The sequence below is a fragment of the Pseudomonas sp. W2I6 genome, from assembly GCF_030815935.1.
Taxonomy (GTDB): Bacteria; Pseudomonadota; Gammaproteobacteria; order Pseudomonadales; family Pseudomonadaceae; genus Aquipseudomonas.
The window spans coordinates 2,516,714-2,574,384 of record NZ_JAUSXJ010000001.1 but is presented as its reverse complement, the minus strand read 5'-3'; the positions used below and the strand labels follow the sequence as shown (position 1 = coordinate 2,574,384).

The window sequence follows — 57,671 nt, the reverse complement described above, 5'->3', positions numbered from 1 at the left end:
GATCGGGTTGATGGTATTGGTCGCATTGGCTTCCAAAAACGCCATCTTGATCGTCGAGTTCGCCAGAGAACTAGAGCACGACGGGTACACGCCGCTGAAGGCTGCCATTGAAGCGAGCCGCTTGCGTCTCCGGCCGATTCTCATGACTTCGATCGCTTTCATCATGGGCGTTGTTCCACTGGTGTTTTCCACTGGTGCGGGCTCAGAAATGCGCCAAGCCATGGGGATCTCGGTGTTTTTCGGCATGTTGGGCGTGACCCTGTTCGGTCTCGCACTGACACCTGTCTTCTACGTGGTCCTGCGTACGCTGGCAGGTGGCAAAGTAAACGTGGCTCAAAAAGACGCGCCTCACCTGACAACGGAAGCATTGGACGCATGATCGGAGCCAAACGAATGATCCAATTACCCAAAAAGTGTATTTTTGGACTGCTAACTTCCTCAGCGCTGCTATCGCTTCTATCAGCATGCTCTGTGGAGCCGACATACAACCGCCCCGACGTCCCGACTCCGCAGGCGTTCAAGGAAGCTTCGGCTGAACAGAAGCAAGCATCATTGTCCAAAGATAGCGCCTGGAAAAACGCTGAGCCGGCCGATGCCGAGCATCGTGGGGAATGGTGGCTAGTCTTTGGCGATCCGGTGCTAAACGACCTGGAGCGGCAAGCCGCAGAGGCTAATCAGAATCTGAAGGCGGCTGCCGCACGAGTCCAGCAATCGAGAGCCTTGACCCGATCAGCCCGAGCGGGATGGTTCCCGTCCCTAGATGCGGGATTTGGTCCTACGCGTGAACGCCTGTCTCCTGCCTCACAATTGTTGTCTGACGATGCGAGTGGGTCCACGCAGACTCTTTGGCGGGCGCAGGCGACAGCCTCTTACGAGGTAGACCTGTTCGGGAAGGTGGATTCACAAGTGAACACCGCGCTCGCAAATCAAGCACAGAACGAGGCGCTGTATCGTTCTGTGCTATTAGCCCTCCAAGCTGACGTGGCTAAAAATTATTTCGAGCTGCGTGAGTACGACAACCAACTTCGACTATTTCGTCGCACGGTCACCCTGCGTGAAAACACCCTGAAATTAGTAGAGGGGCGATTCAAAGAGGGCGACATAAGCGAACTTGACCTCTCGCGAGCGCGCAACGAACTATCGACCGCGAGGGCGGACTCGGTAGGGATCGCACGGCTGCGTGCGACGTCAGAACATAGTCTTGCAGTGTTGTTGGGTAAGTCTCCTGCCGACTTCGACTTCCCTGACTCACCTATAGAGCCCATCGCGACCCAGGTGCCTATCGGGTTACCATCAGCCCTACTGGAGCGCCGTCCAGATATTGCTGCCGCCGAGAGAGCTATGGCCGCGGCTAACGCACAAATCGGATTGGCGAAATCAGCATTTTTCCCGCGGCTTAACATAAATGCCGCCGCCGGCTTCGAGTCGTCATCGCTGGGGAATCTGTTCGACTGGTCGACTCGGTCTTTTCTACTAGGCCCCCTTGCGGGAACGGCGCTGACGTTACCGATATTTGATGGTGGTCGGAGGAAAGCAGATCTCGCCTCTGCAAGGGCTAGATACGACGAGCAGGTTGCGAAGTATCGGGAGCAAGTATTGGTGGCCTTTAGAGAGGTAGAAGACAACCTTGCAGATCTGAGGTTGCTCGATGATCAGAAAGGTAATCAAAGCGAAGCTGTTGCAGCATCAAGACGGACAGAGCGACTTTCTAAAACTCAGTATGAAGAGGGACAGATCAGCTACCTGGACGTTATCGATGCTCAGCGCCAAGTCTTACAAACTGAACTGCAACTGAGCCGTCTGACGGGCACTCAGGCCATTGCAACGGTGAACCTGATTAGATCCCTAGGTGGTGGGTGGGACCGAGCCGACACTAGCATTGCCTCCAGTGGGCGTAAGCGGTGATCACGCAGCTTGGACGGCTTTGAATTGCGCTTAAAAAGCGGGTCAAGTTGACCCGCTTTTTAAGCTTCAAACCCAACGGAAACTTCCCGGCTGGAGTCAAACCGCAGTAAGCGTCGGCTCAACACACTCTACCTAATTAGACGAGTGCCTACCTGTCGCAAGATTGCACTCCAGTTGACTGCGCGTTTGCATTCGATTTGACCTTTCATTGTGAGCAACCGGCGACCTGACCTGGGTACTCGGCACCGATCGCCTGAATGCAGGATTCTCGCAATCTGTTTTCCCGGAACGCCTACGTAAAAACCCCAACCCTACAGTTCACGTACCATCACCAAGTCTCGGTGCACATCATCGCCGCATTGAAAACGGGTTTCTCCTACTGTCAAAAATCCATTACGTTGGTAGAAGCCTATTGCGCGGGCATTCTGATCATTCACCGTGAGCCGGATACGATCTGAAATACCAGTAAGCGTCGCAGTTAAGAGGAGTTGTGCGGCACCGGTTCCATGGTGTTTTGAATCGACATAGCATCGCGTCAACTCAGGGATGCCATCCGCCAGTGGGATGTTTAATCGATCTGGTTTGTAGTCGACCAAACTGAAACCCACAATATCTCCGGCTGTCTCCAACACTCGCACCTCTTGGCTTGACGTATCCAGCGCGATCTGAAAACAACGCGCGGTCAGGTTTTCGCTGATGTAGCGCTCCAATTCTTCTGCTGGAGTGTCCGCTGGGCACGCCAGTGAAAAGGTAGCCTTCGCGATTCTACTCATGCCCTCAGAGTCACCCATTACCGCTGGACGCACACGCATTCATCGCTCCTTGTATTGGTAGATATTAGCGCCTACCGATGACTGGGGAGGCAGCTACGCAACTCAAGTGTTACGAAGTGAGCCTATGGAATGCAAGCCTGTCGAGATCCCATGAGCGCGAATAATGACCAAACAAGGAGCCTCGGCCGGACTACAACAGAGCTGTGAGGTCAGTTCGTATGCGTCCGCCGAATTCACATTGCATGACTAAGCAGATATGCGCCGCCGATCCCCATCGCTCATATCCCGGGCGAGTAGCTCAACTTCGTACAAGCCGCCAATCGAGTGCAGCGCCTAACAAACCACAGCCAACCGGGACCGGTCTTGGCCCCTTCGCGAACTTACGATTCTGGGCTAGGGCCCAACTCCCCGAAGCCGCGATTCTTGACTGAAGAAACCTGCAGTTTGGTGCCGCCGTAAGTGGACCATCCTGTGACCGGTAATGAGGGAAAAATGTCGTTTCCGCCTCCTGTAGTCAGACGTAGAGTCGAACTGACTCATCCTCATCTAGGAGAAGGACGCTCATCACCGTTCAGGCGCTTCAATGCAAGGAAACGAGAAATGGCCAAAAAGTGCTTGGGATTCCAGCGGACCCCCCGATGTTTGCAGCGAACAAAAGCGGCTATGAGAGTCATGGCCTCTCATGACGCCCTGCCAAAAGGTAGCGCATTGAAGATCGCGATTTTTTTGACCTAGACCGCTTAAAAACAAAGCGAAACTTTCTAATAGGTAAATGCATGTATGAGCCAGAAGACATTGTTATTGACCGGTGCCAGTCGTGGCATAGGCCATGCCACCGTTAAACACTTTCAAGCCGCTGGGTGGAGGATTTTCACCGCCTCTCGCCAAGACTGGGTAGCTGAATGCCCATGGGCCGAGGGCTTACTCAACCACATTCATCTTGATCTCGAAGATATTGATAGCGTCAGTGACAGCCTGGCGGCCATCAGAGAAAAATTGGGCGGACGCTTGGATGCATTGGTAAACAATGCAGGAGTTTCGCCTAAGGGGCCTGAGGGGACACGCCTTGGTGTTCTGGAGTCCGACTATGCAACCTGGATCAAGGTCTTCAATGTCAATCTGTTTTCTACGGCCCTCCTTGCGCGGGGGCTGTTTGATGAGTTGAAAGCTGCAAAAGGCAGCATCATCAACGTTACCTCTATTGCAGGATCCAAAGTGCACCCGTTCGCAGGTGTCGCTTATTCCACATCCAAAGCTGCGCTCTCCGCTCTGACTCGGGAAATGGCCTTTGATTTTGGCCGACATGGCGTAAGGGTCAATGCTATCGCACCTGGAGAAATCGAAACCTCAATACTGTCCGCAGGCACTGCGGAAATCGTTGAACGGCTAGTGCCGATGAACCGGCTGGGCAAACCTGAAGAAGTTGCCTCGCTCGTCTACTTCCTTTGCACCGGTGGCGCTTCTTATGTAAACGGCGCAGAGATTCACGTTAACGGTGGCCAGCATGTCTAACGTTAATGGCCGGATCTGAATATGGCATGAGTTCAAGGGACAGCCGAAAGACCGAGTTCTCATCCGAGACCGGCCACCTTCCGTTCGAATCGGACATCCAGGGCACCTGGGGCGAGGTCAACGTGGGGATGGACTATCAAGCCAACCCCGCATTACATTCACCGTCTTGGCAGGATATCGCCAGGTTTTCGGCAGCGACAGTCATGGGTATGACGCAATGCTTAGGTTCATGCTCAATTTTTAGAGAAGATGCTGAACAGGATCGACGTTCGCTTTTGGCCGCTTAGCGACCGTCGCTCTGGCTCGACATTCTTGCCTTTCCAAACGTGGAAGACTTGTCAGGAACACTAGAGCTTGAGGTCGATGATGCCCTAGAGATGGCTGAACAGACTGAGGCTTGATCATGCATAGCGACGGTCGAAGTCAGGCCTTCGCTAACCGCGTAAAAGGGGTTAGCCAGATGAGTCTACGAAACTAGAGGCGATTCAATAGTATGCTTTTGAGTGTGCCCGAAAAAGTGAGCAGATGACGTGACAAGCGAATGCTTGACCAAGCTGACGCGGATCAGAAGGGTTATCGATGAGGCTGGAGAACATCGCGCCGCGTCTTGTTAAGGAGGATATGGACAGCCGACGTCAAAAGAAATCCTAACGGATCGGTGATCTTTCCGTATTTGAATTCACCTGTGATCATCTTCAGCTCGCGAAGGGCACGCAATCCAAGAAAATTGTCGCCTACGTTGCCCGTTAGCGAGGCTGGTGACCGGGTGTCAACGTCTGAGAGCTGAGATATCAGACTCTTGAGAAGGAATGATTTATCCTGAACGAGCATGGTTTGGGCCTGCTTAGGCTATACAACGTAGAGCCAGGTAGGTGGGCGTTCACCTTGCGTATCCACGTAAGCGCTGACGTAGGGAACTGACGTTTCATGCACAAAGCCGGTAGCGTGCGGGATTTAGGTGTGTCTCGATGATTCACCTACTGACGATTCTACGCAGTTGACGTCCAAATTTGCTCTTGAAATACCTCAAAAACAAGTCCAGCATTGAGTCTTTTCCGGCTTCGGCAAGAAAATAAACCCCTTAGATTTCAATGGGTCGGACGTCAGATGCGAGTCTCGTTCCCCCTCCAATCTCCTATGATCTTTTTCGCTGAATCGTCAATCTGCAATCGCTCGCGCTGCGTTTTGCCGCAATTGGTCTAAGTAGTTCGCCCACTGCTGAGCCGCCTCCCGGCGCTGTACCAGCAGTTGCGCGCGCGCATACACAGCCCCCAGTGCACCTGGCATACGGTGGGATAACGACAGTTCGAGCACGATGGGGTCAATACCCAAGTGCTCGTGGGCAATGGTCCTGTAGGTCGCGCGAAAGCCGTGGGCTGTGATGTCGTACTCTGGCCAGATGCGCTGAAAGGACTTGAGCATGGAGGTCGGATTTATGGGGCGCCCCGGATAGACCGGCGAGACGAACACCCAGCCTTTGCCTTCTTCATCCACCACGCGGGTTTTATGTAGCTCGCGTAACAGAACCAAGGCTTGCTCAGGCAACGGCACGATGTGTTTGCTCTTGTCCAGGTGCTTAGTCTTGCTCACCACATAACGCCAATCGGCACCCACCAAGTCGACATCTTCCCAGCGCATCTGCACCAGTTCGCCTGGGCGTACCGGCAGCATAATCAGGAGGCGCATCGCGGAGGCAACGCTGCCGTCGTTGCAGTCATCCAGACGCAGAAGAAACCTGCCTAGATCGGCTGGCCTTTCGATCGCCGGGTTGCTGGTGACGACATGGCGGATCTTCAATTCCTCAATGTTGCTGAGCGCTACGTTGCGTTCAACCCAGCCGCGTCCTTCAGCAAACCCCAAGACGGCACGGATGATGGTGCGCACGCGCCGGGCCATGGCCATTGTGCGCTGGCGGCGCAGCTCGGTAATGATCGTGGTGATGTGCTCCAGCTTGATCTCCGTGACCGGTTTTTTACCAATGGCAGGTAAGATGTGGTTGTTCAGCGCTCCGCTAAACCCTGAGATGGATTTAGTCACCAGTTCGGCAGACTTAAATGCCAACCATTGCTTGGCAACATACTCGAAGGTGCGCTCTTCGTTGAGCAACTGGGCCTCGATCTTGGCGGCCTTGGCCCTGAGAGGGGCGATGTGGTTAGCCACGTCGCGGCGTGCGCCGCGGGCGATGTCGCGCGCTTCCTTGAGACCAATATCGGGGTAAGCGCCGATGGAGAAGCGGTTTTCCTTGCCATGCAGCCGATACTTCAATCGCCAAACCTTGGAAGGGGATTTGCCGACCTTGCTCGACGCCCTGACCTCCAAGTAGAGGCCAGGGACTTCGCCATCGGCGTGTTTGCCGGGTTCGGTCAGTGAGCGGATCAGGGCATCGCTGAGTTTTCGTTTGAAAACGACGGCATTATTTGGGGGCATCGGTGGGGGCATCCATTTTAAGGAACCGAAATTTGCCCCCAATTATGCCCCCGAGAGTCGTGGAATCCATTGGATTCAGACAGACGGCAGTGGACTGAAATAACCAATAACTTCTTGTTATGAAACGGTTTTATGGAATTTAATGGAATTCCATTACAGGCTATCGGGGTCCCCGAAAAACATCTGAATCCGCGACCTTAACCACCGTTCCCCCGGATCATTGTCCTGTGACCCACGCCACGCCATGTGCAATTCAAAGGTGCGCACCGGCAGTGGCGGCTCCTCAGCCCGCAAGCCACCCGCTGAAGTCAACGCTTCAGCGGCATAGTCCGGCACGGTCGCGACAATATCGGTGCCCGCCAGCAACGTCCCCAGCCCATTGAACTGCGGCACAGCCAGCACGACATGGCGCTTGCGGCCCAGTTTTTCCAGTTCTTCATCCAGAAACCCGCTCAAATCCCCGGCGAATGACACCAGGGCATGGGGCCGCGCGCAGAAGTCATCCAGGCTCATGGAGCCCGGCATGCTGTCGGCCCGCAACAGCATCGGCTTGCTGCGGCGCAGGACTTTGCGTTTGGCGTTGGCCGGCAAATCGGTGGTGTAGCTCACGCCGATGGAGATTTCGCCGGAGGCCAGCAGGCCGGGCATCAGGATGTAGTTGACGCGGCGCACTACCAGCACGATGCCGGGGGCTTCGGCCCGCAGGCGCTTGAGCAGCAGCGGCAGCAGGGCGAATTCGACGTCGTCCGACAGGCCGATGCGGAATACCGCGGTGCTGGTGGCCGGGTCGAATTCGGAGGCGCGGCTGACGGCCGTGGAAATCGAGTCCAGGGCCGGGGAGAGCAGGGCGAAGATTTCTACCGCACGGGCCGAGGGCTCCATGCTGCGTCCGGTACGCACGAACAACGGGTCGTCGAACAGGCCGCGCAGGCGTGACAGGGCTGCGCTGATGGCCGGCTGGCCAAGGAACAGTTTCTCGGCAGCGCGGGTCACACTGCGCTCATGCATCAAGGTTTCGAATACGATCAACAGGTTGAGGTCGACACGACGCAGGTCGTTACGGTTCATCTTGTGTCCCAGGCGGCGTCAGTAAACTTGACGGGAGCGGTCATATAAGAACAATGACCGGCATGAATCTTACGGGGAAAGGCTGGTACTCTGCACCGGCTAATTCAGTTTTCCTACATGGTTTGGCACCTTTTCCGTATGTGCGGAATCAATGACAGGCATGTCGACTATTAACGGCGACCGGTGGTCTTGCCCCGAAAGCCCAGATAGAGTTCATGGCAATAGAGGTTACTTTGACGAGGTTTGCGATGTCCCGCACGATCCGTTTTCACAAGTTTGGTCCGGCCGAGGTGCTCAAATGCGAAGAGCATGCAGCCGCTAAGCCCGCACCGGGCGAAGTGCAGGTGCGCGTCGAGGCGATTGGCATCAGCTGGTACGACATTCTGTGGCGCCAGAACCTGGCGTCGTCCCATGCCCGCTTGCCTTCCGGCCTTGGCCATGAAATGGCCGGCGTGGTTGTGGCCGTTGGCGAGGGTGTCGACGACCTGGCGGTGGGTGACAAGGTCGCCAGCTTCCCGGCCGAGAGCCCGAATGACTACCCGGTGTACGGCGAACAGATCGTCCTGCCGCGCTCGGCGCTGACCCGCTACCCGGATGTCCTGAGCCCGATCGAAGCCAGCGTGCACTACACGCCGTTGCTGATTGCCTACTTTGCGTACATGGACCTGGCGCGGGTCAAACCCGGGCAATTCGCCCTGGTAACGGACGCCAGCCACTGTGCCGGCCCATCGTTTGTGCAGCTGGGCAAAGCCCTGGGGGTGCGGGTGATTGCCGCCACCAAGACCAGTGATGAGCGCGAATACCTGCTGTCCCTCGGGGCGGAAAAGGTGATCGTCACCGAAGAGCAGGACCTGCTGATGCAAGTCAACAAGTTCACCGACAACCGCGGCGTAGACGTGGTGTTCGATGGCTTGGGTGGCCCGCAGATGTCGTTGCTGGGTGATGTACTGGCGCCGCGTGGCAGCCTGGTGCTGTACGGCCTGCAAGGTGGCAACCAGACGCCATTTCCGGCCTGTGCGGCGTTCCAGAAGAACATTCAGTTCTTTGTGCACTGCATCGGCAACTTCACCGGCAAACCGGAACTGGGCATCATCCAGGACCAGGTGGCCTTGCAGCGAGCCTTGCGTGACATCAACCAACTGACCGCCGACAAGGTGCTGGTACCGCTGAAAACCACGGTATTTCCGTTCAGCCAGTTCGTTGAAGCGCACCGCTATATGGACGAATGTCCGTGCCGTGAACGGGTTGCCTTGCAGGTAGAAACTGTTTGATCTGTGGGAATATTCTCAAGCGAGTATTCCTGCCCCCGGGCGCATGGGGCAAATGCGCCATTTGACAGGACTTAACCTGCCCACCGCTTGAATCGGGATTTCAGCACTTCAGCCCGATAAACCAGATGTATGCCCCTGACGCCGCCCTGAATCCCAGCGCGGCGTTGTCGTGTCTGCACACTCGATACCCCATGCAAGCCCCCATCTGAACCGGTTTTAGCCGGCGTTCTGTATCTGTTAATCATTATTCAAGTGCCGATAATTGCCCCGTCACTTTTATCTCAAGGATTGAGCAATGATTGAATATATGAAATCACCCCGTACATCCGTCAAGCCCAATAATGTTTCCCATGGCTGTTTTGCCGGAACATCAATATTGAAGTGGGTTATGTCGGATGTTTCTCTAGTTTGTAAGTTAAAGCAGCGTAGGAAGTTGTCAGAGCGTTCCTAAGACTTTCGGTTTGGGCTGCGTGCCCCTTGGCTTGGCGCCTTTTCGGGACTGGAAGCCCCCAAAGGCAGGCTTGGCAGGTAGGGCCCGGTGCTAATCTCCATTGAATGTCACATGTTGTAACGCCCCTACAGAAACAACAGGTCAGGCAAATGCCGTCAACGATTGCCCGAAACTGATATTTCAACTCAGGTAGTAGAACTATGAGCGCTATTCACGAACAAGCCATGAACTATGTCTATCAACAAGTATTGCAACGCTTGATAGGGCATTTCTCTCGAACAGAACGTACCTCGCTCCAGTTATTGATTCAACGAATCGTGGTAGCGGCAGGCGGCATGGAGCGGATCGGTGAATACAAGGTGCTGGTCGCTCACGGCGCAGGCGCCGGCAGCAGCTATGTCCTGGCGTTGTTGCGGGCAGCCCAGCTGACGCTTGCAGGCCGGGCGCCGCGGACGTTTCAACTGCGGGTCGCGACCTTGCGCCATGCCGGCATGTCGCAAAATGCCCTGGACACGCTGCATCGCGGCTACAGCGCGCTGTTCCTGCATGACGATGCGCGTGTCGAATTGCTGATGGTCGAGAATCAGGAAGTCTTGCCGTTCAACCACCTGCGGCCGGCCTCCAGTGCGGCGCGCGACACCAGCCGGCGCAATATGCTGATGGTGGGGCACCTGACTTCGGGAGATCTTCGCCAAACCCTGTGCAACGACGCCTACCTGGCCCTCGGTGACTTTTACCAGCGCGTCACCACCTGCAATGGCGGCGTGCACGCGCTGGTCAGCGGTGACTCCGCGCGCAAGCAGCGGGAGTACCTGGCGTGGCTGAAGAAAGCTGCGCTGGCGAGCGGTGCAGAGATCCCGCCGCGCCAGCCCCTGGTGCTCAGCGGGCTGTTCGCGCGCATGGATGAGTGGAGCAACGCCTATTACTGCGACCTTTACGGCGAGCGTTACGCCGTCGCCGATAAGTCCGACACGGACAACCATCGCCACTTGGCCTATATCGGCGCTGCCGACCTTAAGGACGCGGCCGAATACTCCTCCGGGCCGCTGTTGCGTCAGTTCATGGGCTATGAACCGGACGAGTTTGGCTTTCATTTCAGCCACGCGAGCTATGCGAACCCGTTGCTGATGGCCCATCTGCGGGGCCTGCAGGCCGAGTGCCTGCGGGAACTGGATTACGAGGAGGGCGCACAGGGCTTCATGCAGCAGGCCGCGCTGTTCATGCGGCGCAAGCAGATTCCCGAACACCTGATTGCCCAGGCAGCGACCCAGGATGGCCGAGCGCTGGCGGCCGACTACGCCCAGGCGCTGTTCGGATTGGATGAAACCCAACTGAACTGCCTGATGTTTTCGCCGTTTATCCGTCACGGCGAGCGCCTCGAAAGCTTTTTGCGCCAATGCCACCCCGGCATGCTGGTGGCGCTCCCCGAGCTGCACAAGGCGCTGCAAGGCAAGCCGGTGGCCGAGATGCTGGTGCAATGGGCCATCGACACCAGCGGGTTGCCGATCGACCTGCTGCAACATCTCTATCGCAAGCGGCCAGCCACCGGCGTGCCGGGCATGGCCGAGACGCCACAGCAAGATGCTCCCGCCCTGGCAGCCTACCAACTGGCGGGGCGTTAAGCGGGTGGCGGCGGGTGACCAGCGATGAACCTCAGGGACGACCGGCAAACCGACTTCGCCTACCAGGCGGTGTATCGCTACATGATCAATCTCATCGGCGAGGTGGGCACGGATGCCCGGGTAAAACTGCCATCATTGCGGCAGCTGGCGGAGCGCCTGAATGTGTCGATCTCGACCATTCAATACGCTTATTCGTTGCTCGAGAAGGAGGGCCGGGTGTACTCGGTGCCCAAGTCGGGCTACTACGCCTGGCCGGTGTTGAATAAACCGCCAGGTAGCAGCGGTGGCGACCTGCTGGAGCGCCTCTATGCCAGTGCGCGACGTCCGGGAATGCGCGTGCTCAGCGCCGATGAGCCGGCACTTGCGGCGTCACTGGACGCAGCGCTGTTGCTGCTCGAGCGCGAACTGTTGCGGCATTACCCGCATCATCTGCAGCCATGGTCGCAGCCCTGTGGCGTGTGGGAACTGCGGGCGACGCTCGCGGCGCGCTATACCTCGTCGCCGACCCGTTGCTGGCAGGCGGACGAGGTATACATCGGCGCCGACTTGCGCGGGGTACTGGAAATCCTGATCGAGGTGCTGGGTCTCAAGGGCGCTGCGATCATCGTCGAATCCCCGTGTGACTGGCTGATCCTGCGGTTGTTGCAGGGGGCAGGCGTGAGGGTTCTCGAATTGCCATTCACGGCGGACGACGGCCTGGACCTGGCGTTGTTCGAGCAATTGCTCAGCACCGAGCCGGTGCAGCTGGCGTTGCTGTCATCCGGTGTCAGCCTGCCGTCCGGCGTAGTCCTGTCCACCCATGACCGCCTGCAGCTAGTGCGATTGCTGGACCAGCATGGCTGTTGGTTGTTAGAAAATGACAGCCATGGTGACCTCGGCTTCGGGCAGCCAATCACCGCGTTACGGGACCTGGCCAATCCCGAGCGGCTGATGGTGTTTTCCACGTTCGAGAAGATGCTCGGGCCGGAAGCGCCGTTTGGCTATTTGCTGTCGCGCCACCTCAGCGGCGAGCTGCAGCGCCAGTTCCTGTTGCGCGCATTCCGGTTGTCCTCTATCCGCCAGCGCGCGATTGCGCGGCTCTATCAAAGCGGGCGCATCGACCAGCATCTGCGGGAGTTGCGACCGCAACTCAAAGAGCAGGCCCGGCTCATGGGCCTGCGGCTGGACACGCATCTGGGCAACCAGGTGAGCTACCGAATGCCCGTCGCTGGCGCGACCTTCTGGTTGCGCTCAGAGGCCCCGGTGGATATGCGCCAGGTGTTCCAGCGCCTGCTCACCCGGCAGGTGGTGATTGCGCCGGGGGAGTTGTTCAGCCTCAGTGGCCTGCACTGCCAGCATCTGCGGCTGAGCCATGCCGTTGACGGCGCCCATAATCTGGAGAATGCCCTGGATGAGCTGGCTCTGGCGCTCAGGCAGGCACAGACCGGCACTGAATGAAATTTCGCTGATTGCTGTAGGATTTATAACGTCGCGGAGCAGTCCAAGTCCCAGTAAACTGCACTTTTTTCCGAATCCTTCTCTTTCCGAGGTTTATGCATGACTCTCAGTCCTTTTGCGGGCAAGCCGGCACCAGCTCAATTGCTGGTAGACATCCCGCGACTGGTAACGGCCTATTACACCGGCCAGCCTGATGCAGCGATCTCCACCCAGCGCGTCGCCTTTGGTACCTCCGGACACCGCGGCAGCTCGTTCGACCTGAGCTTCAATGAATGGCACGTGCTTGCCATCAGCCAGGCCATTTGCCTGTACCGTGAAGCCCAGGGCATCAACGGCCCGCTGTTTGTCGGCCTCGACACCCACGCGTTGTCCACCCCGGCCGGCGCCAGTGCGCTGGAAGTGCTGGCCGCCAATGGCGTGCACGTGATGCTCGCCGAAGGCGATGAGTACACCCCGACACCGGCGATTTCCCACGCCATCATTTGCTACAACCGCGGCCGCACCAGTGGTTTGGCCGACGGCATCGTGATCACGCCGTCCCACAACCCGCCACAAAGCGGCGGCTACAAGTACAACCCGCCCAACGGCGGCCCGGCCGACACCCACATCACCAAGTGGATCGAAGCCAAGGCTAACGAACTGCTGGCCAATAAGCTGGCCGGGGTCAAGCGCATCACCCATGCCCAGGCGCTGAAGGCCGACACCACTCATCGCCACGACTACCTCAACACCTACGTGGCCGATCTGGTCAACGTCATCGACTTCGATGCCATCCGCAACGCTGGCTTGCGCCTCGGCGTCGATCCGCTGGGCGGAGCAGGGGTGCGCTACTGGTCGGCCATCGCCGAGCATCACCGCCTGAACCTCGACGTGGTGAACACCGAAGTGGATTCGACCTTCCGCTTCATGAGCGTCGACTGGGACGGCCAGATCCGCATGGACCCGTCCTCCAGCTACGCCATGCAGGGGTTGATCGGCCTCAAGGACCGTTATGACGTGGCATTCGCCTGCGACCCGGACCACGACCGCCATGGCATCGTGACGCCGTCCGGTGGCTTGCTGGCGCCGAACAACTACTTGGCCGTGTCCATCGACTACCTGTTCCAGAACCGCCCCGAATGGCGCGCTGATGCTGCGGTGGGCAAGACCGTGGTCAGCAGCGGCTTGATTGATCGCGTGGCCAAGCGCATTGGCCGTCGCCTGTACGAAGTGCCGGTGGGCTTCAAGTGGTTTGCCGATGGCCTGTTTGACGGTTCGCTGGGTTTTGGTGGCGAAGAAAGTGCCGGCGCCTCGTTCCTGCGCAAGGACGGCAGCGTGTGGAGCACTGACAAGGACGGTTTGATCCCGGCGCTGCTGGCGGCGGAAATGACCTCGCGCAAAGGCCAGGACCCAAGCCAGATTTATCGCGGGCTGACCGATGCACTGGGTGAGCCGTTCGCCATTCGGGTGGATGCCAAGGCGACTCCGGCGCAGAAGGCCTTGTTGGGCAAGCTGTCGCCAGACCAGGTGACGTCCACGCAGTTGGCGGGGGAAAGCATCCAGCAGATCCTCAGCCACGCGCCGGGCAATGACCAGGCGATCGGCGGGCTGAAAGTCATGACTGAAAACGGCTGGTTCGCCGCACGGCCATCGGGCACCGAGGACATCTACAAGATCTACGCAGAGAGCTTTATCGGCGAAGATCACCTCAAGCAACTGGTGGAAGAGGCCCAGGTGTTGGTAGACGTGGCGATCTCGGCTAACTGATACCCAGCCTATGACTGATTAACCTGTGGCGAGGGAGCTTGCTCCCGCCGGACTGCGCAGCAGTCCCATTTTTGGGGGCGCTTCGCACCCCAGCGGGAGCAAGCTCCCTCACCACATTCAAGCTCGGTCAGGCGAGGTCGACCAAGACGATCTCGCTGTCCTCAACCGCTGTCACCCGCAGTACCTGCTCATCCTCAACCGCCACACCGTCTCGAGCTTGTGCACGCAAGCCATTGACTTCAATCACCCCGGTGGCCGGTACCAGGTACGCCCGGCGTCCGTTGTCCAGCCGATACTCGGCACTTTCACCGGCTTTCAGGTTTGCCGCTACCAAGCGTGCATCGGCCCGAATCCGCAGGCTTTCGCTGTCTCCGGCCTTGCCACTGGCCAGGGTCACAAACCCTTCGCGGTCACCCTTCGGAAACGGCTTAGCGCCCCACGACGGCGGCAAACCGGCCTCATTGGGAATGATCCAGATCTGGAAAATCTTGGTCGGCGTAGCTTCCAGGTTGTACTCGCTGTGGGCGATCCCGGTGCCGGCGCTCATTACCTGGACGTCGCCGGCCTCGGTGCGGCCCTGGTTGCCCAGGTTGTCGGCATGGCTGATGGCGCCTTCACGCACATAGGTGATGATTTCCATGTCCCGGTGCGGGTGCTGCGGGAAGCCGGTGCCCGGTGCGATGAGGTCATCGTTCCACACCCGCAGGTTGCCCCAGTGCATGCGCTTGGGGTCATGGTATTCGGCAAACGAGAAGTGGTGGTGAGCGTCCAGCCAACCGTGATTGGCGCCGCCCAGGGTGTTGAAAGGTCGAAGTTCAAGCATGATCGTCTCCTGTGGATGGGAGCCATCATCCAGCAGCGCCAGATCGATAAAAAGCGTAAAAAATGCTGGATTCCTATCGAATGCTTCGATGCCGATGCTCAGGACTTGTCTTCACTTCATCGCCTAACTGCATGAGCGCAAAGCAATTGGCTGGAACTGTGGGGCATTTGCGGCGACCATAGGGCTCTTGTCCGAGTTAAAGCATCGCAGGAGTCCGCGTGCCGCAACACACCCCCGATCTGCCTCCCGAACTGCGGCCACTGGCCGAAATGCCCCTGTTGAAACGGCTCGCCGCCCGATTATTCGGTCACGGCCTGACGCGCCTGCGGGCACAGCACCGTTTCTCATGGCTGCATGGCCAGGCCGACGGCTTTCGCAGTGGCCACACGGCCGGCGTGGAGTATGGCTATAAGGAAGGCAAGGCGGATGGTATCGAAGAAGGCCGCCAGGTCCTGCTGATTCGTGACTTCCGGCCGGATGAGCACACTGCGCCGGGTGTTGACGACAACCTGTTCGATGATTGGCGCCTGCCGCTGACCGCCGAGTTGAAAAAACGCATCAAGGCTGATGTGGCGCGCCTGCTGCCGGCCCATGCCCAGCCGAGTGCGGCGCAATGGAAGATGATCTTCAGCGATACGCCGTCCACCTCGGTGATCGCCGGCGCCGGCGCGGGTAAATCCACCTCGCTGGTGCTGCGTATCCTGCTGCTGACCCATTACCTGGGCTTCGAGCTGAGCTCGATGACGGTGGTGACCTTTACCCGTGAGTCGCGCAAGGACTTCATCAACAAGCTCATGGAAATTCTCGCCTTGTGGGGCCAACCCCTTGGTATGAAAGACGCGCAAGCGGTGGTGCGGACCTTTCACTCACGCATCCTGCCAATGGTGCGCAGCCTGCCGGGCCTTGAGCGGCTGCAGGCGTTCGAGAACCTCAATGCGCGGACCGAAGCGGACTTTGATGAGGCCGACAGCAACCCTTTCGAATTGCGGATCAACGACGCCCAGCGCCAGCAACTGAATGCCTGCTATCACCGGCTGCATGGCCGCCATGAACGCTTCCGCGAACTGATCGCCCCGCTGGCGCGCCATGCCCTGCAACTCAAGGAGCTGGAGCGCGATCACCCGGACGTGCAAAAACGCGTGGCGGTGACCGAACTGGCGGCCAAGCGCGATGAAGAACTCTGCGATGTGATCGAAGACCTGTGGTTTCGTGCCGGCGCCTGGCCGATCAAGGGCATCGAGCCCAATCGCCAGACGTTCGATATCAACGGCGCGAAGTTTCACTGCCATGGTTACATTGCCGAACTGGATGCCTGGGTCGTACTGGGCTTCGACCCGCGGGAAAATGCCCAGGTCAGTCGACCCGGGTCCAAGCTGTCAGTACGTGCCGAATGGGCTGTAAAGCGAACCCTATTTCAAGCTTTCTGCCGTAAGCCATTGATATGGCTAGAAAGCTACGAGTCTTCCAAGCGGCTTTTAAGCAGCCTGGCAGGTGACGCAACAGCGGGCCCGGGCTTCGATTACAAGGTCAAGGGCGAGCTGGGTTCGGCACCGTTGCTGGACAGCTTTGTTGCCGCCGCCGGGTTCATCGAGAACCTCGGGCTGGATGTGCCCACCGCCGTGGGCAAGATGAGTTTTGCCAAGGATGATCCAGACCGTTTTTACTTCGAGGCACTGAGCATTTTCTGGAAGGCCCTCGAAGATCACTTGCTGGACCAGTCGCCACCGGTCATGACCTACAACCGGATGTTCTCGCTGTTTGGCGAAAACACCCCGGAGAACCTGAAGTTGCTCAGCGACCCGCTGCTACGGCCGATGTCGCACCTGATGATCGACGAATTCCAGGACGTATCGCCGCAGATCGTCTCGTGGATCCGGGCCAGCCTGCGGGAGATCCGCAGCCGCGGGCCGGCCATGCACGTGGGGCGTGGGGCCCAGCGCTCTTCGCTGTTGTGCGTGGGCGATGACTGGCAGTCGATCTATGGCTGGCGTGGCAGTTCGCCCAAGTATTTCATGGAGTTCAACAAGGAGTTCCCGTCACCCACGACCACCCGGGTGATGCTGGGCGAGAACTACCGCAGCCATCAGCACGTGATCGATGCTGCCGAGCACATTGTGCGGGCGGCCCCGGCCATCAGCGGCAAGAAAGCCAAGGCCAGTGGAACCGCGAAGGAGTTGGTGCCGGTCACGGTGCGTGACCGTGACGATGCGGCGCTGGGCCAACAACTGCTGGCGCACTATCAAAAGGGTGACTCGGTATTAATGCTGTATCGAAAAATCAGCGATAAGTCATTGATGCAAGAGCATATTCAGTCGGTAGTTAATGTGGATTCTAGTTTGCCGTACGGCAGCCGTCGGCTCAAGCAACTGACTTATCACAGCGCCAAGGGCCTGCAAGCGGATGCGGTATTCCTGCTGGGCGACTGCCAGCACTTGACCAGTTCGCCGTACAAGAACCAGGTCTACCGCATGGCAGGACTGGGCAAGGACGGCGATACCGAAGCTTACGACAGCGCGCAGAAAGACGAAGTGCTGCGCCTGGCCTACGTGGGCATTACCCGGGCGGTGAGCCATTGCTATTGGTATGTCGACGGCCAGGATGGCCAAGGGGTGAATGTGCCAAGGGCTTCGGACCGGGTTGCCGGGGACAAACCGTTTTTTGACGACCAGCGCATCAGCAAATCATAAGGGGTGACGTTGAATCCTGTGGTGAGGGAGCTTGCTGTGGCGAGGGAGCTTGCTCCCGCTGGGTTGCGTAGCAGCCCCAAAATCCTGGGAGCGCTGCGCACTCCAGCGGGAGCAAGCTCCCTCGCCACAGGATACCTGCTTCTCCAGATCAAGCCCGTAGCGACAGCGGCGGCACAAACGACTCCAGTTCATCCTCAACCGCCTCGATGATCCGCTCCACGTCAGCAGCGTTCATCACCGTGGCGCAAGGGATACCGGCAATTGCAATCAGGGTTTCCCCGCTGGCGCGGTCGAACAGGCGGGCGATCATACTGCCGGGAGCATCCATGCTCGCCTCAAAGCCCATGGGATGAAAGTGCCAGCGCATCAACTGGCAGGCATTGGGGAATGTCACTTTGTTCATGTTGCCCACCTTGTTCATTGAGCGCTTCCTTTAGCTCGCTGCAGGGGCGCCATGACCGTCACTGGTCCTGGCCGTCGTGAGCATTAAAAATAGCATTCGTTCGCATCGGGCATGGGAGTTTTTTCGTCCCGTCCGGCAGTTGTTTTCAATAACGTTGATATGGGTCACGTGCTGCGTGGTATTAAGCGAAAGGCCATTAGTCGGAAATATCAAATGGCCGTTGAGCGGGTACGGGCAGTTGGGCAAGCTGCCTCTTTTTTCACCGGCGTAGAGCGCTCAATGCAAGACATCATTCCGGATGACTCCCAGAAAACCCAAGCTACGGCCAAGCTGGTACTGCGTCACCATCTGTGCTGGCGGGATCGGGACCTGCATGGAGTGATGTCGTACTACCATCCGGACATCCAGTACCACGATTTCTTCCAGAACCGCGTGGTGGGTGCCGGCGAGCTGCGCGAATACCTGCAAGCCAGCATGCCCCGTGGCGCCGACGAAGCGATCGAACACACCGACCGCATCCGCGCCGACGGCGACACCGCGTTCATCCAATACCGCATCACCTTGCGTGGCGGCCAGGGCCTGGTGTCGTTTCGCACCAGCGAAGCGATTACCGTGCGCGATGGCTTGATCTGGCGGGTCAACGAGTACGCCTCCCTGGTCCACGAGCAGTCTGCCAGCCGCCGCGAGACCACACGCCCGACCGTCAGCCGCCTGGGCCTGTCGCCGCAGCAACTGAGCTACATGGCCAACGACCTGCAACAGTACTTCGAGCGCCAGCAACCCTATCTGGACCCCGAGCTGGACCTGCAACGGGTGGCGAAGGAGTGCGGGTATAGCCGCAACCAGATTTCCTACCTGTTGAACCAGGTGCTGGGGCAAAGTTTTTATCGCTACGTCAACCAGGCACGCCTCCAGCATTTGCTGGCTGCACTGGAAATGGCCGCGCCGCCGATCCGCATCGACGAACTGGCGTTTGCCGCCGGCTTCAATTCGACGTCGGCGTTCTACAGCAGCTTCCGCCAGCACACCGGCCAGTCGCCAAAGGCCTACGTCAAACAAATTTCCCTGCGTGCACGCGCGCAAGACAGCCCCTGAGGCCAGGCTCTAGGATCACTGCCATCGAAGTGTGGTGGTGGAGCTTGGCATGCCTGCATGGCGCAATATCAGTTTATGGATGGACCAGCTGGACGAGCCGCTGCTGGCACGCGCGTCCCTGGAGCAGGACTTGGACGTCAACGTGGCCATCATCGGCGCCGGCTACACCGGGCTCTGGACCGCGTATTACCTGAAGCGCCAGGCGCCCGAGCTGAAAATCGCAATCATCGAGGCGCAAACCGCCGGGTTCGGTGCCTCGGGCCGTAACGGCGGCTGGCTGATGGGCAACCTGCTGGGAGAGGACCGCCTGTTGGCCGGCCTGACCCCGGAACAGCGCCGGGCCTCGTTCGACCTGCTGCACGCCATCCCCGACGAAGTCGCGCAAGTGATCGAGCGCGAAGGCATCGACTGCGACTACCGCAAGGGTGGTGTGCTGTATTGCGCCGCGCGCTACCCCGAACAGGAAGCCACCCTGCGTGCATACCTGGCCAAACTTCACAGCCAGGGCCTGACCGACGACGATTACCGTTGGCTCGGCCCGCAACAACTGGCCGAGCAGATCCGTATCGCCAAGCCTTATGGCGGCATCTATGCACCCCACGTTGCCACGATTCACCCGGCCAAGCTGGTGCGCGGCCTGGCGCGGTTGGTGGAGCGGATGGGCGTCAAGATCTACGAAAACAGTCCCGTCACCCATTGGCAGTCCGGCAGCCTGCGCACGGACAAAGCCTCGGTGCGCGCCTCCTGGGTGGTGCCGGCGGTGGAAGGGTATGCCACCACGCTGGCTCCGCTGGGGCGCTATCAGTTGCCGGTGCAAAGCCTGATCGTTGCCACCGAGCCGTTGCCGGCCAGCACTTGGGACGAGATCGGCCTGAATCGTGGCCAGGCGTTTGGCGAGAGCAGCCGGCAAGTGACTTACGGCCAGCGTTCGGCGGACAACCGCCTGGTGTTCGGCGCTCGCGGGGGTTATCAGTTTGCCGGCAAGTTGCGGCACAACTTCGATCTCACCGACAGCGAAGTCGAGCTGCGTCGCTACCTGTTCGGCGAACTGTTCCCGCAGCTCAAGAAAGTCCGGATCACCCACGCCTGGGGCGGCAACCTGGGCATGTCCCGGCGCTTCAAGCCGCACATGCTCTGCGATCACGCGGCAGGCATCGCCCTGGCCGGTGGTTACGGCGGCGAGGGCGTAGGCGCCAGCAACCTCGGTGGCCGCACCCTGGCGGACTTGATCCTGGGGCTCGATACGCCGTTGGTTCGCCAGCCATGGGTGATTCAGCCGGGCCGGCTGGACGGGCTCAAGGCCTGGGAACCGGAACCCTGCCGCTGGCTGGGCTACAACGCGATCATCCGCAGTTTTGTGCATGAGGACCAGGTGTTGGCCAACCCCAATACCGCCCCGTGGCGCCGCAAACTGGCCAGCGGGGTTGCCGGGTTCATGGAAGGTTTCATGCACTAAGTCGTTTCAATCACCACAGGTATGAACATGAGCATTACCCAGTTCAAAGACACACTCAGCGCCCATTTGCCGGACTCCTCGCCCGTCGCCGTGCCACTGGGCACACCGGTGGCGGTGGCCTCGACCTTGAGCGTGGAACGTAGCGACGGCGTCGAAACCGGCATCTGGGAATGCACGCCCGGGCGCTGGCGCCGGCAGATCAAAGCCCAGGAGTTTTGCCACTTTATCCAGGGACGCTGCACCTTCACCCCCGACAACGGGGAAATGCTCCACATAGAAGCCGGCGACGCACTGATGTTGCCGGCCAACAGCACCGGTATCTGGGACATCCATGAAACCGTGCGCAAGACCTATGTACTGATCCTCTGATTCTTTGATCTTTGATCGCCTGCCATAAAAACAGCCCTAAAACCGCCAGGAAATCGAACCATGAGACCCATTGCCCTGTTGCCGCTGGTATTCGTCGCCACCCTCAGCCAAGCCGCCGAGACGGTGAAGATCTACAACTGGTCGGACTATATCGCCCCCGACACCACCAGGAACTTCCAGAAAGAAACCGGCATCGGTTTCACCTACGACGTGTACGACAGCAACGAAACCCTCGACGGCAAGTTGATGACCGGCAAATCCGGCTATGACGTGGTGTTCCCCTCCAACCACTTCATGGCCCGGCAGATCCAGGGCGGGGCGCTGAAGAAACTCGACAAGAGCCAGTTGCCCAACTGGAAGAACCTCAACCCGGTGCTGCTCAAGGCCCTGGAAAACAACGACCCGGGCAATGCCCACGGCTTTCCGTACCTGTGGGGCAGCACCGGTATCGGCTACAACATCGACAAGGTCAAGGCGGTACTCGGCGACAACGCCCCAGTGGATTCCTGGGACCTGATCTTCAAGCCCGAGAACATGCAAAAACTGCAGAAGTGTGGCGTCGCCATCCTCGACAACGGCCCGGAGCTGCTGCCGGCGGCGCTCAACTACCTGGGCCTGCCGCACCACAGCAAAAAGGCGGAAGACTACAAAAAGGCCGAGGACCTGCTGATGAAAGTGCGGCCATACGTGGCGTATTTCCACTCCTCGAAATACACCGCCGACCTGGCCAACGGCGACATCTGCGTGGCCGTCGGCTTCTCCGGCGACATCCTCCAGGCCGAAAGCCGCGCCAAGGAAGCCAGGAATGGCGTGAATATCGGCTACAACATTCCCAAGGAAGGCGCCGCCATCTGGTTCGACATGGTCGCCATGCCCGCCGATGCCCCGGATGAAAAAGCCGGCTATGCGTTCATGAACTACCTGCTGCGCCCGGAAGTGATGGCCAGCATCACCAACTACGTGCATTACGCCAACGGCAATGCCGCGGCGGACAGCCTGGTGGACCCGGCAATCAAGAGCGACACCAAGGTGTACCCAAGTCCGGAAATGATGGGCAAGTTGTTCGCACTGGAAGCAATGCCACTGAACATCGACCGGATTCGTACGCGGGTGTGGAACACCATTCGTACCGGCCGTTGATGCTCGTTCCCACGCTCCGCGTGGGAATGCATCCTGTGACGCTCCGCGTCACGACTTCAAAAGCGCACGCGGAGCGTCCAGGGCGGCGTTCCCACGCCGCGGAATCAAGGATTCTCCAAGTCATGCCCCAACGACTGGATAAACAACGAAAACAGCTCCGGCTGCGACGAGATATCCAGCTTGGCATACAGGTGCCGGCGGTGAACCTTGACCGTATCCGGCGAGATATTCAGCCGTTCGGCCATGGCTTTTGACGAAAACCCACGCAACACCAATCGCGCTATTTCTAGCTCCCGTTCCGACAACACGCCACAGCCGAAATGACTCAACGCGTCCCGTATCTGGCTGGCCATTTCCGCCGGCGCGGCCACTCGCTGGGTGCTTTGCTGCCAATGCTGCTGCATCAACGGCAACACCCAGGCCGCGAGCATGGTCATCAACCCCGTTTCCTCGCCGGTAAACAACCGCTGCATTCCCAACGACAGCGATAACGTCCCCGCACCCGGCAATTGCAGGATGAATTGCACCTCGTCTTCCAGCACGTTGTCGTGGAAGTAATTGAGGAAGTATTCACTCTGGCGAAAATGATCCGGCGCCACTTCCTCAAGGCGGTACACGCCACTGGCATACCCCTCGCGACACGCCTGGAAAAACGGGTCCAACAGGTACAAGCCATTCAGATAAACCAGCATCGACGCCGGTTTGCTGCTCGGTTGTGCGTCGTATTCTTCCAGCGCTTCGGGCGGGCCATCGGCGGGGTAGAAGATCGCCAGGGCATTGTCGAAGGGCAGGCATTGGTGCAGCAACAGCACCAGTTGCTTCCAGAAACGCCCGGTGCCGATCTGTGCGACGGTACGCCCCAGGCCCGCGTGCATGCCGACTTCCCTGAACAGGCTCATGTGCAGCTCCACGCTAAGGATTCAGGCCGCAAGGGTTCGACTTTTGCCCGGCGGCGTCAAGGGGAGTACTCCAATAGGGGAATTGGCCGATCTACACAGAGTGTTTAAGTTGGCCGTCAGTCAGTGGGGAACATACCCTGCGCCGCTTCACCTTTTCGTTTCTGCCTCAAACCAAGAACAATCAAGAGGATAACGATATGAGTGCTCCTTCCACGCCCGACGGCGTGCTGAAACCCACCCTGAGCGTATTCGATGTAGTGGCCATCACCGTCTCGGCGGTCACCCCGGCCAGTTCAGTGTTCGTGATTGCGCCGTTTGCCATCCAGCAGGCCGGCAGCGGGGTGTTCCTGGCCTTTGTGATGGCCGCCTTGCTCGCGCTGATGTTCGCCTTTTGCTACGCCGAACTCGGGCGTGCCCACAACAGCGCCGGCGGCGAATACGTGTATGCCAAGCGGGTGTTCGGCGGCATGGCCGGCTACGCGACGTTCCTCACGGTACTGGTGATGCTGCTGTTTATCCCGCCGGTACTGGCCACCGGGGCGGCGACTTACCTGAATAACGCCCTCGGCACCCAATTCGATTCGCAAACCGTGGCCCTGGTGATTGTGGTGTGCAGCTACGCCCTGGGCATCCTCAATATCAAGCTGAATGCCTGGATCACCGGCACCTGCCTGCTGCTGGAAGTGGCGGCGTTGCTGGTGATCGTGTTTATCGGCTTCGGCAACCCGGTGCAGCCGGTCAGCGTGCTGTTGCAACCGCAAATCGTCGAGAACGGCGTGCTGCACCTGGCGCCCTGGGCGCTGGTCATCGGCGCGGTGGGCATCGGCCTGTTCTCGTTCAATGGCTACGGTCCCGCCGTATTGCTGGCCGAAGACATGAAGTGCGGCGGCAAGGGCGTGCACAAGGCGGTGTTGTGGTCCCTGGGCCTGGTGGTGGTCATCGAGCTGGTGCCGATCACCGCCTTGCTGATCGGTGCGCCATCCCTCAGCGCGATGATCAGCAGCCCCGACCCGATCGGCTACCTGCTGACCAGCCACGGTAACGAAACCCTGTCGCGGCTGGTCAGCGCCGGGATCTTCCTGTCGGTGTTCAACGCCATCGTCGCCATCGTCATCCAGATTGGCCGGGTGGTGTTCAGCAGCGGCCGCGATGCGCTGTGGACACCCACCATCAACAAACTCTTCACCCGGATTCATCCACGCTGGGATTCCCCGTGGTTGGCTACGCTGTTCCTGGCGGTCCCTTCGGCATTGCTCAGCTTCAGCTCCAACCTGGCGGACCTGACGTCTTTCAGCGTGCTGCTGATCATGCTGGTGTACCTGATCGTGGCGTTGAGCGCGTTGATGAGCCGGGTGTTGCTGCGTGACCGCGAGCACCCGTATCGCATGCCGTTGTGGCCGGTGCCGGCCTTGCTGGCGGTGCTGGGCGCCGGCTACCTGTTGGTGACCCTGGCGATTGCCGCCTCGGTTCGCGACATCATGATTATCATCGGCCTGTTGGCACTGTCGGTGATCCTGTATTGCATCAGTGGCCGGTTGAGTCCGGCGTTTCAGAAATTGTAAGGAGTGGTTATGCGTGCACGTCAATTGGGCATCACCTTGGGACTGGGTACGCCCGGTGAGTTGAATGCCATCACCGACGTTCCAGGGGTTCGGGTCGGCCACAGTACGATCAAGACCCGCATCGACGGCAAACAGGTACGTACCGGCGTGACGGCGATCCAGCCCCGGGCCGGTGCCGCGCGGTATCAGCCATGTTTTGCCGGCTACCACGTGCTCAACGGCAATGGCGACGCCACGGGCCTTGAGTGGATCAGCGAATCGGGGTTGCTGACCACGCCGCTGGCGATCACCAACACCCACAGCATCGGGATTGTGCGCGACACGCTGATCGCCCTGGAGCGCGAAAGCCTCGAAGACCCCGCCGTGTACTGGTGCATGCCGGTGGTGATGGAAACCTACGACGGCTTGCTCAACGATATCTGGGGCCAGCACGTCGGCCCGGAGCATGTGCGCGAGGCGCTGGCCAACGCCGAATCCGGGCCGGTGGCGGAGGGCGCCGTGGGCGGCGGCACCGGGATGATCTGCCATGAGTTCAAGGGGGGCATCGGTACCGCGTCACGGCGCTTGCCGGCGGAGCAGGGTGGCTGGACCGTCGGTGTGCTGGTGCAGGCCAACCATGGCAAGCGTCAGGAACTGCGCGTGGATGGTTACCCGGTAGGCCGGCAATTGATGGACATCCCGTCACCCTTTGCCGATCGCGGCACACCCGGCATGGGCTCCATCGTGGTGATCATCGCCACCGATGCGCCGTTGCTGCCCCATCAATGCCAGCGCCTGGCACAACGCGCGTCCATCGGGATTGCGCGCACGGGTGGCGGTACCGAGGACTCCAGCGGGGACCTGTTCCTGGCGTTCGCCACCGGCAATCAGGATTTGCCGGTGGCCGACTACGGGCGCAAGGGCTCGCCCCTCAGCACAGCCCTGCAAATGGTCAATAACGACCACATTTCACCGCTGTTCAGCGCGGCGGCGGAGGCCGTGGAAGAGGCGATCATTAATGCCATAGTGGCCGGCGAAGACATGACCACCGACCAGGGTGTGCGGGTGCCCGCGCTGGATGCCCACACACTCCTGCAGGCATTGCGCCAAACCGGCTGGCGCGGCCAGTAAGTAAACTAAGTCTTGTCCCGGTAATACGGGACAAACACTTAAATAGTGGCCAATCAATACTAACAATGACACGGTGACACTTTCTTAGTGCACCTCAGTCAATACTTTGGATCCATTCGTGGCTAAATGTCTTTAGGAGTATTTAATATTTAAATAGCTGGATTTTAATAATGCGCTATTTGCCAGTGTTTGCAGGTTTTGTTCGCCGGCCCAACTTTATCCTTGGATAAAAACCGCTGGACGAATGATTTCAGGTTGTGTCAGTTTTCTTTCGCCTTCAAAAGGGGCGAGTGATCGGACTTACTCGCCAGAGTGGGTCCGGTCGGACAAAAACTGTTCCACTTGCAAACAAGGAAGTACGTTTATGTCAAAAGTAAAAGACAAAGCTATTGTGTCGGCGGCTCAAGCAAGTACCGCTTACACCCAGATCGATAGCTTTAGCCATCAATACGACCGCGGTGGCAACCTCACGGTCAATGGCAAACCGTCGTTCACCGTTGACCAGGCCGCCGACCACCTGCTGCGTGAGAACGCCGCGTACCGGGACGTGGATGGCAACGGCAAGATCGATCTCACCTACACCTTCCTGACTTCGGCTTCGAACGCGACCATGAACAAGCATGGGATCACCGGGTTCAGCCAGTTCAACACCCAGCAGAAAGCACAGGCCGTACTGGCCATGCAATCCTGGGCCGATGTGGCCAATGTCACCTTCACCGAGAAAGCCTCGGGCGGTGACTTCCACATGACCTTCGGCAACTACAGCGGCGGCCAGGACGGCGCAGCGGCCTTTGCCTACCTGCCAGGCACCAACGCCAAGTACAACGAAAGCGGCCTTGACGGCACTTCCTGGTACCTGACGAACAACAGCTACACGCCGAACAAGACCCCGGACCTGAACAACTATGGCCGGCAGACCCTGACCCACGAAATCGGCCACACCCTGGGCCTGGACCACCCTGGCGACTACAACGCCGGGACCGGCAACCCTTCGTACAAAGACGCGGACTATGGACAGGACACGCGTGGCTACAGCGTCATGAGTTACTGGAGCGAGAGCAACACCAACCAGAACTTCAGCAAAGGCGGGGTAGAAGCCTACTCGTCCGGCCCGCTGATCGACGACATCGCCGCGATCCAGAAGCTCTACGGCGCCAACTACAACACCCGTGCCGGTGACACCACCTACGGCTTCAACTCCAACACCGGGCGTGATTTCCTCAGCGCCACTTCATCGGCCGACAAGCTGGTGTTCTCGGTATGGGACGGTGGCGGCAACGACACCCTGGACTTCTCCGGTTTTACCCAGAACCAGAAGATCAACCTCAATGAAACCTCGTTCTCTGACGTTGGCGGCCTGGTGGGCAACGTTTCCATCGCCAAGGGTGTGACCGTGGAGAACGCCATCGGCGGTTCGGGCAACGACCTGCTGATCGGTAACGCAGCCGCCAACGTCCTCAAGGGCGGTGCCGGCAACGACATCATCTTCGGCGGCGGCGGTGCAGACCAGCTGTGGGGCGGCTCAGGCAACGACACCTTCGTGTTCGGCGCCAGCTCCGACTCCAAGCCGGGTGCGGCCGACAAGATCTTCGACTTCACCTCGGGTTCCGACAAGATCGACCTCACCGGCATCACCAAAGGTGCAGGCCTGACCTTCGTCAACGCGTTTACCGGTCATGCCGGCGACGCGGTGCTGTCCTACGCTTCGGGTACCAACCTGGGCACATTGGCCGTGGACTTCTCCGGGCACGGCGTGGCGGATTTCCTCGTCACCACCGTTGGCCAGGCAGCCGTCACCGACATCGTGGCCTGATACACGCGTAAAGGAGGGTGGCGCACACGCGCCGCCCTCTGCCCTTGCATCCACCCCATGAACGGGCGAAGGTGATGACGCTATTTCGCAGTACCGTGGCCTGGAGTTTCCAGGTGTTGCTTATGTCGGCAGGAGCCACAGCAATGGCAAGCAGTCTGGTTTTACCTACTTCCGCGCAGTTGGCCGGGCATTGGGCGCTGCATCAGCAAGAGCAGGTGTGCGCACTGGACTTGATTGAGCAGGCTAACGCGTTAGGGGGCGATGTGGAGTGCGCCGGACAATGGCTGGGGGAAGCCCCCGTTAGTTGGACGCCTACTCCCGATGGTATTTGGCTGATGAATGCCGAAGGCACCGGCATAACCCATTTGAATCGCCAGAAAGAAGGCGAATATGAAGGTCGCGCAAAAAACGGCGCGGTATTGATATTGCAACGTGCACCGTAATAGTTCGTTATAACGATATAACCCGATTTTAATGTTTGCCCGCCCCTTATTGGGGCGCTCGGTAAACTATTGCGCGTCATTCGGCTCAGGGAAGATCAGGCAACATGGCGAAGACCACTCCCGTTGCACCACTGTTCAAGGCACTCGGCGACTACAAAAGTATTCTGATCAGTATTGGCTGTTTCACGGCATTGATTAACGTATTGATGTTGGTGCCGTCGATTTATATGTTGCAAGTCTACGACCGCGTGCTGTCTTCACAGAACGAAACCACCCTGGTGATGTTGACGCTGATGGTGGTGGGGTTCTTCGCCTTTATCGGTGTGCTGGAGGTGATCCGCAGCTTTATCGTGATTCGCATCGGCAGCCAACTGGAGCGGCGTTTCAACCTGCGGGTCTACAAGGCCGCTTTCGAGCGCAACCTGCAACGGGGCGAAGGCCATGGCGGGCAATCCCTGGGGGACCTGACCCACATCCGCCAATTCATCACCGGGCCTGCGCTGTTCGCGTTTTTCGACGCGCCGTGGTTTCCGATCTATCTGTTCGTGATTTTCCTGTTCAACGTGTGGCTGGGTGTCTTGGCCAGTGCCGGTGCCGTGCTGCTGATTGCCCTGGCGTGCCTTAACGAATACCTGACCAAAAAGCCTCTGGGTGAAGCCAGCGGTTATTCCCAGCAATCCACCCAATTGGCCACCAGCCACCTGCACAACGCCGAAACCATCCAGGCCATGGGCATGCTCGGTGCATTGCGCAAGCGCTGGTTCAAGGTGCATTCGCAGTTCCTGGGCCTGCAGAACAAGGCCAGCGACACCGGCTCGATCATCAGTTCCCTGAGTAAATCCCTGCGCCTGTGCCTGCAATCGTTGGTGCTGGGCCTGGGTGCGCTATTGGTGATCAAGGGCGACATGACCGCCGGGATGATGATCGCAGGCTCCATTTTGATGGGCCGGGTGTTGAGCCCCATCGACCAGTTGATTGCCGTGTGGAAGCAATGGAGTTCGGCCAAGCTGGCCTACCAGCGCCTGGACAACCTGATGCGCGAGTTTCCGCCCCAGGGCGAGCAGATGGCCTTGCCGGCGCCCAAGGGCAATGTGAGTTTCGAGCAAGTCAGCGCAGGCCCGCCGGGGCGACGTGTGCCAACCTTGCATCAAGTCAGCTTCAACCTGACTGCGGGCGAAGTGCTCGGCGTGCTGGGTGCTTCCGGCTCCGGCAAATCGACGCTGGCCCGCGTACTGGTAGGCGTGTGGCCAACCCTGGCAGGCACCGTGCGCCTGGACGGAGCCGACATTCATCGCTGGGACCGCGACGACCTCGGGCCGCATATCGGTTATCTGCCCCAGGACATCGAACTGTTCAGCGGCAGCATCGCCGACAACATCGCGCGCTTTCGCGAAGCCGACCCGGATTTAGTGGTGCAGGCCGCCCAACAGGCAGGTGTGCACGAATTGATCCTGCGCTTGCCCCACGGCTACGACACCGTGCTCGGTGACGAGGGCAGCGGCCTGTCCGGTGGACAGAAACAACGGGTCGCCCTGGCCCGCGCGCTGTACGGCGGGCCACGCCTGATCGTGCTCGACGAGCCCAACTCCAACCTCGACACCGTGGGTGAAGCCGCCCTGGCCAGCGCGATCATGCAGATGAAAGCCCAGGGCAGCACGGTGGTGCTGGTGACTCACCGTTCCTCGGCGTTGGCCCAGGCCGACAAGCTGCTGGTGCTGAACGAAGGTCGTTTGCAGGCATTTGGTCCGAGCCAGGACGTGCTGCGCGCACTGTCCGGCCAGCAGGAAGCACCACGAGAAAAGGCCGGGGTCAGCCTCAGCCGTCAGTATCAAGCCGGAAGGAATCCAGGCGCATGAGCAGCGACAGCAGCATTCAAATCAACCGCGATTACGAACAGACCCACCCCGAGCACGACGCGCGTTTCTTCGCCCGCATGGGCTGGCTGCTGACGGTGGTCGGCGCCGGCGGGTTTTTCCTCTGGGCCAGTCTGGCGCCGCTGGACCAGGGGATCCCGGTACAAGGCACGGTGGTGGTTTCGGGCAAGCGCAAGGCGGTACAAACCCTGAGCCCCGGCGTGGTCAGCCGGATCCTGGTGCGTGAGGGCGAGACGGTGAAGCAGGGCCAACCGCTGTTCCGTCTCGACCAGACGCAGAACCAGGCCGACGTGCACTCCCTGCAAGCCCAGTACCGCATGGCCTGGGCCAGCGTGGCACGGTGGCAGAGCGAGCGGGATAACCAGTCGACGATCACCTTTCCGGCGCAATTGAGCGGCAACCCGGACCAAGCCCTGGCACTGGTCCTCGAAGGCCAGCGTCAACTGTTCAGCAGCCGCCGCGAAGCCTTTGCCCGGGAACAGGCCGGGATTCGCGCCAGTATCGAAGGCGCTACGGCGCAACTGAACGGCATGCGCCGCGCCCGCAGTGACCTGACCGCCCAAGCGCAATCCCTGCGAGACCAGTTGAACAACCTGCAACCCCTGGCCGACAACGGCTACATCCCGCGCAACCGGCTGATGGAGTACCAGCGGCAACTGTCCCAGGTGCAACAGGACCTGGCGCAGAACACCGGCGAAAGCGGGCGGGTGGAGCAGGGCATCCTCGAATCGCGCCTCAAGTTGCAGCAGCACAGCGAGGAGTACCAGAGGGAAGTGCGCAGCCAACTGGCCGACGCGCAGCTGCGCAGCCTGACCCTGGAACAACAACTGACCTCCGCCGGTTTCGACCTGCAGCACAGCGAGATCAACGCGCCCGCCGATGGCATCGCGGTCAACCTGGGCGTGCACACCGAAGGCGCCGTGGTGCGTGCCGGTGAAACCCTGCTGGAAATCGTGCCCCAGGACACCCGCCTGGAAGTCGAAGGGCGCCTGCCAGTGCACCTGGTGGACAAGGTCGGTGCGCACTTGCCGGTGGACATTCTCTTCACCGCCTTCAATCAGAGCCGCACGCCGCGGGTGCCGGGGGAGGTGAGCCTGATCTCCGCCGACCAGATGCTCGACGAAAAAACCGGCATGCCTTACTACGTGCTGCGCACCACCGTCAGCAGCAGCGCCCTGGAGAAACTCCATGGCCTGGTGATCAAGCCGGGGATGCCCGCCGAGATGTTCATCCGCACCGGCGAGCGCTCCTTGCTCAATTACCTGTTCAAGCCGCTGCTGGACCGCGCCGGCTCGGCATTGACCGAGGAATGAGCATGAAGCCGATGTTCATCGCCTTGCTGCTCGCCTGCGGCAGCGCCCAGGCCGCCATGGGCCCGTTCGATGTCTACGAACAGGCCCTGCGCAACGACCCGGTATTCCTCGGCGCCATCAAGGAACGCGACGCCGGCCTGGAAAACCGCACCATCGGCCGCGCCGGCCTGCTGCCCAAGCTCTCGTACAACTACAACAAGGGCCGCAACAACTCCCAGGCCACCTTGCCCGACGGGCGCGGCGGCAATTATCACGATGACCGCAACTACAACAGCTATGGCTCCACGTTCACCCTGCAACAGCCGCTGTTCGACTACGAAGCCTATGCCAACTACCGCAAGGGCGTGGCCCAGGCACTGTTTGCCGACGAGAGCTTCCGCGACAAGAGCCAGGCGCTGCTGGTGCGGGTGCTGACCTATTACACCCAGGCGTTGTTTGCCCAGGACCAGATCGACATTGCCCGCGCCAAGAAAAAGGCCTACGAGCAGCAGTTCCAGCAGAACCAGCATCTGTTCCAGCAGGGTGAGGGCACCCGCACCGACATCCTGGAAGCCGAGTCGCGTTATGAGCTGGCGACTGCCGAGGAAATCCAGGCGCTGGATGAACAGGACGCCTCGCTGCGCGAACTCGGGGCGCTGATTGGCGTGCAGAGCGTCAACATCAACGACCTGGCGCCGCTGAACCCGGGGTTTGCCGCCTTCACCCTGACCCCGGCCAATTACGACACCTGGCACGAACTGGCGCTGACCAACAACCCCAACCTGGCCTCGCAACGCCAGTCCGTGGAAGTGGCGCGTTATGAAGTGGAGCGCAACCGTTCGGGGCACCTGCCACGCATCACGGCGTATGCCAGCTCGCGCCAGCAGGAATCCGACAGCGGCAACACCTACAACCAGCGCTACGACACCAACACCATCGGCATCGAAGTCAGCATGCCGTTGTATGCCGGTGGCGGCGTCTCGGCTTCCACCCGCCAGGCCAGCCGCGCCATGGAGCAGGCCGAGTACGAACTGGAAGGCAAGACCCGCGAAACCCTGATCGAACTGCGACGCCAGTTCAGTGCTTGCCTGTCGGGCGTCAGCAAGTTGCGGGCGTATCAAAAGGCGCTGACTTCGGCTGAAGCGCTGGTGGTCTCGACCAAGCAAAGCATCCTCGGGGGCGAGCGGGTCAACCTCGATGCGCTGAACGCCGAGCAGCAGTTGTACAGCACCCGTCGCGACCTGGCCCAGGCACGGTACGACTACCTGATGGCCTGGACCAAATTGCATTACTACGCGGGCAACTTGCGTGACACCGACCTGGCCAAGGTGGACGAGGCGTTTGGTCCTGAGAGCCGCTGATGCCTGGACGAGTAGCACTTGGTGCAAGGGAGCTTTGGTGGCATGGGCGCTTGTTTTGGCAAGGGAGCTTTCTGTGGCAAGGGAGTTTTCTGTGGCAAGGGCGCTTGTTGTGGCGAGGGAGCTTGCTCCCGCTGGGCTGCGTAGCGGCCCCAAGATCTTGGGAGCGCTGCGCACTCCAGCGGGAGCAAGCTCCCTCGCCACAGGTATTTCAACAATAAGAAAAGGGACTCTTCATGATCACTGGTTCACCTTGCTTCAAACCCTTCACCGCAGGCTCCTTGCTGCTGCTGTCAGTGGCGGCCCACGGGCAGTACATCGAAGCCGGAAAAGTCGGCGACCCCGGCAGTTGGCGCACCGCCGAGTTCCAGAGCGACTGGGGCCTGGACCGGATGAAAGCCAACGAGGCCTATGCGAGCGGCATCACCGGCAGTGGCGTGAAGATCGGCGCCCTGGACTCGGGTTTCGACCCCAACCATCCCGAAGCCTCAAAAGACCGCTATCACGCGGTCACCGCCAGTGGCACCTATGTCGATGGCAGCCCCTTCACGACCACCGGCGCGCTCAACCCAAACAATGACTCCCACGGCACCCACGTCACCGGCACCATGGGCGCAGCCCGCGATGGCGTGGGCATGCACGGCGTGGCGTACAACGCGCAGATCTACGTCGGCAACACCAACGCCAATGACAGTTTCCTGTTCGGCCCCACGCCAGACCCCAAGTACTTCAAGGCGCTGTACAGCGCGCTGGTGGATTCCGGCGTGCGCGCGATCAATAACAGTTGGGGCAGCCAACCCAAGGATGTCAGCTACCAGACCATTGGCGACCTGCACGCTGCCTATGCCCAGCACTACAACCAGAACACCTGGCTGGATGCCGCTGCGGAGGTGGCCAAGGCCGGGGTGATCAACGTGTTCAGTGCTGGCAACAGCGGCTACGCCAACGCCAGCGTGCGTTCGGCCTTGCCTTATTTCCAGCCGGAGCTGGAAGGCCACTGGCTGGCGGTATCGGGCCTGGACAAGGCGAACAACCAGAAATACAACCAGTGCGGCATCGCCAAGTACTGGTGCATTTCCACCCCCGGGGCGTTGATCAACAGCACCATTCCCGATGGCGGTTATGGGGTGAAATCCGGCACCTCGATGTCGGCGCCCCATGCCACCGGCGCACTGGCGCTGGTGATGGAACGCTATCCATACCTGAACAACGAACAGGCCTTGCAGGTGCTGTTGACCACGGCCACTCAGCTCAATGGCGCGGTCACCGATGCACCGACCACTCAGGTCGGCTGGGGCGTGCCGGACCTTGGCCGAGCAATGCACGGGCCCGGGCAATTGCTCGGGCCGATGAATGTCACGTTGGCGGCCGGGCAGGGCGATGTGTGGAGCAATGCGATCTCCGACAAGGCGCTGATCCAGCGTCAGGCCGAAGACAGGGCCGAAACTCTGGCCTGGCAGCAAACCCTGCGCGACAAGGGCTGGGAGAACGGCGTGGGCGCCGGCGCGAGTCAGCAGGACCAGACGGACTATGCCGTTGGCACTGCCCGTGCGACAGCCGCGGCCCAGCGTATCTACGAAGGCAGCCTGACCAAATCCGGTGCGGGCAGCCTGATCCTGGCGGGCGACAACACCTACCGTGGCCCGACCACCGTGAATGGCGGCCGGTTGGCGGTGAATGGCTCACTGACGTCCGCGGTGACGGTCAATGACAGCGGCACGTTGGGCGGCTCCGGTCGCATCGCAGCGTTACAGGTCAATAGCGGCGGCACCGTGGCGCCGGGCAATTCCGTGGGCACCTTGCAGGTGGCCGGGGATGTAAACCTCGCCGCCGGCTCCACCTATGCGGTCGAACTCACCCCCACCACCAGCGACCGGATTGTCGCCACGGGCAAGGCAATCCTCGGCGGCGGCACCGTGACCCTGGCCCTGGAAAACAGCCCGACCCTGCTCAGCCTGCAACAGGCGGAAAGCCTGGTGGGGCGCCAGTACAACATCCTCCAGGCGGCTGGCGGGGTCCAGGGCCAGTTCGGTGCCGTGTTGCCCAACTACCTGTTCCTCGGCGGCACCCTCGACTATGCCGCCAACGGTGTGCAACTGGGCATTGCCCGCAGTGATGCGAGTTTCGCCAGTGTCGGTGCCACTCGTAACCAGCGTTCGGTGGCGGCGGCCGCCGAGCAGTTGGGCGCCGGTAATCCGGTGTACGAAAGCATCCTGCGGTCAGACTCGGCAGCCACGGCGCAGTCGGGTTTCCAGCAGCTGTCGGGAGAAATCTACCCGGCCATCGGCACAATGCTGATCAATGACAGCCGCCAGGTACGCGATGCCGTGGGCGAGCGCCTGCGCCATACGCCGGTTACCGGTGAGAGCAACGTGTGGGTCAAGGCGCTCGGCAGTTGGGGCAAGACCGACAGCCGCAGCGACACGGCAGGCTACACCAGCTCACTGGGCGGCATGCTGGCCGGTGTCGACGGCGCGCTGGACGAGCAGACCCGTGCCGGTCTCGTGGCCGGTTACAGCGACAGCTCGCTGAACATGGGCAGCGGCACGCATTCATCGGCGTCCATCGACAGCTACCACCTCGGCGCCTACGCCGGGCATGAGCTGGGCAATTGGCGCTTGAGCGTCGGCGGTGCCTACAGCTGGCATCGCGGCGACGTGAAACGCGACTTGCAGTACGGCGAAGTCAGCGGCAAGCAGAAGACCAAGCTGGATGCGCGCAGCGCCCAGGTATTTACCGAAGCGGCCTACCGTTTGAACGTGTCCTCGGTGGCGCTGGAGCCGTTCGCCAACCTGGCTTACGTGCATCTGGACAACGAGCGCTTTCACGAGAAAGGCGACGCCGCCGCGCTGGAGCGTGGCAGCGATAGCCGCGATGCAGTGCTGAGCACCCTGGGCCTGCGGGCGGCAAAAACCTTCCCCCTCAATGACCGCCAGCAACTGGACGTTTCCGGCTCGCTGGGCTGGCAGCACAGCCTGAGTGCCGTTGAATCCGAAGAGCATCTGGCGTTTGTCGCCGGAGGGCCGTCGTTTGCGGTGCAAAGCTCGCCGTTGATGCGCGACGCGGCATTGGTGGGCGTGCAGGCGAGCCTGGCGTTGAGCAAAAGCACACGGGTCAACCTCGACTACACCGGCCAATTGGCTGGCCGGGAAAAAATCCAGGGTGTGGGGTTGAGCCTGAACTGGCAGTTCTGAGCAAGATCCTGAGACCGAAAGAGGTCAACTGTGGGAGCGGGCTTGCTCGCGAATGCGGTGTGTCAGTCGACGCACCTGTAACTGAGCCACCGCATTCGCGAGCAAGCCCGCTCCCACATGGGGTCGGCGACGCTTGGGAGAAACGTGATTTATACAAGTGCAATAAAAACTAAGGAAGGTCACCGTGAAAAAAGCAAAACGAGGGTTTCAATCCGCCATCCCAACAGGCCCGGGCTACCCGCTCAAGGCCCTGAGCTGCGTGCCATACGGCGCGTTGCTGTGTTGCCTGGCCAGCCTGGGTACCGCCCAGGCCGCACCCTACGTGGAAACCGGAAAACTGGGAGATGCTGCCAGTTGGCGCAGTAATGAATTCAAGGCCGATTGGGGCCTGGGCGCCGTGCATGCAGATGCCGCCTACGCCGCCGGCTACACCGGCAAGGGCGTGAAGCTGGGGATCTTCGACCAGCCGGTGTATGCCCAGCATCCGGAATTCGCCAGCCCCGGCAAAGTCGTCACGATCGTGACCGAAGGCATTCGCCAATACACCGACCCGTACATCCCGGTGAAGGCCGGGGATGCGTTTCGCTACGACGGCACGCCTTCCCTGGGTTCCAACGGCAAGCTCGGCAATCACGGCACGCACGTAGGCGGCATCGCCGCGGGTAACCGCGACGGCGGGCCAATGCACGGCGTGGCGTTCGATGCGCAGATTATCAGCGCCGAAAACGGTGACCCGGGCCCCGAAGACGGGATTATCCTGGGCAACGACGGTGCGGTCTACAAAGCCGGTTGGGACGCGCTGGTGGCCAGCGGCGCACGCATTATCAACAACAGCTGGGGCATCGGCATCGGTGACCAGTACGCCAAGGGTGGACGTGACCCGGCATTCCCCAACTTCACGGTCAATGAAGCCCAGGCGCAGTTCAATAACATTCGGCCGATCCTTGGGACGATCGCAGGTGGCGCTTATCAGGGCGCCATTGATGCGGCCCGCAGCGGCGTGCTGACGATCTTTGCCGCCGGCAACGACTACAACCGCAACAACCCGGATGCGATCTCGGGCCTGGCGTACTTCGTGCCGGAGATTGCACCCAACTGGCTGTCGGTGGCGGCCTTGCAACAGAATCCCGACACCGCCAGTTCCGATCCTTACGTGATCAGTACGTTTTCCTCGCGCTGCGGGTATGCCGCCAGCTTTTGCGTCGCGGCCCCTGGCACCAAGATCTACAGCTCGGTGATCAACGGCACCTCCCTGGAAAACCTGACCACCGACTACGCCAATTTCAACGGCACCTCCATGGCCGCGCCGCATGTGGCCGGCAGTGCAGCGGTGTTGATGGAGCGCTTCCCGTACATGAGCGGCGACCAGATCTCCACGCTGCTGAAAACCACCGCGACCGACCTCGGCGCACCGGGCATCGACTCGCTGTACGGTTGGGGCATGATCAACCTGGGCAAGGCCATCAACGGCCCGGGGATGTTTGTGACGGCTGAGGATATCCCGGCGGAGTTTCGTATCGACGGCGCCTACGGCTCCGGCCAGTTTGTCGCAGACCTGCCAGGGATTGGCGCCGTGGTGGATGCCGGCAAACCGACCCAGCGCACGTGCACCGATGTGCATTGCGGGCTGGATGTGTGGAGCAACGATATCTCCGGGCATGGCGGCCTGACCAAGCAGGGCATTGGCGCGCTGGTACTGACCGGCACCAACACCTACAGCGGCCCGACCCTGGTCAACCAAGGGTTGCTGGCGATCAATGGCTCGATCACCTCCAACGTTACCGTCAGCAGCAGCGGCGTAGTGGGTGGTTCCGGGCGCATTGGTTCGCTGACAGCGAACAGCGGCGGTACCGTGGCGCCGGGCAATTCCATCGGCACCCTGAACGTGGCCGGGGATGTGAGCTTCGCGGCGGGCTCCACCTATGCGGTGGAGTTGTCGGCCACCAACAGTGATCGCATCGTCGCCGGTGGCAAGGCCACCCTCAGCGGCGGCACGGTGACCCTGGCCCTGGAAAACAGCCCGACGCTGTTGACCCAGACCCAGGCGGAAAGCCTGATCGGTCGCCAGTACAACATCCTGCAGGCTGCAGGCGGGATTACCGGCAGCTTCGGTTCGGTGCTGCCCAACTATCTGTTTATCGGCGGCACCCTGAACTACGCCGCCGACGGCGTGCAGCTGGATGTGGGGCGCAATGCCAACACCTTTGCCAGTGTGGCCGCCACCCCGAACCAACGTTCGGTGGCCGCTGCTGCCGAGCAGTTGGGCGCGGGCAACGCCGTGTACGAAAGCCTGTTGCTGGCGCCGAATGCGGCCTCGGCCCAGGGTGCATTCCAGCAGCTGTCCGGGGAAATCTACCCGGCGCTGGAAACCGCGTTGGTGAATGACAACCGCTACCTGCGCGAAGCCGTGGGCGAGCGTTTGCAGCAAGGGGCAATGGGCGCATCGAGCCAGACCGTCGACAGCCGTGGCAACGTCTGGGTCAAGGCGCTGGGCGCCTGGGGCAAGACCAACAGCGGCAACGATACGGCGGGCTACACCACCTCCATCGGCGGCATGCTGGCGGGTGTGGACGGCGCGCTGGATGAAGACACCCGTGTAGGCCTGGTGGCGGGGTACAGCGACACGTCGCTGAACATGGGCAGCGACACCCATTCCCGGGCATCGGTGGACAGCTATCACCTGGGTGCGTATGCCGGGCATGAAATCGGTGCCTTGCGCTTGAGCGGTGGTGCGACCTACAGCTGGCACCGCGCCGATGTGAAGCGCGAGCTGCAATACGGTGAAGTCGCTGGCAAGCAGAAAGCCAAGGTGGATGCCCGCAGTACCCAGGTGTTTACCGAAGCGGCGTATCGCCTGAACCTGCAACCCCTGGCCCTGGAACCGTTCGCCAACCTGGCGTACGTGCATCTGGATGCCGATGGGTTTACCGAGAAGGGTGATGCGGCGGCCTTGAAGGGCCGGGATGACAGCCGCGATGTGGTGTTGAGTACCCTGGGTGCTCGAGCGCTGAAAACCTTGAATATCAATGACCATCAGCAACTGGAGCTTTCCGGCACCCTGGGTTGGCAGCACAACCTGAGCAGCGTCGATTCCGAGCGGCACCTGGCGTTTGCCTCGGGCGGCCCTTCGTTCACTGTGGAGAGTTCGTCGATGGTGCGTGATGCGGCATTGGTGGGGGCGCGGGTCAGCCTGGCGTTGAGCAAGGATGCGAAGGTGAATCTGGATTACAACGGCCTGCTGGCCAGCAAGGAGAAAGTCCATGGGGTGGGTTTGAGCCTGGACTGGGCTTTCTAAACACTGCGGTTCGAAATGTGGGAGCGGGCTTGCTCGCGAAAGCGGTGTACCAGTCGGTGGATGGGTTGACTGATCCACCGCCTTCGCGAGCAAGCCCGCTCCCACATTGATCCGGTTCCAATCGTCCATTTGTGCAGATTCGGCTTTCTCGACAATTCCGACAAAAGAGAGGCAATACCATGGGTGTTTTCGACTATAAAAACCTCGGCACCGAGGGCTCCAAAGCGTTGTTCGCCGATGCCATGGCGATCACGCTGTACTCCTATCACAATCTGGACAACGGCTTTGCCGTGGGTTACCAGCACAACGGTTTTGGCCTGGGGCTGCCCGCCACTCTGGTGGGCGCGTTGCTGGGCAGCACCGATTCACAGGGGGTTATTCCAGGGATTCCCTGGAACCCCGACTCGGAAAAAGCCGCCCTTGAGGCGGTCAACAAGGCCGGCTGGACGCCCATCAGCGCCAGTACCCTGGGCTACGGCGGCAAGGTGGACGCCCGGGGCACGTTCTTCGGTGAAAAGCCCGGCTACACCACAGCGCAGGTGGAAGTGCTGGGCAAGTACGATGGCGACGGCAAGCTGCTGGAAATCGGCATTGGTTTTCGCGGGACTTCGGGGCCTCGGGAAACCTTGATCAGCGACTCCATCGGCGATCTGGTCAGTGACCTGCTGGCGGCGCTGGGGCCCAAGGACTACGCGAAAAACTACGCCGGCGAAGCCTTCGGCACCTTGCTCAAGGATGTCGCGGCGTATGCCGGCAGTCATGGCCTGACGGGCAAGGACGTGGTGGTCAGCGGTCATAGCCTGGGTGGCCTGGCGGTCAACAGCATGGCCGACCTGAGCGGCAATAAATGGTCGGGGTTCTACAAGGACTCCAACTATGTGGCCTATGCCTCGCCAACCCAGAGTGCCGGCGACAAGGTGCTGAACATCGGTTATGAAAACGACCCGGTGTTTCGCGCGCTGGACGGCTCGTCGTTCAACTTCTCGTCACTGGGCGTGCACGACAAGCCCCATGAGTCGACCACGGACAATATCGTCAGCTTCAACGATCACTACGCGTCGACGCTGTGGAATGTCCTGCCGTTTTCCATCGTCAATGTTCCCACCTGGCTTTCTCATTTGCCCACCGGGTATGGGGATGGCATGACGCGGGTCCTGGACTCGCAGTTCTACGACCTGACCAGCCGGGACTCGACGATTATCGTGGCCAACCTGTCGGACCCGGCCCGGGCCAATACCTGGGTGCAGGACCTCAACCGCAATGCCGAGCCGCACAAGGGCAACACGTTCATCATCGGCAGTGATGGCGATGACTTGATCCAGGGTGGCAAGGGCGTGGATTTCATCGAGGGCGGCAAGGGCAATGACACTATCCGCGACAACAGCGGGCATAACACCTTTCTGTTCGGCGGGCAGTTTGGGCAGGACCGGGTGATTGGTTATCAGCCGACCGACAAGCTGGTGTTCCGGGGTGTGGAGGGCAGTGCGGACTGGCGTGACCACGCCAAGGTGGTGGGGGGCGATACCGTGCTGAGTTTTGGCGCGGACTCGGTGACGCTGGTTGGCGTTGGGCTCGCCGGGGTTTGGGGCGATGGGGTTTCCATCGGCTAAGTAGCGCCACGGATTGATCGTTCCCACGCTCTGCGTGGGAACGCCGCCCCGGACGCTCTGCGTCCAACGGCCAACCCACGGTTCATGTCTTGCGCAGTGGTGACGCGGAGCGTCACGGGATGCATTCCCACGTAGAACGTGGGAACGATCATGGCAAAGAAAAGTGGGAGCCGACGGGCTCCCACTTTTTATTTCTCCTTCATCACGGTCGCGACGTCATCGGCCTTGACGCGAATATGCTTGCCGGCGATATCGGTGAATTCGTAGAAGCCATCGGCGGTTTTCGCGTTGGGCACGTCCTTGGTCAGGTATTGAGTGCCGTTCTGCAACGTCACCACCGTCTGCGTGGAGCAACCGGCCAATACCAGCAACGTGAACATACCCACCGCCAGACCCAAATTCTTCATGCTCATAACCCTTACCCTGATCCTTCGAAAACCCCGCACCTGAGCGGTCGGGGGAGACTCATTTAATGTGGCTGACAGCCATCTGATCATTATTACGCAAAAAGTTGCGTGTGCCTTTGATCTATTACTGATTGCAACAGTCGGTCAGGGACGGCACTCTGTATGCATAAACAGTGGTTGATCCAGTGCCTGAAATGTCCAATCCCCTAGAAGATCCGCTCTATTACCTGCATAACTTCCGCCAAGTGCTCGCCTGGCTGGGGCAGCGTTATGCCGATTTGCTGGCCCCGGACGAAGAGCATTTCATTCAGCAATTTGACAGCTTGCCGCAGGCTTCCCAGGCGTTACTGGTACGCATGGTGATGCGCAAGGGCGCGCATTTCCGGGCGGGCAAGCTCAACTATGTCGAGATCGGCGCGGTACACGAGGCGGTTGTGCCTTTGCTGGAACAGGGTTGGGTGACGGATCAATGCCTGTTGTCGTTCGCCGAGTTGTTCGGCCTGTTGCAGAAAGCGGAAATCCTGGCGGCGTTCAAACCCTGGATCGAGCAACCCAAGGCCAGGAAGGCTGACTGGCTGGAAACGCTGTCAACGCAGTTTTGTGAACTGCGTCACTTCCAGCACTGGTGCCCGGACCTGGCCGATCAGCTTTACAGCCTCACCGTGATGGAACTGTGCGACCGCCTGCGCCTGATGTTCTTCGGTAATCTCTATCAGGACTGGTCGGAATTTGTGTTGGCGGACCTGGGGATCTTTACCTACGAGAAAGTCGAATTCTGCGCCGAATCCCGCGGTTTGCGCAGCCGTGACGATGTGCACGGCTTCCTGTTCCTGCATCAGTGCCAGCAGGCCTTTGAAGCGGGCGAGGCACTCGATGGCGTGCTGGAACAAATCGCTACCTTGCACACCGACAACCCCTGGCTGGAGAAACGTCGGGCCAAGCTGTTGTTCCAGGTGGGCCAGTATTGTGAGCGCAGCGCCGAGTTGGCCCTGGCGGAAGCTATCTACCGGGGCTGCACCTATCCCGGCGCACGGGCGCGGCTGATCCGGGTGCTGGAGCGCCAGGAGGATTTTGCCCAGGCGATGGGGCTGGCCCGTGAGGCGCAACAGGCCCCGGAAAGCGCTGCCGAACAGCAGCACTTGCTGCGCGTGATACCCAGGCTGCGACGCAAGCTCGGCGAGCCGGCGCTGCCCAGGGCAAAACCCCGCGAGATCGTGCGCCTGGACCTCGAACTGCCGGCCCCGGAACCGATGATGTCGGTGGAGTATTGCGTACAGGCGCACCTCAGCGACCATGGTGCACCCGTGCATTACGTCGAGAACAGCCTGATCAATTCGCTGTTTGGCCTGCTGTGCTGGCCGGCGATTTTCGCGCCGTTGCCGGGGTCGTTTTTCCACCCGTTCCAGCGCGGGCCGGTAGACCTGCACAGCGAGGATTTTCATCTGCGGCGCGCCGAGCTGTTCGCCGAGTGCCTGGGCCAACTGGACGATGGGCGCTACAAGCACACCATTCGCCAGCGTTATGTAGACAAATGGGGCATCCAGTCACCCTTCGTGTTCTGGAACGTGCTCAGCGAAGAACTGCTCGATCAGGCCCTCGACTGCCTGCCAGCGGCGCACCTGCGCCACTGGTTCGAACGCCTGCTGCTGGATATCCGCGCCAACCGCGCCGGCATGCCCGACCTGATCCAGTTCTGGCCCGAAGAAAAAACCTACCGCATGATCGAAGTCAAAGGCCCCGGTGATCGCCTGCAGGACAACCAGTTGCGCTGGCTGGAGTTCTGCGGCGAACACCAGATGCCCGTCACCGTGTGTTATGTGCGCTGGGCGGGGCAGGCCGCTTGAGCTACAGCGTTGCGGTGCGTGCGTTATGTGAATTCACCGCCAAGGTCGGCGACCTCGACCTGCGCTTTACCCCGTCTCCCAGTGCCCAGGAAGGGATTGTCGGCCACCGCACCGTGGCCTCGCGGCGCAGCGCCCATTACCAGAATGAAGTCGCGCTGGAGGGCGAATACCAGCAGTTGAAAGTCCGGGGCAGGGCGGATGGCTACGACCCGGACCGCAACCAGCTGGAAGAGGTGAAAACCTATCGCGGCGACCTGGACAAACAACCGGCCAACCACCGGCAACTGCATTGGGCCCAGGTCAAGGTCTACGGCTGGTTGATGTGTCAGAAGCTCGGGTTGTCGGAGATTGTCCTGGCGCTGGTGTACTTCGACATTGTCGGCGAGCAAGAGACGCTGCTCAGCCAACGGTTTCAGGCTGATGACCTGCAGGCATTCTTCGTGCAGCAATGCACCCTGTTCCTCGGCTGGGCCGAACAGGAAATGCACCAGCGCGAAGCCCGCAATGCCGCAGCGGTTGCCCTGGGCTTTCCCCATGCGGCGTTTCGCCCGGGCCAGCGCGCCCTGGCGGAAACGGTCTACAAGGCGGTCAGCACCGGCCGCTGCCTGATGGCCCAGGCGCCTACCGGGATTGGCAAGACCGTCGGCACGATTTTCCCGATGCTCAAGGCCATGGCGCCACAACAGCTGGACAAGGTGTTCTTCCTGACCGCCAAGACCCCGGGCCGCAAACTCGCGCTGGATGCGGCGCAGGTGCTGTATGACAGCAGCCCCGATCTGCCATTGCGGGTGCTGGAGCTGGTGGCGCGGGACAAGGCCTGCGAACACCTGGACAAAGCCTGCCACGGCGACTCCTGCCCACTGGCGAAGGGTTTTTATGACCGCTTGCCGGCGGCACGCGAAGCTGCTTCCCGCGTGCGCCTGCTGGACCAGCGCAACCTGCGGGAAGTCGCCTTGGCCCATGACGTCTGCCCCTATTACCTGAGCCAGGAAATGGCACGCTGGGCCGACGTGGTGGTCGCCGACTACAACTATTACTTCGACTTCGGCGCCATGTTGTTCGGCCTGGCCCAGCTCAACCAGTGGCGCGTCGCGGTGCTGGTGGACGAAGCCCACAACCTGGTGGAGCGTGGCCGCTCGATGTACAGCGCGGCCCTCGACCAGTACACGCTCAAGACCCTGCGCGAGATCGCACCCGAGCCGCTGAAAAAGCCGCTCCAGCGCCTGAACCGCGAGTGGAATGCCCTGCACAAGGAGCAAGTGGCGCCTTATCAGGCCTACGCCCAGAAACCCGACAGACTGCTGCAGGCGCTGAGCCTGTGCACCAGCGCCATGGGTGAATATTTCAACGACCATCCCGAAGCACTCAATGGCGAACTGCAAGCCTTCTACTTCGAGGCCTTGCAGTTTGCCAGGGTCGCCGAGCTGTTCAACGAACACTTCATTTTCGACATCAGCAAACGCGAACTCAGCGGCAAGCGCAGTTCATCAAACCTGTGCCTGCGTAACGTGGTGCCCGCCGAATTCATTCGGCCCCGGCTGACGGCGGCCCGCAGCAGCGTGCTGTTTTCCGCAACCCTGAGCCCGCGGCACTACTACGCGGACTTGCTGGGGATGCCGCCTGACACCGCCTGGGTGGATGTGGAATCGCCGTTCAAGGCCGAGCAGCTGCGGGTGCATATCGTCGACCGGATCTCCACCCGGTTTGTGCATCGCCAGGCGTCCCTGGAGCCCATCGTCGAGCTGATTGCAGCGCAGTTTGCCCAGGCTCCGGGCAACTACCTGGCGTTTTTCAGCAGCTTCGATTATCTGCAGCAAGTGGCGCATTTGCTTGCCGAGCGGCACCCGCGCATCCCGCTGTGGCAGCAGTCACGAGGCATGGCCGAGGCTGAACGCCAGGCATTTCTCGACCAGTTCACCCAGCACAGTCAGGGCATCGGGTTTGCCGTGCTTGGCGGCGCATTCGGCGAAGGCATCGACCTGCCGGGCACCCGGCTGATCGGCGCGTTTATCGCCACCCTGGGCCTGGCGCAACTCAACCCGGTGAACGAGCAGCTCAAGCTGCGGATGGGCGCGATTTTCGGCGCCGGTTATGACTACACCTACCTTTATCCGGGCATCCAGAAGGTGGTGCAAGCCGCGGGCCGGGTGATCCGCAGCCAGCAGGACCGAGGGGTGGTAATGCTGATTGATGACCGGTTTGGCGAAGCGCGGGTGCGGCAGTTATTGCCGCGCTGGTGGTCGATCACTGCGGCGGATACACCGCATCCCGCAACTGGTGGGTGAACTGGCCGGACATGCCTTCGTAAGCCGTATTGGTCAGCGCCACCACCGTAAGCTTCTGCTGTGGGTCGACAAACCAGCTGTGACCGTAGGCGCCGCCCCATTCAAAGGTGCCCCGGGATTGCGGTGTGCCTGTCAACGCCGGGTCATCCAGCACCGCCCAGCCATAACCGAACCCCCAGCCCGGGTCCTGGGTTTGCGCCTTGGCGCCGACCGAATCGGTGACCATCAACTGCACGCTGTGTGCCGACAGGATCGGAGCGCCGCCCCGGCGAATGGTTTCCAGGAACCGCGCAATATCACCTGCCGTCCCGGCCATGCCTGCGCCGCCGGAAGGGTAGGCCTGGGGATCGAGAATCCGCCGCACATCAAACAGCGCGGTGCTGTTGCCCGAAGTGATCGTGGCCTTGTCGACCATGCGCAACGGCTGCGGTGATCCATCCTGATACGCGGCGGCCAGCCGCGTGAGGTCGGTCACGGCAAACCCGGTATCGCGCAGGCCCAGAGGCCCGGTCACCGACTCGTGGATCAATTCCGGCAAGCGCTGGCCCGACGCCTCTTCCAGCACCGCACCCAGCACATCGGTGGCCATCGAATACTGCCAGCGGGTACCCGGCGGGTAACTCAAGGGCACGCTGGCGATGCGCTTCAGGTTCTCGGCAAAGCTGATTTCCGGCTCGCCCAAACCATCGGAAACCCCGGCGGTGCGGTAGGGTCCGTGCGGGCTTTCCAGAAATCCGTAGCTCAGGCCGGCTGTGTGGTTAAGCAACTGGCTGACGGTGATCACCGGGATGGTGCCATCCGCCAGCTTGGGATTGAAGTCGGGCAGCCAGCGGCTGACCGGATCGTCCAGGCCCAAGCGACCTTGTTCCACCAGGTGCATCGCGGCGGCGGATACCAGCGGTTTGGTCACCGATGCCAGGCGAAAGATCGTGTCCTCTGTCATCGGGCGCCCGTCTTCGCGGTCCGCCAAGCCGGCAGCACGGTGATAAACCAGCTGCCCGTCCCGCAGCACCAGCACCACGGTGCCCACCAGGCGATTGTCGGCAATGGCGCTGTCGACCACCGCATCCACGCGCTTGGCGAGCAGTGGGTCGTGGCTGTCGGCGCAGGCGAGGGTGGCGCAAAGGGAGGCGGCAAGGGGCACGAGGTATCTGGCAGGAGGCTGCATGGTTCAGGTCGCTCATTGGCAGTGCATGACTGCCAAATATGAACGCTGGGGTCCCGGACTACAACGTGACATTGCACAACTGCTGACTCACTGCCCATAAGCGTTCGGCCTGCTCCGGGTCGACAGCCCAGGGCCATACGCCGTTACGGCTGGTGTCATCCTGCGACCAAGCGGCCACATCGCAATCTTCGCAGTAGAGTCCGCCCATGCCCTCCAGTTGCGGGCTGACAGCGCACCACACCGAGGTCGCGGCGCCTTGCTCGGGGCTCTTGTAGTGACTGGCGCGGCGGATATTGCCGTGCTCATCCAGTGCGCCGACGAATGCCAGGTCGTCCTTGTCCAGGTAGCGGATCAGGTCGGTGAGGATTTCCCCCGGGTGCACGGAAAATGCGCGCACACCCTCCGCTTTACCTCGTCGGTCCAGTGCTACCGCGAACAGTGCGTTGGCGGTTTTTGATTGGCCGTAGGCGAGCCACTTGTCATAGGGGCGGTGTTCAAATTGCGGGTCATCGAAATGCACAGGGCTGAGACGATGGCCGAGGGATGATACCGAAACCACTCGTGCGCCATTAGCCTCACGCAGCGCCGGCCACAACCGCGCGGTTAGCTGGAAGTGGCCCAGGTGGTTGGTGGCGAACTGCGCTTCGAAACCTCGCGTATCCCGTTGCAGTGGTGTGGCCATGATTCCGGCGCTATTGATCAGAAGGTTCAATGCCCGGTCGCTGGCGAGGAAGTTTTCGGCAAAACGGTCGATGGAAATCGGGTCGAGTAAATCCAGGCTGGCGTGTTCAACACCGATGATGCCCGAGAGGTTGCGTTCGGCCTTTTCAGGATCCCGCGCGGGAACGATCACCTGCGCACCCGCGTCGACCAACACGCGAACCGTTTCCAGGCCAATGCCGGAGTAGCCACCGGTGACAATCACCGTCTTGCCTTGCAAATCGCTGCCCGCCAAGGCTTGCTGGGCGGTAGTGCCGGCATCGAAGCCGCTGCCAATTGGGGTTTGTTTGTCAGCCATGAAAGATCTCCTTATGGGAGGCCTAGAGTCTCTCGCTGGAGCCCGGACGCGGAATGCCCTAGAGTCCGTGTTTCTGTCGCGATCGTCCGGAGCTTTTATGGATACCCTTTCCGATGTGCTGGCACTGTTAAAAAGCCATCGCTCGACCTTCGCCGGCTTGAAGGCTGGCGGCACCTGGGCCATTGACTTTGCGGCGCCGGATGGCATCAAGTTCAACGCGGTGGTGGAGGGCAGTTGCTGGCTGGAGGTGGAAGGGCTGGTGGTGCCGATACGTCTGTATGAGCGCGATTGTTTCCTGTTGACCCAGGCGCGCCCGTGGCGGCTGTCCAGCAATCTGTCCCGCGAAGGCGTTGATGCGCGTGAGGTGTATGCCGATGCGGTGGGCGGCATCGCCACGTTGGGGGACACGGTGGATCTGTTTTTGATCGCCGGGCGCTTTATCTACGGGGACGACGCCCGACTGTTGCTGGATAGCCTGCCGCCGGTGTTGCGGGTGAGTGCCAACTCCGAACAGGCCGCCGTGTTGCGTTGGTGCCTGGATCGCCTGGCCCGGGAATACGCCAGCCCGTTACAAGGCGCGGCGCTGATGACCGAGCATTTGGCGCAAATGATGCTGGTGCAAATCCTGCGGCTCTATCAATCTTCCATGGGCACCCATACCACCGGCTGGCTGGGAGCCTTGACGGATCCAAGGCTGGCCCCGGTGCTGCGGGAAATTCACGCAGCACCCGCCCGGCGCTGGACATTGAGTGAAATGGCCGGCGTGGCGAGTCAATCCCGCTCCACCTTCGCCTTGCACTTCAAGCAACGGGTAGGGCTGGCACCGCAGGAATACCTGACCCGCTGGCGTATGCACCTGGCGGTACAGGCCTTGAAAGCCAGCGACAACAGCGTGTCCACGATCGGCCAGTCCCTGGGTTATCAGTCAGACAGCGCTTTCAGCAATGCTTTCAAGCGCGTGATGGCTTGTTCTCCCCGGGAATACCGCGAGCGAACCCCACACAAGGAACCCAGTGATGAGTGAAATCCAGCAGCAGAAGGTCAAGGTCAACGGCATTGAGTTGAACGTGCACATCGCCGGCCCCGAGAGCGGCCCGCCGGTGTGGTTGCTGCATGGGTTTCCCGAGTGCTGGCACTCCTGGCGCGAGCAGATTCCGGCGCTGGTGGCCCAGGGTTATCGGGTGTTTGTCCCGGAAATGCGCGGCTATGGACAATCCAGCGCGCCGCCGGAAGTGGCCGACTATGACCTGCTGACCCTGTGCGCCGATATCCAGGGCGCCATGGACCTGTTCGGGCATCGCCGGGTCGTCATGATTGGCCATGACTGGGGCGCCGTGGTGGCCTGGCACCTGGCGTTGCTCGAGCCAGAGCGCGTCAGCCAGTTGGTGACGATGTCGGTACCGTTCGCCGGACGCTCCCGCAGGCCGGTGATCGAGATCATGCGCGAGCTGTACGCCGATCGCTTCAATTACATCCTGTACTTCCGGGCCCCAGGCGTGGCTGAAAAGGAACTGGATGCCGATATCGAGCGGACATTACGGCTGTTCATGCAGGACCAGGACGTTTTCCTGCAGAAGAAACCCGCCAGCGCGAAGCTGCTGGAAGGTGTGCCGCTGCCCGGTACGCTCCCGGCCTGGTGCAGCCAGCAGGACCTCGACGTGTATGTTCAGACCTTCGCCAATGACGGCTTTCGCGGCCCGTTGAACTGGTACCGCAACTTCGAACGCAACTGGCAGCGCACCGAGTTCCTCGCCGGCAGGCAGGTGCTGCAACCGACGCTGTTCCTGATCGGCGACCGCGACCCGGTCGGCGTGTTCGAAGCCCACACCCTCAAGCGCATGCCCGACGTCGTGCCGAACCTGCAACAAAGCGTCCTGGCCAACTGCGGCCACTGGATTCAGAACGAGCAGGGGCCCAAGGTCAACGAACTGCTGCTCGGGTTTCTAGGGCGAACGTGAACGTCGCGCCGCGTCCTGGCACATCGATCAGGCGGATTTCCTGACCGTGCAGTTGCAGGATCCGGTGCACGATGCGCAAGCCCAGGCCGCCATCGCGTCGAGCCCCACCAATGGTGAAGGCGCGCAGGAACAGACCTTCGCGCAGATCCGCCGAAATCCCGGGGCCGCTGTCGCTCACCGTGACTTCAACAAAACCGGGCTTGGGGGCCAGGGTCACTTCAACTTCGCCATTGGGCGGTGTATGGCGCAGGGCGTTATCCAGCAGGTTGGTGAGTACCCGTTCGATCAGGCCCAGGTCGGCCAATACGGTTGGCACCACCGGCGGCAGGCTGGCGGTGAGGGTGATCGCCCGGGCTTCCGCGGTCAGTTCGAACTTCTGGAAAATGTCCTGCACCAGGTCGGGTATTGAAAAGCCTTCGATGACCGGCTGCACAAACCCGTGTTCCAGGCGTACCAGTTCCAGCAGCGACTGGGCCAGCCCGCCGACCTTGCGGCTCTGGTCGAGGGCGATGCCCAGGTAACGCCGGCGTTCCTGCGGGGTCAGGCTGGCGTCTTTCAGGGACAGGGTTTCCAGGTAGCCATGCAAGGAGGCCAACGGTGTGCGCAGGTCATGGGAAATATTCGCGACCATCTCCCGGCGTTCCTGCTCTTGGTGGGTGATGGCGCGCCACTGTTCACCCAGGCGGTTCTCCATCTGCACGAAGGCGTGGTCGAGCACGGCGATTTCATCCTGGCTGGCAACCTCGGGCGCCACGGCCTGCGGGACTTTCGGTGCGCCGTTGATGTCGAACTGGCCGACCTTCTCGGTCAGTTGCCGCAAGGGCCGGGTGATCCAGGCGAACGCGGTCAAACCCGCGAGCAAGCACAACAATGCCACCAGGGCGATGGACCACAGGGCGATGTTCAGTGCCATGCCGGTGGCATCCCGGGCGTCGAACACATCATGGGCTTCGCCCAGCAGCACCACATACAGGTAGCCGGTCTGCTGGCCGTTGACCCGCAGCGGCGCGGCGCTGAACACCTTGAGGCCGTCGACGCTGCGTGGGTCGTCGCCGAGGATCGGCAGCATCGCGCCGCTGAGGAAGCGGCGCACCGGTTCCAGGTTGACCTGGTCGCGGCGCAGGTGGCCGCTGGGCGCAGCGTTGCCGACCACGCGCCCGTTAATGTCCAGCAGGTACACCTCGACACTCGGGTTTACCAGCATCAACTGGCTGAACAGGTTGCGCACCGCGTCCGGCTTGAGACCGTCGGCGTCCATCAACTGCGTATCCCGGGCGATGTGCGCGGCGAGGTCGCGGGACAGGCCTTGCACCACTTCCAGTTCATGCATGTGGTTGGAGCGCACTTGCAGCCAGGCCGACGTGCCGCTGCAAATCAGCAGCAACAGCGCGAACACCAGGGACAGGCGCTGGGTAAGGGTCAGCCTCATGCCGATTGCTCGGCAAACTTGTAGCCACGGCCCCACACCGTGAGGATGCGCGCCGGGTTGGCCGGATCGGCCTCGACCTTGGCCCGCAGGCGGTTTATATGGGTGTTGACGGTGTGTTCGTAACCTTCGTGGCTGTAGCCCCACACGGCGTTGAGCAGGTCCATGCGCGAGAATACCTTGCCCGGTTGGCGGGCGAAAAAGTACAGCAGGTCGAATTCCCGGGGCGTGAGGTCCAGCCGCTGGCCTTGCAGGGTGGCGTCACGGGTCAGCGGGTTGATGAACAACTGGCCGAGGTCGAGGCTGCCGGCGTCCATCTTCAAGTTGCGCGCCATGGCGTCGACCCGGCGCAGCAGCGCCTTGACCCGCGCCACCAGCTCCGGCATGGAAAACGGCTTGGCCAGGTAGTCATCCGCCCCCAGTTCCAGGCCGAGGATGCGATGCAACTCGCTGGAGCGGGCACTGGTGATAATGATCGGCGTGTAGCGCGTCATCGCCCGGGCCCGCCGGCAGATCTCCAGGCCGTCGACGCCGGGCAGCATCAGGTCCAGGATCAACGCATCCCAGCCGCCTTGCTCCAGCAGGCGCAGGCCTTCGTCACCGTCGGCACTGTGAACCACCTCGAACTGCTCGTCCCGCAGGTGCAGGCAGATCAAATCGGCAATATGGGCATCGTCCTCGACCACCAGGACACGTTTGGGCTGATCCATTGATAAAAACCTGTCTTCTTGATTCGCGCATTGTGCGGCTTTTGCAACAGTGTAGTTATCACGAATTGTTTAACTCTGCGTGAGGATTCCGCGATCACCCCGGGCCTAACCTTACTCATCGCAACGGCAAAAGTACGCCCCCCTCATTGTGGCGAGGGAGCTTGCTCCCGCTGGGTCGCGCAGCGGCCCCAAAAAAGCCGGGAGCGCTGCGCACTCCAGCGGGAGCAAGCTCCCTCGCCACAGTTTGTTTGTCAGCCATAGGGGCTTCGCCAGCCATCCGCACTTGTGTTAGGAGCAACTCATGTATTCACGTCGACAGATCCTGCTCGCCGGCGGCGGCCTCGGCCTCGCGGTAATCGCCGGTGGCCTGCTGCAAAAAATCAACGCCGGCCCCGCCCTGATCGCCGAAGCCGAAGCCGCCGAACATTTCGAAGTCAGCCACACCGACGCCGAATGGCGCACCCTGCTGACCGCCGAGCAGTACGCGATCCTGCGGGAGGAGGGCACCGAACGCCCCTACAGCAGCGCCCTCAACAGTGAACACCGCAACGGCACCTTCGCCTGCGCCGGTTGCGCTTTGCCCCTGTACGCCTCAGCCACCAAATTCGAAAGCCACACCGGCTGGCCCAGCTTCTGGCAACCCCTGGAAAACGCCGTGGCCAGCCACGTCGACACCTCCTTCGGCGTGGTACGCAAGGAAATCCACTGCCGCCGCTGCGGCGGTCATCAGGGCCACGTGTTCGATGACGGCCCGGCACCCACCGGCCTGCGCTACTGCATGAACGGCGCAGCCATGACGTTCACCGCGACTTAATTCAATGTCTTCCTATAAGGGTCTACCCCATGTGGCTTTTGGTTCTCGCATATCTGGGCGGCGTGCTGACGATTGTCAGTCCCTGCATCCTGCCGGTTCTGCCTTTTGTCTTCGCTCGCACCGGGCAGCCGTTTTTGCGCAGTGGCTTGCCGCTGCTGCTGGGGATGGCGATGACCTTCGCCCTGGTCGCCTCGCTCGCGGCGGTGGGCGGCGGTTGGGTGGTGCAAGTCAATCAGTACGGTCGCTGGCTCGCGTTGCTGTTTGTTGCGCTATTCGGGCTGACGCTGCTGCTGCCAAGCCTGTCCGAGCGCCTGACCCGGCCGCTGGTGGCCGCGGGCAGTCGCCTGTCGGAAGCCGCCGGGGCCGATTCGCGGCCGCGTCCGGGCGCATCGTTCCTGATCGGCGTGGCCACCGGGCTGCTGTGGGCGCCGTGCGCCGGGCCCATCCTCGGGCTGGTGCTGACGGGCGCCGCGCTGCAGGGCGCCAGTATCGGCACTACCTTGCTCTTGCTGGCCTACGCGGCAGGGGCTGCCACCTCCCTGGCCTTGGCGCTGCTGGTCGGCGGTAAAGTCTTCGGTTTCATGAAGCGTTCGCTGGGCGCTGGTGAATGGCTGCGTCGTGGGCTCGGCGCCCTGATGTTGGCCGGTGTGGCGGCCATCGCCCTGGGCCTGGACACCGGGATCCTGGCGCGCCTGTCGACGGCGTCAACCGGTGGCCTGGAACAAAGCCTGGTGGAGAAACTCAGCGCCAAGCCTGAACAGAAGAGCGGGGCGATGATGGCCGGCGGCGCGATGATGGCCGCCAACCACAGTGACACGCTGCCAGTGGAAGGCCAGTTGCCGCCGCTGGACGGTGCCGTGCAATGGCTCAACTCCGAGCCACTGACTGCCGAGGCGTTGAAAGGCAAGGTGGTGCTGGTGGATTTCTGGACCTACTCCTGCATCAACTGCCTGCGCACCTTGCCGTACGTCAAGGCCTGGGCCGAGAAATACCGCGACCAGGGCCTGGTGGTGATCGGTGTGCACGCTCCGGAATTCGCCTTCGAACGCGACGTGAACAACGTCACCAAGGCCATGAAGGACCTGGGCATCACTTACCCGGTGGCCATCGACAACAACTACAAGATCTGGCGCGCCTTCAACAACCAGTACTGGCCGGCGCATTACTTTGCCGATGCCAAGGGCCAGATCCGCTATCACCATTTTGGCGAGGGTGACTACGCCGAGTCCGAGCGAGTGATCCAGCAACTGCTGCGTGAGGCGGGCGCTACCAAGGTGGCGGGCGGCTTGATCGAAGCCGATGCCAAGGGCATCCAGGCCGCACCGGACATGAACGAAGTGCAGTCGCCGGAAACCTACCTGGGCTTCCAGCGCGCCGAGAACTTCGTGACCACCGGCACCCTGGGCACCGACAAGGTGGTGAACTACCCGGCAGCCGGCAACCTGGCCTTGAATAACTGGACCCTGGAAGGCCAATGGAACGTCGGCGGCCAGCAAGCCACCCTCGCAGCGGCCAACGGCAAGATCGTCTACCGCTTCCACGCCCGTGACCTGCACCTGGTGCTGGGCCCGGGCGCCGACGGCAAGCCGGTGCGCTTCAAGGTCAGCATCGACGGCCAGGCGCCGGGGGATGCCCACGGCACCGACGTCGCACCGGATGGCAGCGGCACCGTGACCGAACAACGCTTGTACCAGTTAGTGCGCCAGCCGGATGCCATCAAGGACCGTACGTTCAGCATCGAGTTTCTTGACCCACACGTGGCGGCTTACGCCTTCACCTTCGGCTAACCCGGCGACGTAACGCTTGAACTGAAAACCCAATCAATGTGGGAGCTGGCTTGCCTGCGATAGCGATGTTGAATTCACCACCGCCATCGCAGGCAAGCCAGCTCCCACAGTTGACCGCATTTATCCTGACGTTTCGGAGTGACTGAGATGAAACTGCTTAAGTACTTACCGGCCCTGGCGTTCGCCGCCTTTGTCGGCCACAGCTCGGCGTTCTCCTTCGGCCCGTCCGACGACGCCGTGGCCATCGCGCCACCGGCCATGGACCTGCCGGCAGACGCGAACAACCTGCAAACCGCGGTCTTCGCCGGCGGCTGCTTCTGGGGCGTGCAGGGTGTGTTCCAGCATGTACAAGGGGTGAAAAACGCCGTCTCCGGCTATGACGGCGGCGCGGCGAGCACCGCGCAGTACGAAAGCGTCAGCGGCGGCGACACCGGCCACGCCGAATCCGTCGCCGTGACCTACGACCCGAGCAAGGTCAGCTACGGCAAGCTGCTGCAGATCTACTTCTCGGTCGCCCACAACCCCACGGAACTCAACCGCCAGGGCCCGGACAGCGGCACCCAGTACCGCTCGGCGATCTTTGCCCAGAACGCCGAACAGCAAAAAGTCGCCCAGGCCTACATCGCCCAGCTCGACGCCGCGAAAGCCTTCGACAAGCCGATCGTGACCAAGATCGAGATGGGCAAAGCCTTCTACCCGGCGGAGTCCTATCACCAGGACTTCCTGACCGAAAACCCGTCGTACCCCTACATCGTGATCAACGATCTGCCCAAGGTGGCCCAGCTGAAAAAACTGTTCCCTGAGCAGTACCGCGCAGAACCGGTACTGGTGAAAAACCAGTAGACCTATGATCGTTCCCACTCTCGACGCTCGACGATCGTTCCCACGCTCTGCGTGGGAATGCCGCCAGGGCGCTCTGCGTCCGCTTTTGAAGTCGTGACGCGGAGCGTCACCGGATTCATTCCCACGCGGAGCGTGGGAACGATCAGCGTGGGAACGATCATCACGATCATCAGACGACTTCAAGGTAGGAGCTATGAATCGCCCGCGCCAACTCCCGCACGGTGTCGATAAAATCCGTCAACCGGCTATGCAGCCCATCCTCCAGAATCTCATCAATCCCCGTATACCTCAGCCGCGCCTCAAACTCCGCCGCCAAACGCTGGGCCGTACGCCCATAACTCCCCGGCAGGTCCGCCAGGATATGGCTCAACTCCTCGATACACGCATGCAACGAGCGCGGCACATCACTGCGCAACAGCAACAACTCCGACACCGACCGCGCATTCAGCGCATTCGGGTACAGCTCGGTATACGCCTCAAACGACGACAGCGCCCGCAACAACGCGCTCCACTGGTAATACCCGCGTGCCGAAAGGTCGCTGACTTCCTCGGACTCTTCCCCAAACATTTCATACCGCGCGTCCAGCAACCGCAACGTGTTATCCGCCCGCTCGACAAACGTCCCCAGCCGAATAAACCGATACGCATCGTTACGCATGATCGTCCCGGACGTCGCCCCACGAAACAGGTGCGAGCGCTGCTTCACCCAGTCACAAAAGTGGCTGATGCCATGCCTCGCCAACCCGCCGGCCGCAATACTGCGCATCTCCAGCCAAGTGGCGTTGAGGTTTTCCCACATATCAGCCGTGATCCGCCCCCGTACCGCATGGGCATTACCCCGTGCAGCCCGCAGGCAATTGTAGATACTGGCGGGGTTTTCCTCGTCGAGGGCGAAGAAGTGCAGCATGCGCTCGGCGTCCAGTTGCTGATGGCGCTCAAGGTAACTGTCCAGGGTGCCGCTGCTGAGCAGCGACATGGCCAACTCGTCCAGCCCGTCACTGCGCCCGGCCTGGGGCATCAACGACAGCGAATAACTGACTTCCAGCATGCGCGCCAGGTTCTCGGCACGCTCCAGGTAACGGGACATCCAATACAGATCTGCGGCGGTTCTACTCAGCATACTCAGCCCTCCACCACCCAGGTGTCCTTGGTTCCGCCGCCTTGCGACGAGTTGACGATCAATGAGCCTTCGCGCAGCGCCACGCGGGTCAAGCCACCGGGTACCAGGCGGGTTTCCTTGCCCGAGAGCACGAACGGTCGCAGGTCGATATGCCGCGGCGCGATGCCGTTTTCGACAAACGTCGGGCAAGTGGACAGGCTCAAGGTCGGTTGGGCGATGTAGGCGTGAGGGCGGGCCTTGATACGCTGGCGGAAGTCCTCGATCTCGGCCGCGCTGGACGCCGGGCCCACCAGCATGCCGTAGCCGCCGGAACCCTGGGTTTCCTTGACCACCAGTTCCGGCAGGTGCGCCAGTACGTGGGACAGCTCATCCGGCTTGCGGCACTGGAACGTCGGCACGTTTTGCAGGACCGGCTCTTCATCCAGGTAGAACCGGATCATTTCCGGCACGTACGGGTAGATCGACTTGTCGTCCGCCACGCCGGTGCCGATCGCATTCGCCAGCACTACGTTGCCCGCGCAGTACGCCGCGACCAGGCCGGGCACACCGAGCATCGAATCGGGATTGAAAGCCTGCGGGTCGAGGAAGGCATCGTCGATGCGGCGGTAGATCACATCCACGGCCTTGGGGCCGTCGGTGGTACGCATGAACACCTTGAGGTCGTGCACGAACAGGTCGGCGCCTTCCACCAGCTCCACGCCCATTTCCCGGGCCAGGAATGCATGCTCGAAGAACGCGCTGTTAAACCGGCCCGGCGTCAGCACCACCACATTCGGGTTGTCCAGGCGGCTGGAGCTTTTCAGGGTCTTGAGCAGCAGGTTGGGATAGTGGTCCACCGGGGCGATGCGTTGCTTGGCGAACACCTCGGGGAACAGGCGCATCATCATCTTGCGGTCTTCGAGCATGTAGCTCACGCCGCTGGGGGTACGCAGGTTGTCTTCGAGCACGTAGTAGGTGCCGTCGCCATCGCGCACCAGGTCGACCCCGGAGATGTGCGAGTAGATATCGCGGTGCAGGTCCAGGCCGACCATGGCTTTCTGGTATCCCTCGTTGCCCAGCACCTGATCGGCGGGAATGATCCCGGCCTTGATGATGCGTTGGTCGTGGTAGATGTCGGCAAGGAACATGTTCAGCGCATTCACCCGCTGGATACAGCCGCGCTCGATGACACTCCACTCACTGGCGGGGATGCTGCGGGGGATGATATCGAAGGGGATCAGGCGCTCGGTGTCTTGCTCGTCGCCATACAGGGTGAAGGTGATCCCGGCGCGGTGAAACAGCAGGTCGGCTTCACGGCGGCGCTGGGCGCAGCAGTTCTGGCGGCGTGTTGGCCAGCCAGCGGGAGAATTCCTGATAATGCGCACGGCAAACGCCTTGCGCGTCATTCATTTCATCAAAGAAAGATCGAGCCATTCCAATTACCTTGTCAGTGCCGGGACTAACTGCGCTTTGGCACTGCCGCTTTAGAAAACGCATTTTTTTATGAGCCCGTGGCTGATGGTGCCAGCAGGCCTGGTCCTTACTTTCTTTTGGGGTGGGCTCTGGGTCGGGGGGTAACGATTGCTCCTGTATCCGGGCAGATAAAGGACTAAAGCAATGCCTGTGCCATCCACCTGGTGGCGAGGGAGCTTGCTCCCGCTGGGCTGCGCAGCGGCC

The 57,671-nt window shown here is 61.0% G+C and carries 41 protein-coding genes and 1 pseudogene (1 of these 42 cut by a window edge); 29 read left to right on the top strand and 13 right to left on the bottom strand.

Annotated elements, in window-relative coordinates; genetic code table 11:
• Positions 1-379, top strand: partial view of an efflux RND transporter permease subunit gene (locus QF039_RS12075; protein WP_307518326.1) — the end only. It extends 2,807 nt beyond the left edge of the window; only the last 379 of its 3,186 coding nucleotides appear in the window; the start codon falls outside the window, past its left edge; its stop codon occupies positions 377-379.
• A gap of 14 nt (positions 380-393) precedes the next feature.
• Positions 394-1,905, top strand: coding sequence for an efflux transporter outer membrane subunit (locus QF039_RS12070; protein WP_307518324.1), 1,512 nt, complete (start codon positions 394-396; stop codon positions 1,903-1,905).
• Between the two features lie 311 nt (positions 1,906-2,216).
• On the opposite strand, the gene QF039_RS12065 is transcribed toward QF039_RS12070, so the two are convergent.
• The gene (locus QF039_RS12065; RefSeq protein ID WP_307518322.1) at positions 2,217-2,717 is read right to left on the bottom strand and encodes a GNAT family N-acetyltransferase; all 501 of its coding nucleotides are present in this window, start codon (positions 2,715-2,717) and stop codon (positions 2,217-2,219) included.
• 741 nt (positions 2,718-3,458) lie between these two features.
• Here QF039_RS12065 and QF039_RS12060 point away from each other — a divergent pair.
• Entirely contained in the window at positions 3,459-4,190 is a 732-nt protein-coding gene (locus QF039_RS12060) for an SDR family NAD(P)-dependent oxidoreductase (RefSeq protein ID WP_307518320.1), read from the top strand.
• Positions 4,191-5,348: 1,158 nt separating this feature from the next.
• Here the strand turns inward: QF039_RS12060 and QF039_RS12055 are convergent.
• Positions 5,349-6,617 carry a site-specific integrase gene (locus QF039_RS12055; protein ID WP_307518318.1) on the bottom strand — a complete coding sequence of 423 codons (1,269 nt, stop codon included), beginning with the start codon at positions 6,615-6,617 and terminating at the stop codon, positions 5,349-5,351.
• Between the two features lie 153 nt (positions 6,618-6,770).
• Positions 6,771-7,685, bottom strand: coding sequence for a LysR family transcriptional regulator (locus tag QF039_RS12050; RefSeq protein WP_003217142.1), 915 nt, complete (start codon positions 7,683-7,685; stop codon positions 6,771-6,773).
• 248 nt (positions 7,686-7,933) lie between these two features.
• Between QF039_RS12050 and QF039_RS12045 the strand changes: the two genes are divergently transcribed.
• The 4 genes from QF039_RS12045 (at position 7,934) to pgm (ending at position 14,212) form a co-directional block, all read left to right on the top strand.
• On the top strand, positions 7,934-8,956 hold the full coding sequence (locus QF039_RS12045) for a zinc-dependent alcohol dehydrogenase family protein (protein WP_003217140.1): 1,023 nt from the start codon (positions 7,934-7,936) through the stop codon (positions 8,954-8,956).
• A gap of 651 nt (positions 8,957-9,607) precedes the next feature.
• Positions 9,608-11,029: a hypothetical protein gene (locus QF039_RS12040; protein ID WP_307518312.1), complete on the top strand. Its 1,422-nt coding sequence runs from the start codon at positions 9,608-9,610 to the stop codon at positions 11,027-11,029.
• A gap of 24 nt (positions 11,030-11,053) precedes the next feature.
• Positions 11,054-12,466 (top strand): PLP-dependent aminotransferase family protein, encoded by a 1,413-nt coding sequence (locus QF039_RS12035; protein ID WP_177054026.1) that lies wholly within the window; start codon positions 11,054-11,056, stop codon positions 12,464-12,466.
• Between the two features lie 99 nt (positions 12,467-12,565).
• Positions 12,566-14,212, top strand: a complete 1,647-nt coding sequence (gene pgm / locus QF039_RS12030; RefSeq protein WP_307518311.1) for a phosphoglucomutase (alpha-D-glucose-1,6-bisphosphate-dependent) — start codon at positions 12,566-12,568, stop codon at positions 14,210-14,212.
• Positions 14,213-14,339: 127 nt separating this feature from the next.
• Here pgm and QF039_RS12025 read toward each other — a convergent pair whose 3' ends face one another.
• Positions 14,340-15,035 carry a pirin family protein gene (locus QF039_RS12025; RefSeq protein WP_003217133.1) on the bottom strand — a complete coding sequence of 232 codons (696 nt, stop codon included), beginning with the start codon at positions 15,033-15,035 and terminating at the stop codon, positions 14,340-14,342.
• Between the two features lie 218 nt (positions 15,036-15,253).
• On the opposite strand from QF039_RS12025, the gene QF039_RS12020 reads away from it, so the two are divergent.
• The gene (locus QF039_RS12020) at positions 15,254-17,722 is read left to right on the top strand and encodes a UvrD-helicase domain-containing protein (RefSeq protein ID WP_307518308.1); all 2,469 of its coding nucleotides are present in this window, start codon (positions 15,254-15,256) and stop codon (positions 17,720-17,722) included.
• A gap of 148 nt (positions 17,723-17,870) precedes the next feature.
• On the opposite strand, the gene QF039_RS12015 is transcribed toward QF039_RS12020, so the two are convergent.
• Complete coding sequence (locus QF039_RS12015) at positions 17,871-18,143, bottom strand: DUF1652 domain-containing protein (protein WP_003217129.1); 273 nt, start codon at positions 18,141-18,143, stop codon at positions 17,871-17,873.
• A gap of 261 nt (positions 18,144-18,404) precedes the next feature.
• On the opposite strand from QF039_RS12015, the gene QF039_RS12010 reads away from it, so the two are divergent.
• Genes QF039_RS12010 through QF039_RS11995 form a run of 4 tightly spaced genes read left to right on the top strand, consistent with a single transcriptional unit; the run spans position 18,405 to position 22,185 of the window.
• Complete coding sequence (locus QF039_RS12010; protein ID WP_307518304.1) at positions 18,405-19,220, top strand: AraC family transcriptional regulator; 816 nt, start codon at positions 18,405-18,407, stop codon at positions 19,218-19,220.
• Between the two features lie 49 nt (positions 19,221-19,269).
• Positions 19,270-20,676: an FAD-binding oxidoreductase gene (locus tag QF039_RS12005; protein WP_087694414.1), complete on the top strand. Its 1,407-nt coding sequence runs from the start codon at positions 19,270-19,272 to the stop codon at positions 20,674-20,676.
• Positions 20,677-20,703: 27 nt separating this feature from the next.
• A complete protein-coding gene (locus QF039_RS12000; RefSeq protein ID WP_307518301.1) occupies positions 20,704-21,045 on the top strand; it encodes a cupin domain-containing protein in 342 nt (113 codons plus the stop codon).
• 60 nt (positions 21,046-21,105) lie between these two features.
• Positions 21,106-22,185: a polyamine ABC transporter substrate-binding protein gene (locus QF039_RS11995; RefSeq protein WP_177020827.1), complete on the top strand. Its 1,080-nt coding sequence runs from the start codon at positions 21,106-21,108 to the stop codon at positions 22,183-22,185.
• A gap of 104 nt (positions 22,186-22,289) precedes the next feature.
• On the opposite strand, the gene QF039_RS11990 is transcribed toward QF039_RS11995, so the two are convergent.
• Positions 22,290-23,084 carry a helix-turn-helix transcriptional regulator gene (locus tag QF039_RS11990; RefSeq protein WP_008433783.1) on the bottom strand — a complete coding sequence of 265 codons (795 nt, stop codon included), beginning with the start codon at positions 23,082-23,084 and terminating at the stop codon, positions 22,290-22,292.
• Positions 23,085-23,281: 197 nt separating this feature from the next.
• On the opposite strand from QF039_RS11990, the gene QF039_RS11985 reads away from it, so the two are divergent.
• The 10 genes from QF039_RS11985 to QF039_RS11940 all read left to right on the top strand — a co-directional run bounded on the left by QF039_RS11985 (position 23,282) and on the right by QF039_RS11940 (position 40,635).
• A complete protein-coding gene (locus QF039_RS11985; RefSeq protein ID WP_177021716.1) occupies positions 23,282-24,646 on the top strand; it encodes an APC family permease in 1,365 nt (454 codons plus the stop codon).
• Positions 24,647-24,655: 9 nt separating this feature from the next.
• Positions 24,656-25,756 carry a P1 family peptidase gene (locus QF039_RS11980; protein ID WP_003217115.1) on the top strand — a complete coding sequence of 367 codons (1,101 nt, stop codon included), beginning with the start codon at positions 24,656-24,658 and terminating at the stop codon, positions 25,754-25,756.
• Between the two features lie 364 nt (positions 25,757-26,120).
• Entirely contained in the window at positions 26,121-27,569 is a 1,449-nt protein-coding gene (locus QF039_RS11975; RefSeq protein WP_008433780.1) for a serralysin family metalloprotease, read from the top strand.
• A 74-nt stretch (positions 27,570-27,643) separates the two neighbouring features.
• On the top strand, positions 27,644-28,012 hold the full coding sequence (locus QF039_RS11970; protein ID WP_050550305.1) for an AprI/Inh family metalloprotease inhibitor: 369 nt from the start codon (positions 27,644-27,646) through the stop codon (positions 28,010-28,012).
• A gap of 104 nt (positions 28,013-28,116) precedes the next feature.
• Positions 28,117-29,868: a type I secretion system permease/ATPase gene (locus QF039_RS11965; protein ID WP_003217110.1), complete on the top strand. Its 1,752-nt coding sequence runs from the start codon at positions 28,117-28,119 to the stop codon at positions 29,866-29,868.
• Positions 29,865-31,199, top strand: coding sequence for an HlyD family type I secretion periplasmic adaptor subunit (locus QF039_RS11960; protein ID WP_307518294.1), 1,335 nt, complete (start codon positions 29,865-29,867; stop codon positions 31,197-31,199). The genes QF039_RS11965 and QF039_RS11960 overlap by 4 nt, the downstream gene beginning before the upstream one ends.
• 2 nt (positions 31,200-31,201) lie before the next feature.
• Positions 31,202-32,539, top strand: coding sequence for a TolC family outer membrane protein (locus QF039_RS11955; RefSeq protein WP_003217106.1), 1,338 nt, complete (start codon positions 31,202-31,204; stop codon positions 32,537-32,539).
• A gap of 233 nt (positions 32,540-32,772) precedes the next feature.
• A complete protein-coding gene (locus tag QF039_RS11950) occupies positions 32,773-35,730 on the top strand; it encodes an autotransporter serine protease (protein ID WP_307518291.1) in 2,958 nt (985 codons plus the stop codon).
• Between the two features lie 184 nt (positions 35,731-35,914).
• A complete protein-coding gene (locus QF039_RS11945) occupies positions 35,915-39,025 on the top strand; it encodes an autotransporter domain-containing protein (RefSeq protein WP_307518289.1) in 3,111 nt (1,036 codons plus the stop codon).
• Positions 39,026-39,204: 179 nt separating this feature from the next.
• A complete protein-coding gene (locus tag QF039_RS11940) occupies positions 39,205-40,635 on the top strand; it encodes a lipase (RefSeq protein WP_307518287.1) in 1,431 nt (476 codons plus the stop codon).
• A gap of 188 nt (positions 40,636-40,823) precedes the next feature.
• On the opposite strand, the gene QF039_RS11935 is transcribed toward QF039_RS11940, so the two are convergent.
• A complete protein-coding gene (locus QF039_RS11935) occupies positions 40,824-41,048 on the bottom strand; it encodes a YgdI/YgdR family lipoprotein (protein ID WP_102369114.1) in 225 nt (74 codons plus the stop codon).
• Positions 41,049-41,236: 188 nt separating this feature from the next.
• Between QF039_RS11935 and QF039_RS11930 the strand changes: the two genes are divergently transcribed.
• Both QF039_RS11930 and QF039_RS11925 read left to right on the top strand, forming a co-directional pair.
• Positions 41,237-42,886 (top strand): VRR-NUC domain-containing protein, encoded by a 1,650-nt coding sequence (locus QF039_RS11930; RefSeq protein ID WP_177117534.1) that lies wholly within the window; start codon positions 41,237-41,239, stop codon positions 42,884-42,886.
• On the top strand, positions 42,883-45,171 hold the full coding sequence (locus QF039_RS11925) for an ATP-dependent DNA helicase (RefSeq protein ID WP_307518283.1): 2,289 nt from the start codon (positions 42,883-42,885) through the stop codon (positions 45,169-45,171). Before QF039_RS11930 ends, QF039_RS11925 begins: the two co-directional genes overlap by 4 nt.
• On the opposite strand, the gene QF039_RS11920 is transcribed toward QF039_RS11925, so the two are convergent.
• Together QF039_RS11920 and QF039_RS11915 are read right to left on the bottom strand one after the other, a co-directional pair.
• Positions 45,131-46,339 carry a serine hydrolase gene (locus tag QF039_RS11920; protein WP_307518281.1) on the bottom strand — a complete coding sequence of 403 codons (1,209 nt, stop codon included), beginning with the start codon at positions 46,337-46,339 and terminating at the stop codon, positions 45,131-45,133. The two genes, QF039_RS11925 and QF039_RS11920, sit on opposite strands and share 41 nt — an antisense overlap.
• A gap of 58 nt (positions 46,340-46,397) precedes the next feature.
• A complete protein-coding gene (locus tag QF039_RS11915) occupies positions 46,398-47,357 on the bottom strand; it encodes an oxidoreductase (RefSeq protein ID WP_307518279.1) in 960 nt (319 codons plus the stop codon).
• Positions 47,358-47,454: 97 nt separating this feature from the next.
• On the opposite strand from QF039_RS11915, the gene QF039_RS11910 reads away from it, so the two are divergent.
• Together QF039_RS11910 and QF039_RS11905 are read left to right on the top strand one after the other, a co-directional pair.
• Positions 47,455-48,381, top strand: coding sequence for an AraC family transcriptional regulator (locus QF039_RS11910; RefSeq protein WP_307518277.1), 927 nt, complete (start codon positions 47,455-47,457; stop codon positions 48,379-48,381).
• A complete protein-coding gene (locus tag QF039_RS11905; RefSeq protein ID WP_307518275.1) occupies positions 48,374-49,315 on the top strand; it encodes an alpha/beta fold hydrolase in 942 nt (313 codons plus the stop codon). The genes QF039_RS11910 and QF039_RS11905 overlap by 8 nt, the downstream gene beginning before the upstream one ends.
• Here QF039_RS11905 and QF039_RS11900 read toward each other — a convergent pair.
• Positions 49,278-50,744 carry a HAMP domain-containing sensor histidine kinase gene (locus tag QF039_RS11900; protein WP_177047953.1) on the bottom strand — a complete coding sequence of 489 codons (1,467 nt, stop codon included), beginning with the start codon at positions 50,742-50,744 and terminating at the stop codon, positions 49,278-49,280. The two genes, QF039_RS11905 and QF039_RS11900, sit on opposite strands and share 38 nt — an antisense overlap.
• A complete protein-coding gene (locus QF039_RS11895) occupies positions 50,741-51,451 on the bottom strand; it encodes a response regulator transcription factor (RefSeq protein ID WP_003217086.1) in 711 nt (236 codons plus the stop codon). The genes QF039_RS11900 and QF039_RS11895 overlap by 4 nt, the downstream gene beginning before the upstream one ends.
• A gap of 301 nt (positions 51,452-51,752) precedes the next feature.
• On the opposite strand from QF039_RS11895, the gene msrB reads away from it, so the two are divergent.
• From msrB to msrA, 3 genes are all read left to right on the top strand, one after another.
• On the top strand, positions 51,753-52,265 hold the full coding sequence (msrB, locus tag QF039_RS11890) for a peptide-methionine (R)-S-oxide reductase MsrB (protein ID WP_003217084.1): 513 nt from the start codon (positions 51,753-51,755) through the stop codon (positions 52,263-52,265).
• 29 nt (positions 52,266-52,294) lie between these two features.
• Positions 52,295-54,052, top strand: a complete 1,758-nt coding sequence (locus QF039_RS11885; RefSeq protein ID WP_177020837.1) for a cytochrome c biogenesis protein DipZ — start codon at positions 52,295-52,297, stop codon at positions 54,050-54,052.
• Positions 54,053-54,199: 147 nt separating this feature from the next.
• Positions 54,200-54,895 carry a peptide-methionine (S)-S-oxide reductase MsrA gene (gene msrA, locus QF039_RS11880; RefSeq protein ID WP_008433754.1) on the top strand — a complete coding sequence of 232 codons (696 nt, stop codon included), beginning with the start codon at positions 54,200-54,202 and terminating at the stop codon, positions 54,893-54,895.
• A 169-nt stretch (positions 54,896-55,064) separates the two neighbouring features.
• Here msrA and QF039_RS11875 read toward each other — a convergent pair whose 3' ends face one another.
• Both QF039_RS11875 and QF039_RS11870 read right to left on the bottom strand, forming a co-directional pair.
• Positions 55,065-56,015 (bottom strand): alpha-E domain-containing protein, encoded by a 951-nt coding sequence (locus QF039_RS11875; protein WP_003217078.1) that lies wholly within the window; start codon positions 56,013-56,015, stop codon positions 55,065-55,067.
• 2 nt (positions 56,016-56,017) lie between these two features.
• A pseudogene (locus tag QF039_RS11870) lies at positions 56,018-57,428 on the bottom strand (circularly permuted type 2 ATP-grasp protein).
• Positions 57,429-57,671 lie beyond the last annotated feature (243 nt).

Bases quoted from the DNA above. Each gene is read 5' to 3' on its own strand.
- QF039_RS12070 (WP_307518324.1), top strand. From the start codon at position 394: ATGATCCAATTACCCAAAAAGTGTATTTTTGGACTGCTAACTTCCTCA.
- QF039_RS12065 (WP_307518322.1), bottom strand. From the start codon at position 2,717: ATGCGTGTGCGTCCAGCGGTAATGGGTGACTCTGAGGGCATGAGTAGA.
- QF039_RS12060 (WP_307518320.1), top strand. From the start codon at position 3,459: ATGAGCCAGAAGACATTGTTATTGACCGGTGCCAGTCGTGGCATAGGC.
- QF039_RS12055 (WP_307518318.1), bottom strand. From the start codon at position 6,617: ATGCCCCCAAATAATGCCGTCGTTTTCAAACGAAAACTCAGCGATGCC.
- QF039_RS12050 (WP_003217142.1), bottom strand. From the start codon at position 7,685: ATGAACCGTAACGACCTGCGTCGTGTCGACCTCAACCTGTTGATCGTA.
- QF039_RS12045 (WP_003217140.1), top strand. From the start codon at position 7,934: ATGTCCCGCACGATCCGTTTTCACAAGTTTGGTCCGGCCGAGGTGCTC.
- QF039_RS12040 (WP_307518312.1), top strand. From the start codon at position 9,608: ATGAGCGCTATTCACGAACAAGCCATGAACTATGTCTATCAACAAGTA.
- QF039_RS12035 (WP_177054026.1), top strand. From the start codon at position 11,054: ATGAACCTCAGGGACGACCGGCAAACCGACTTCGCCTACCAGGCGGTG.
- pgm (WP_307518311.1), top strand. From the start codon at position 12,566: ATGACTCTCAGTCCTTTTGCGGGCAAGCCGGCACCAGCTCAATTGCTG.
- QF039_RS12025 (WP_003217133.1), bottom strand. From the start codon at position 15,035: ATGCTTGAACTTCGACCTTTCAACACCCTGGGCGGCGCCAATCACGGT.
- QF039_RS12015 (WP_003217129.1), bottom strand. From the start codon at position 18,143: ATGAACAAGGTGGGCAACATGAACAAAGTGACATTCCCCAATGCCTGC.
- QF039_RS12010 (WP_307518304.1), top strand. From the start codon at position 18,405: ATGCAAGACATCATTCCGGATGACTCCCAGAAAACCCAAGCTACGGCC.
- QF039_RS12005 (WP_087694414.1), top strand. From the start codon at position 19,270: ATGCCTGCATGGCGCAATATCAGTTTATGGATGGACCAGCTGGACGAG.
- QF039_RS12000 (WP_307518301.1), top strand. From the start codon at position 20,704: ATGAGCATTACCCAGTTCAAAGACACACTCAGCGCCCATTTGCCGGAC.
- QF039_RS11995 (WP_177020827.1), top strand. From the start codon at position 21,106: ATGAGACCCATTGCCCTGTTGCCGCTGGTATTCGTCGCCACCCTCAGC.
- QF039_RS11990 (WP_008433783.1), bottom strand. From the start codon at position 23,084: ATGAGCCTGTTCAGGGAAGTCGGCATGCACGCGGGCCTGGGGCGTACC.
- QF039_RS11985 (WP_177021716.1), top strand. From the start codon at position 23,282: ATGAGTGCTCCTTCCACGCCCGACGGCGTGCTGAAACCCACCCTGAGC.
- QF039_RS11980 (WP_003217115.1), top strand. From the start codon at position 24,656: ATGCGTGCACGTCAATTGGGCATCACCTTGGGACTGGGTACGCCCGGT.
- QF039_RS11975 (WP_008433780.1), top strand. From the start codon at position 26,121: ATGTCAAAAGTAAAAGACAAAGCTATTGTGTCGGCGGCTCAAGCAAGT.
- QF039_RS11970 (WP_050550305.1), top strand. From the start codon at position 27,644: ATGACGCTATTTCGCAGTACCGTGGCCTGGAGTTTCCAGGTGTTGCTT.
- QF039_RS11965 (WP_003217110.1), top strand. From the start codon at position 28,117: ATGGCGAAGACCACTCCCGTTGCACCACTGTTCAAGGCACTCGGCGAC.
- QF039_RS11960 (WP_307518294.1), top strand. From the start codon at position 29,865: ATGAGCAGCGACAGCAGCATTCAAATCAACCGCGATTACGAACAGACC.
- QF039_RS11955 (WP_003217106.1), top strand. From the start codon at position 31,202: ATGAAGCCGATGTTCATCGCCTTGCTGCTCGCCTGCGGCAGCGCCCAG.
- QF039_RS11950 (WP_307518291.1), top strand. From the start codon at position 32,773: ATGATCACTGGTTCACCTTGCTTCAAACCCTTCACCGCAGGCTCCTTG.
- QF039_RS11940 (WP_307518287.1), top strand. From the start codon at position 39,205: ATGGGTGTTTTCGACTATAAAAACCTCGGCACCGAGGGCTCCAAAGCG.
- QF039_RS11935 (WP_102369114.1), bottom strand. From the start codon at position 41,048: ATGAGCATGAAGAATTTGGGTCTGGCGGTGGGTATGTTCACGTTGCTG.
- QF039_RS11930 (WP_177117534.1), top strand. From the start codon at position 41,237: ATGTCCAATCCCCTAGAAGATCCGCTCTATTACCTGCATAACTTCCGC.
- QF039_RS11920 (WP_307518281.1), bottom strand. From the start codon at position 46,339: ATGCAGCCTCCTGCCAGATACCTCGTGCCCCTTGCCGCCTCCCTTTGC.
- QF039_RS11915 (WP_307518279.1), bottom strand. From the start codon at position 47,357: ATGGCTGACAAACAAACCCCAATTGGCAGCGGCTTCGATGCCGGCACT.
- QF039_RS11910 (WP_307518277.1), top strand. From the start codon at position 47,455: ATGGATACCCTTTCCGATGTGCTGGCACTGTTAAAAAGCCATCGCTCG.
- QF039_RS11905 (WP_307518275.1), top strand. From the start codon at position 48,374: ATGAGTGAAATCCAGCAGCAGAAGGTCAAGGTCAACGGCATTGAGTTG.
- QF039_RS11900 (WP_177047953.1), bottom strand. From the start codon at position 50,744: ATGAGGCTGACCCTTACCCAGCGCCTGTCCCTGGTGTTCGCGCTGTTG.
- QF039_RS11895 (WP_003217086.1), bottom strand. From the start codon at position 51,451: ATGGATCAGCCCAAACGTGTCCTGGTGGTCGAGGACGATGCCCATATT.
- msrB (WP_003217084.1), top strand. From the start codon at position 51,753: ATGTATTCACGTCGACAGATCCTGCTCGCCGGCGGCGGCCTCGGCCTC.
- QF039_RS11885 (WP_177020837.1), top strand. From the start codon at position 52,295: ATGTGGCTTTTGGTTCTCGCATATCTGGGCGGCGTGCTGACGATTGTC.
- msrA (WP_008433754.1), top strand. From the start codon at position 54,200: ATGAAACTGCTTAAGTACTTACCGGCCCTGGCGTTCGCCGCCTTTGTC.
- QF039_RS11875 (WP_003217078.1), bottom strand. From the start codon at position 56,015: ATGCTGAGTAGAACCGCCGCAGATCTGTATTGGATGTCCCGTTACCTG.